Raw genomic sequence first — 55,322 nt, forward strand, 5'->3', positions numbered from 1 at the left:
TCCCGCTCTGCCCGAGGCCGGGCAGTGGCACGGAGTCTTCCTGGGGGTGGCCACCGTCGCCATGGTCGCCAGTGTCGAGTCGCTGCTCGCCGCGATCGCGGTCGACCGCATGCACAGCGGCCGCCGGGTGATGCTCGACCGCGAGCTGTGCGGACAGGGCGCCGCCAACGTGGTCAGCGGCGCGCTGGGCGGCCTGCCCGTGGCCGGCGTGATCGTGCGCAGCACCACCAATGTGCGCTCGGGCGGGCGCACCCCTTTGTCGACCGTCCTGCACGGCGTGTGGATCCTGCTCTTCATCTCCCTGTTCGCCCACGTGGTCGAGCTGATCCCCATGGCCGCCCTGGCCGGACTGCTGGTGTTCATCGGCGTGCAGATGGTCTCCGTCGCCCACCTGCGCGACCTGCGCCGCCACCACGAGGCCGGCGTCTACCTGGTGAGCCTGTCCGGCGTGGTGTTCCTCGGCCTCCTGGAGGGGATCTTCCTCGGGTTCGCCCTGGCCGTGGTCGTGTCCCTGCGCAGGCTCACCCGGGTCACGGTCACCACCGAGGAGAGCGGCGGCCGCGTGCACGTCACCGTGCACGGGTCCCTGACCTTCCTGGGGGTGCCCCGGCTGGCACACGTGCTGCGCACCGTCCCCGCCGGGGCCCGGGTCGACCTCGACCTGCACGTGGACTTCATGGACCATGCCGCCTTCGAGGCCATCCACGCCTGGCGCGTCGACCACGAGCGCACCGGAGGCAGCGTCGACATCGACGAGGTCCACGAGCAGTGGTACGAGCGCAGCACCCGGAGCTCGGCCCCGGCGACCAAGACCGCGCCCCGCGGCCTGGCCCGCTGGTGGGCACCCTGGGAGATGCGCCCCGGTGCCTCCGCGGAGGTGGACCCCGTCGGCCTCCTTGCCGCGGGCGCCCGCGAGTACCACGCCAGCACTGCCGGGCGGATGCGTTCACTGATGAGCCGCCTGTCCCACGGGCAGAGCCCCACGGCGCTGTTCATCACCTGCGCCGATTCCCGGGTGGTGCCCAACCTGATCACCGCCAGCGGTCCGGGCGACCTGTTCACCGTGCGCAACGTCGGCAACCTCGTACCGCCTCCGGACAGCCGCGACGACGACTCGGTGGGCGCCGCCGTCGAGTACGCGGTGGCCGTCCTCGGGGTCCCGTCGATCGTCGTGTGCGGCCACTCGCACTGCGGGGCGATGAAGGCCCTCCTGGAGAAGGCCCACCTGGAGCCCGGCGAGGCCGACACCTCGCACATGCGCCGCTGGCTGGCCCACGCCGCGCCCAGCCTGGCGCGAGCAGGAGAGGAGGTGTCGTCCGCCCTGCCCTCACCCGAGGCGCTGCGCCGCCTGTCCCAGGCCAACGTCGTGCAGCAGATCGCCCACCTCGCGCGCCACCCGGTGGTGCGCGAGCGCCTGGAGTCGGGGCAGCTGGAGCTGACGGGGATGTACTACGACCTGGCGACGGCGCAGGTCCACCTGCTCGACAGCGGAACCGGGGAGTTCACCCCGGTCCGGGGCGTCGGGGACACCGCTCCGGTGCCGCGGCAGGCCCCGGCCGGGGATCAGCTGGTCGAGGAGTCGTCGGGCGCGTCGTCGCGCCCGTCCTCCTGAACACCCGAGGACTGGTACCGGGCGAGCAGGACGATCGCCACGATCGCCGCGATCGGCAGACCGAAGAAGACCACCCAGAAAAGGGCCGAGTCGAAGTTGATCAAGAGTCACCCATTCCCGTGAACGCGGATGCCCCTCCGGGCCACCACCCCCGGACCGGCCCAGGGGCGTTCGCGCTCCGGGCGGGACCGGGGGTGCGGAGCGCACGCCCAATCTATAGGTGCGCGCCCGCCCGGGCCATGCCCTTGCGGACGTATCCTGCTGTCCCTGCCCGACCGGAACCACGAAGGGCGGGAGGCGGGGAGCCGGTCGGCGAGGAGACGCCCGGTGGTGACACCGAGGAAGCGGCGAGTCGGCAACAGGCCTTCATGGAGCCGGCGCCGAGCGAAGAAGTGAGTATCGTGGGCGGCGCGAGAACGGGAGTCCGGCCTGCGACCGGACCGGCTGGACCTCTTGTGACCATCGTGACCGCCGAGAGCTGCGGGGACAGGTGGTCAGCCGAACGGGGACGGTGGCATGAAGAGCTGGTTCCGCACATATGACGAGGACGAGGGCCTTTGGCGGTACTTCGAGACCGATGGTGAGGGCTGGGCGGTTCGCCAGGTCGAGATTCGGGAGGCAGATTCGGTTCCGGTGACGGCTGCTTCTCTGAAAGAGGTTCTGCGTCTGCGTGATCACGGTGGTCTGGGCGCGATGAACCGGTACGAGCGCCGATACGGCGTGCTCGCGGAGGGCGGCCTCGACGGTTGGCAGGAACAACCGCAGGCCGACGGGATCTCCGCGGAGGAATTCGACCGGCTGTGGGACAGGGCCCGGAGAGCTCTCGGCCCCTCGGACTGACGGGCCCGTCCGGTCCTTGCCCGTCGCACGGTCCGGCCTGCTGCATGGTTCGGCATCCGCAGTGAACCGGGACAAACATCGGCATCCCGCCACGTCGTCGACGGCAAGACCCAGCGCAGCGCCCACGCACTCCCGCACACAGCAGCAAAACTCTAGGGCCCTGTTCCCCCATCTACTCCTCATTCCCCGTGATCTTGCACCTGGAGCCAACTTCGCCCTGTCCGGCTGCTACCTCGATATCCAGCGAAAGTGACCGCAGATACAAGATCATCGGAAAAATCCACTGGCCGCGGTGGGGTGACTGGGAACCTTCGGCCACGCCTGCGCCTGCACTCACTCCTGCGTCCACACCCGGGCCTGTTCCCGCTCGGGGCCGTCATCATCGAGTGGGGCAGGGGCGGCGCGGACTGCTCATGGTCCAGGCGGGTGAGGAGGTTGCACAGGGTGCGCGTCCGGGGCTGTGAGGCAAACCCAGACTGACGCGTGGTCATGGTCAGGCCTGCAGACAAAGGGGCACAGCGTGGGAAGGAAATCGGCAGTCGCGGCTCGGGCAGACCGGCGCACTGCCCCCGGTCACGAGGAACTCGGGAGGGGAGCGATCGACCTGTTCCTGCGCTCGGGCTGAACCACCGGAGCAAACACGGTCGACTCCCCTGCACATCAATGCAGGTCAGAGAAGCGGAAGGAGGGGAGTCGGCCGATAAGCCGGATTCTGTCGATCCCGTGGGATCGGGCGGTCATCCATCTGGGATCGCCGTTGCCGACGACCTCGGTGCGGTCTACCCGCGGACTCGGGCGGGCCGCCCTCGAACATCCGCGCAGGAGCCCCGGAGGGCTCCCTTTTTGACCTTGCTCCGGGTGGGGTTTACCCAGCCGACCGGATCACTCCGGCCGCTGGTGGTCTCTTACACCACCGTTTCACCCTTACCACCGCAAGCGGTGGCGGTCTGTTTTCTGTGGCACTGTCCCGCGGGTCGCCCCGGGTCGGTGTTACCGACCACCCTGCCCTGTGGAGTCCGGACTTTCCTCGGATCCGCGCACCCGGCGCGGTCCGCGACCGCCTGGCCGACTCCCCTCGCCCCGCAGTCTACCGCGCCAGATGCGCGGTGTCGTTGAGGGAGCGCACCACCATCGGACCGTCCGAGTAGACGTCCACGACGTTGAGGCAGGCGGTGTCCAGGTGCATGCGGTGCAGCGCGGCCATCGGGGCGAGCAGGGCCTGCTGGAGCACCACCTTGATGGGCGTCACATGGGAGACCACCAGGACGGTGCGGCCCCGGTGGCGCTCGACCAGCGCGTCGCGGGCCGCAACGACCCGGCGTGCGGCCGCGGCGAAGCTCTCCCCTCCGGGCGGGGCCAGCTCGGGCTCGTCCAGCCATCTGCCGACCAGGTCGGGGGCCAGCTCGCGGGCCTCGGCGAAGGTCAGCCCCTCCCACTCGCCGAAGTCGGTCTCCACGAACCCCTCGTCGATCTCGACCTCGAGCCCCAGGGCCTTCGCGCTGTGGGCGGCGGTGTCCCGGGCCCGCACCAGCGGAGAGGAGACCACCGCGTCGACGGGCCAGGAGGCCAGGCGGCGGGCGGCCGCCTCGGCCTGCTCCCGGCCCTCGTCGGTGAGCGGGATGTCGCCCCGGCCGGCGAAGCGGCGCTCCACCGACAAGGGTGTCCGTCCGTGCCGCAGCATCACCAGGCGGGTCGGGGTGGTGTCCACCGGCCCCCATCCGGTACTCATTGCTCCGCCTTGGCCGCCAGGCCCGACTCCGCCGTCCGGACCATGATCCGCCGGCAGTTCTCGCAGCGCACGACCTCGTCCTCCGCGGCGGCCCGGACCTCGTTGAGCTCGACGGTGCTCAGAGCGAGCTTGCAGCCCTCGCAGCGGCCGTAGCGCAGCGGCGCGACGGCCACGCCGTCGTACTGGTCGCGCAGCTTCTCGTAGAAGGCGAGCAGGCCCTCGGGGATCTCCTGGACCACCCGCTCGCGGTCACGGGTGACGCGCTCGCGGTCCCACTGGATCTCGGCGGCCGCGGTGTCGCGCCGGGCGACGGCCGCGGTGTGCCCGGACAGCACCTCCTCGCGCTCGGCCTTCAGGCGGGCGAGCTCGGCGGCGGCCTCCTCCGTGTGCTCCATCGCCTCCAGGACGGCCTCCTCCAACTCCGCCTGGCGGCGGCCCAGGGAGGCGATCTCCGACTGGAGGCTCTGCAGGTCCTTGGCGCTGGTGATCTGCCCCGACTCCATGCGCTTGGTGTTGCGGTCGGCGCGGGCGCGTACCTGGTCGACGTCGGCCTCGGCCTTGCGCTGGCGGCGCTCGGCGTCACCGACGCGGGTCTGGGCGGCGATCAGCTCGGACTCGAGCCGGTCGAGGCGCTTCTTGAGCTCGGCCGCCTCGGCGGCCTCGGGCAGGGTCCTGGCCTTGTGGCCCAGACGCTGGAGTTCGGTGTCCAGTCCCTGCAGGTCGAGAAGTCTGGCCTGCGCGGCGGATTCGGCTTTCACTGTGGCGTCTCCTGGGGTGGCCGGGGAGGCGGTTGCCGCCCGCGCCCTCGCTCTGTGCAGTTCTGTCGGGAGTCCTCAGACGCCGCGGAACGCCTGTGACCAGGCGTCCGTCACCGTCGTGGACACGCGGATCTCCACGTTAGCCCCATCCGGGCCGCAGCGCCTCCCGAGTGCGTCGGCCAGATGGGCCGCACCGTCGGCCAGCCAGGGCCACTCACTGGCGAAGTGGGGGGTGTCGACCAGGGCCGGCCCGCCCAGCTGCTCGACGAACTCCGAGGCGGGGTGGTGGCGCAGGTCGGAGGTGACGAAGGCGTCCACCCCGGCGGCGCGCGCCGCGCCGAGCAGGGAGTCGCCCGCACCGCCGGACACCGCGACGGTGGTGACCAGGCGGTCCAGGTCCCCGGCCACCCGGATACCGGGCGCGGTCTCGGGCAGGGCCCGGGCGACCCGGGCGGCGAAGTCGGCCAGGACCACCGGTTCGGCCAGGGAGCCGATCCGGCCGATGCCGCGCCGTCCCTCGGGATCGGTGGTGTCGGGGTCCAGAGGGCGCAGCTCCCCGACGAGGCCGACGGCGCGCGCCAGGGCGTCCGAGACCCCGGGCGCGGCCGTGTCGGCGTTGGTGTGCGCCGTGTACAGGGCGATCCCGGCGCGGATGAGCCGGTGCACGATCCGGCCCTTGGGGGTGTTCGCCGCGACGCTGGTGACCCCTCGCAGCATCAGGGGGTGGTGGGTGACGACGAGGTCCGCACCCCAGCTGACGGCCTCGTCGACGACCGCCGCGACCGGGTCGACGGCGAAGAGGATCTTGCCGACGCGCTGCTCGGGATCTCCCGTGACGAGTCCCACGGCGTCCCATGAGGCCGCCCACTCCGGCGGGTAGACCTCTTCGAAGGCGGCGGTGACGTCGGCCAGTGCGGGAAGCGGGATCTGGGTGCTCACACCCCGAGCCTAGGACATGTCCGGCCGGCACCCGCCCCGGCACGACCGGTGCCGCGGGCGCTCTAGGCTTGTCCGCCGATGAGTACCACGCAGCAGCGGCCCCCGTCCCCCGTCGGCGCACACGTGCCCGTCGCGGGAGGCATGGCCGTCAAGGGCCTGGCTTACGCCGAGCGGATCGGCGCCGAGACCGTCCAGGTGTTCGTGTCCAACCCGCGCGGCTGGGCGACCAACGGGGGCGACCCCGCCCAGGACGCGCTCATGCGCGCGCGCACCGACCTGCCGGTCTTCGTGCACGCCCCCTACCTGATCAACCTGGGCACACCCGGCGAGGAGACCGCGCAGAAGTCGGTGCGCTCGCTGGAGCACGCGCTGACGCGCGCCGCGCAGATCGGGGCACGCGGTGTGGTCGTGCACACGGGCTCGGCGGTGGCGGGTACCCGCGAGGAGGGGCTGGCCAGGACCCGTGAGCGGCTGCTGCCGCTGCTGGAGCGCCTGGGCGAATCCGTCCCACCGGTGCTGCTGGAGCCGATGGCGGGCCAGGGCCAGGTGCTGTGCGCGACCGTGGACGACCTGGTCCCCTTCTTCGAGGCCCTCGATTGGCACCCGCACGTGGGCGTGTGCCTGGACACCGCGCACATGTTCGCCGCCGGGCACGACATCTCCACCGCAGAGGGCATGCGCGCCGCGCTGGACCGCTTCGGCGAGGCCGTGGGCGCCGACCGCCTGCACCTGGTCCACGCCAACGACTCCAAGGCGCCGTGCGGCAGCAACAAGGACCGGCACGAGAACATCGGTGCCGGGCACATCGGCGCCGCGCCGTTCGGGGAGCTGTTCACCCATCCGGTGAGCGCCGGGGTGCCCCTGGTCCTGGAGACACCGGGCCCCGCCGGCCCGCACGCCGCCGACGTCGCCACCCTCAAGGGGCTGCGTGGGGCCTGAACCTCAGCCCTCCTTCTCCGGCAGGAGGGGGAAGGCGTTGACCTGGATCTCCACCGCCTCCGTTCCGGGGCGGCTCTCGGGGCTGCGGTCCCGGAAGCGCGCGGCCCACTCGCCGAGGAAGGAATGGAGCGCCTCGGAGAACTCGGCGGTCTCCTCCGGGGTGAGGCGGAGGTGGACGTTGGTCTCGAAGGCGGAGCTCTTCCAGTGCCGCACGTCGGGGTCGCGGTCCGCGTCCCGCAGCCGCTCGATCCACCGAGTCAGGCGCTCCTGGCGCTCCCGGTAGAACCTCTGCAGGACGATCTCGGCTGCGGTCCGTGTGGCAGGATCGCGCAGGTAGTCGTTCCCGGCCATGCTCCACCCGCCCGGGCGGATCCGCCACCAGCGCTCTCGGCCGCCGGTGTGCCCGGGGTCGTCCTCGACGAATCCGAAACGGGAGAGCTGGCGCAGGTGGTAGCTGGTGGCGCCGCTGCTCTCCCCCAGCCTGCGTCCCAGAAGGGTCGCGGTGGCGGGCCCGTTCGTGGTCAGTTCGTCCAGGAGGCGCCCGCGCAAGGGGTGGGCGAGGCCGCGCAGGGCCTCGGGGCCCACCTCCATGGGCCGGGGCGTGCCGGGGGTGTTGTCGCTCATGGGCTCACGTTAGCGGTGGCCCCGTCGCACAGGCGGGACACCTCGGCCAGGCTGCGGAGGAAGCACAGGGTACCGAGCAGCATGACCAGGCCTCCGGCCACGTAGGGCAGAGCGAGGTCGATCCGCCCGAGCAGGCCGCCGGCCAGGGCGCCGAGGGGGGTCAGCCCCCAGCCCACGAGGCGGAAGACCGCCGAGGCCCGTCCGCGCAGGTGCTCGGGCACGACGTGTTGCAGGAAGGGCGCGGCGGCGATGTTGGTGGCGGTCATACACACCCCCAGCAGTGTCAGGCCCGCCGCCGCGGTCCAGGGCGAGCTGGACAGCCCCACCAGGGCGATGGCCAGTCCCAGGCCCAGGTCTCCGCCGATGAGGACCGTGCGGCGGCCCAGTCGGGTGACCAGGAGCGTGCTGAGGGCCGCCCCGGCGATACCGCCCAGGGCGATCGAGGACATGTAGAGGCCGTAGAGCGCGTCGGGCACGCCCAGGACCTGGCCGGCGTGGAGCACCGCCACCGAGGTGCCCATGTGCGCGCCGACCATGATCGCTGCGTTGTTGACGGCCAGGTTGCGTGCGAGGCGGTTGCCGAGGACGTAGGCGAACCCCGCCCGCAGCGAGGCGCCCAAGCTCTCGGCGGACTCCTCCTTCCGTGCGGGGACGGTCACGGCCCGGCGGGTGCGGCGCGCCAGCACGGCGACGACGGCCACCAGTACGGCACACAGGGCGTAGGACAGGGCGGCGCCGGCCACCGGCAGGAGGGCGGCCACGGTGAAGAGCACCCCGGTCACAGGGGCCGCAACGCAGTCCTGGGCCACCAGACGCGCACCCTCGGTGCGGCTGTTGGCCCGGTCCAGCAGGCGGGCGGGGACCAGGTCGGCCACCGAGATGCGGTGGGCCGGGTCGGTGACCGTCTCACAGCAGATCACGGTGAACAGGACCGCGTACAGCAGCCACAGCGAGGCACCGCCGGAGACGATGGACAGCGCCAGCAGGGCCACCGCGGCGGAGGCGATGCCGTTGGACCAGAGCAGGGCCCGCAGGCGGTCCACCCGGTCGACCAGGACTCCGGCGAAGGGGCTGATCAGCAGCCACGGCAGGAAACGCACGACCGTCAGGCCCGCCACGGCCAAGGGGTCGTGGGTGAGTGTGGTGGCGATCAACGGCAGGGCCACGAAGAGCATGCCGTCGGCAAGGTTGGTGAGCGTTCCGGCGGCCCACAAGCGGTGAAAGGCGCCGCCGAGGTGCTCGGAGCGAAGATCGGGGGGTGCGGTGTTCACAGGGTCTCCTCTCGATGCCCGCCACACTACCGCAAAGAATTCTTTGCAAAGGATGGTGTGCAAAAAAATCTTTGCGACCCCGGCACTCCGGGCGGACCTGCGCCCTTCCCCTTCCCTCCCTTCACTTCGGAAGGGAATGGGTGACAATGGACGCACCCCCTCCCCGCAAGGGGAGGGACTCGGTCGAGGGAGAGGGGTGTCGGCGGATGGATCCGCTTTCCATGGTCCTGGGCGCGGCGATCGGGTTCGGCGGCTACCTGTTCGGCCGCTTCACGAACAGGCGCCAGGCACGGGCGCTGGAGCAGCAGCGCAGACAGACCCAGAACCAGGCGCTCGGCGCCGCCCAGAACCCGCAGCCCCTCTGCGGATGCGGCCACCACCTGGTCTTCCACGACCAAAGCACCAAGAAGTGCCAGACCCAGGTCGTCATCCCCGGCCGCTGGACCGGCCAGGCGGGGTCCAGCTACCGCCAGTGCATGTGCCAGGGCTACCGCGGCCCGGTCCCCGTCGACGAGTACTACGCCCCCGACTACCTCGGCGGCACCGACCTCTGACCCGGCCGCAAGGACCCGGCCCCGCGCCGCCCCCCGACCGCCGCCGCGCGCCCGGCCGTCCGGGATGACAATGTCCCCCGCCGGCATCAGAATGTCCCCGCACCGAACAGCCAGAGAGCGGACGTTTTACCTGTGACCCCTGTGACACCCACGATCGACCAGCGCATCGCCGAGGAGCTCGGCGTCGGCGCCCACCAGGTCAAGGCCACCGTCGACCTCCTCGACGGCGGGGCGACCGTCCCCTTCGTCGCCCGCTACCGCAAGGAGGCCACCGGAGGACTCGACGACGCCCAGCTGCGCACCCTCGAGGAGCGCCTGCGCTACCTGCGCGAGCTGGACGAGCGCCGCACCGCGGTCCTGGAGTCGATCCGGGCCCAGGGCAAGCTGGACGCCGAGCTGGAGGAGCGCATCAACGCCGCCGACTCCAAGTCCCGGCTGGAGGACATCTACCTCCCCTTCAAGCCCAAGCGCCGCACCAAGGCCCAGATCGCACGCGAAGCCGGCCTCGAACCCCTGGCCGAGGCCCTGCTGGGCGACCCGTCCCTGGACCCGCAGGAGGCCGCGGCCGCCTACGTCGACCCGGCCAAGGACGTGGCCGACACCAAGGCCGCCCTGGACGGCGCCCGCGCCGTCCTGGTCGAGCGCTTCGCCGAGGACGCCGACCTCACCGGTCTGCTGCGCGAGCGCCTGTGGGAGAAGGGCCGACTGGTCTCGGCCGTCCGCGAGGGCAAGGAGGAGGCGGGCGCCAAGTTCGCCGACTACTTCGACTACTCCGAGCCCCTCACGGAGCTGCCCTCCCACCGCGTCCTGGCCATGTACCGCGGCGAGAAGGAGGAGGTGCTCACCCTCACCCTCGAACCGGAGGAGGCCCCCGCGCCGAACCCGGACGGCACCCCGGCGCGCAGCTCCTACGAGAACGCCGTCGCCCGCCACTTCGGCATCGCCGACCGCGGCCGCCCCGGCGACCGCTGGCTGCTGGACACCGTCCGCTGGGCCTGGCGCACCCGCATCCTGGTCCGCCTGGACATCGACGTGCGCATGCGCCTGTGGCAGCAGGCCGAGGACGACGGCGTCGGCGTCTTCGCCGCCAACCTGCGCGACCTCCTCCTGGCCGCACCCGCCGGCAGCCGCTCCACCCTCGGCCTGGACCCGGGCCTGCGCACCGGCGTGAAGGTCGCCGTCACCGACCCCACCGGCAAGGTCGTGGCCACCGACACGATCTACCCGCACGTCCCGCGCCGCGACTGGGACGGCTCCCTCGCCCGGCTGGCCCGCCTGTGCGCCGCCCACGGCGTCGAGCTGATCGCCATCGGCAACGGCACCGCCTCGCGCGAGACCGACCGCCTGGCCGCCGACCTCCTCAAGCGCCACCCCGAGCTGAAGCTGACCAAGGTGATGGTGTCGGAGGCGGGCGCGTCGGTGTACTCGGCCTCCGCCTACGCCTCCGAGGAGCTGCCCGAGCTGGACGTGTCCCTGCGCGGTGCCGTCTCCATCGCCCGCCGCCTGCAGGACCCGCTCGCCGAACTGGTCAAGATCGACCCCAAGTCCATCGGCGTGGGCCAGTACCAGCACGACCTGGCCGAGGCCAAGCTGTCCCGGTCGCTGGACGCGGTGGTCGAGGACTGCGTCAACGGCGTGGGCGTGGACGTCAACACCGCCTCCGTGCCGCTGCTGACCCGCGTGTCGGGCGTGACCTCCACCCTGGCGCGCAACATCGTGGCCCACCGCGACGCCAACGGCCCCTTCCGCACCCGCGCGGACCTGCGCTCGGTGCCGCGCCTGGGCCCCAAGGCCTTCGAGCAGTGCGCGGGCTTCCTGCGCGTGCCCGGCGGCGACGACCCCCTGGACGCCTCGGCCGTGCACCCCGAGGCCTACCCGGTGGTGCGCCGCATCCTGGACCGGGCGGGCACCGGCCTGAAGGAGCTGATCGGCAACAGGAAGCTGCTGTCCTCGCTGGACCCGAAGGACTTCGTCGACGACACCTTCGGTCTGCCGACGGTCACCGACATCCTCTCTGAACTGGAGAAGCCGGGCCGCGACCCACGCCCGGCGTTCACCACCGCCACCTTCCGCGAGGGCGTGGAGACGCTGCAGGACCTGTCCCCCGGCATGATCCTGGAGGGCGTGGTGACCAACGTGGCCGCGTTCGGCGCTTTCGTGGACGTGGGTGTGCACCAGGACGGCCTGGTCCACGTCTCGGCCCTGTCGAACAAGTTCGTGTCCGACCCGCGCGAGGTGGTCAAGCCCGGCGACATCGTCAAGGTCAAGGTCCAGGACGTCGACATCACGCGCGAGCGCATCTCGCTCACCATGCGCCTGGACGACGAGACCCCGTCCGGCCGCCGGGGCGGCCGTGAGGACCGCGGCCGCGAGGAGCGCGGGGGCGGCCGCGGCCGCGGCGGGGACCGGCGCAAGGGCGGCGGCCGGAGCGACCGGAGCGCCCCGCAGGGCGCCATGGCCGAGGCCCTGCGCCGCGCGGGCCTGACCGAGTAGGAGCGGAGGGCCCCTCCGCAGGGCGGAGGGGCCCGGTCTTCCGCCGCCTACCTCGCGGGGACGGGGACGTCCTTCCAGACGGCGCGCACCGGCGAGTCGTCGAAGGCCTTGAGGTCGTCGGGGGTGTCCCACACCTTGACAGGAGTGGCCTCGGCGGTGACCGCGGGCCAACCGGGGTCACCGGAGGCGGCGAAGTCGCGCCAGGCGGCGACCATGCGCGCCGACAGCGCGCGCTGCTCCTCGGTGGGCTCCCCGTCGAACAGGAACTGCCCGAAGGGCCCGTCCGTGTTCCCGAACGCGAACGGCAGGTCGAAGGCGTGGCAGGCGCCGAGAGCGCCGCCCAGGGCCGCGCTCTCGGCGGTCAGCCGGAAGAAGAAGGACCTTCCTCCGGCCGCGGCGTGGGCCTCGGCCAGTCGCACCGTGTACTCGCTGAACAGGGCATCGCCCTGGATCGCCGCGTACAGCAGGCGCGGAGGCATGCCGGGGTGGGCCTCCCGGTAGGCCGCGACGGCGCCGTCGGGCAGGCCGAGCCGGGCGGCGGTCGCCTCCAGAGCCCCGTCCCCGTCGATCTCCACCTTCTGCCCCAGCTCGGTGAACAGCCGGTACTCGTGGGCGTTGTGCCCGGTCAGCAGGTCGACGGAGGCGGACGCTCCGCGCGCGACCACCTCCAGGGGCGGCTCGGGCAGTTCGGGCCCGCCGACGACGGGGGCGAAACAGGTGAAGCTCTTGGTGCGCACCCCCTTGCCCGTCGGTGCGGCGTCCAGCACCGCGTCGACCGCGGCCAGGATCTTCTCGGGCGCCAGCGCGGCCAGGGCCTCGGCCTCGAGGGGGACCCCGGCGGCCGAGGCGATGCGCTCGGAGACGGACCGGGCCGCGCCGGGAGTGACCATGTCGCCGGGAACGCTGTGGGCGATCGCCCGCCGGAACAGGCCCCGAGCCTCGGGCATGGCCAGCAGGCACGCGACCGAACCGGCCCCGGCGGACTCGCCGGCCACGGTGACGTTGCCGGGGTCGCCCCCGAAGGCGGCGATGTTGTCGCGCACCCACCGCAGCGCGGCGATCTGGTCGAGCAGGCCGCGGTTGTCGGGGCGGCCGGGCACGTGGCCGAAGCCCTCGAAACCCACCCGGTAGTTGACGCCGACCACGACCAGACCGCTCTCGGCCAGCCGGGTTCCGTCGTAGGTGGCCTCGGAAGCGGCGCCGACGATGTAGGCGCCGCCGTGGATCCACACGAGCACGGGGGCGCGGTCGCCCTCGGAGGCGGCGCTCCACACCGTGGCGGTCAGGCACTCCCCCGACATCTCGGGGCTCCAGTGGGCGGCGCCGATGAGCTGCGTGCCCTGGGGGCAGGGCGGCCCGTACTCGCCGCAGTCGCGGACGCCGTCCCAGGCGGGAGCGGGCGCGGGGGCGGCGAAGCGGTGTTCGCCGAAGGGCGCGGCGGCGTAGGGGATGCTGCGGTGGACGATGACCGCACCGTCGGCCGAGCGCGGCGAGGAGATGCCCCGGACCCGCCCGGATGTCGTCGTCACTGTGTTCTCTGTGCCCACGCGTGGTCTCCCATCGGTTCGCGGCGTCCTTCCGGCACCCCCACCTAACATCGTTAGGTAAGACTGCACAAGCCCCCGGACGCCGCTGGAGGCCGCGCGCCCCGGGCCCCGGTCGCGTTCGGGCCGGTAACATACCACCTGGTCGGTACGGATCCAGAGCGAAGGAAGCACATGCGCGCCATCCAGATCACCGAGTTCGGCGGCCCCGAGGTCCTCACCCTCACCGAGCTGCCCGACCCCGAACCCGGAGCGGGCGAGCTCCTCGTCGAGGTGTCCCGCGCCGGCGTGAACTACGCCGACACGCACCAGGCCGAGAACAGCTACCTCGCCCCCGCCTCCCTGCCCCTGGTACCGGGCATGGAGATCGCAGGCCGCACCGCCAACGGCCGCCGCGTCGTCGCCCTGACCTCCAGCGGCGGCTACGCCGAGAAGGCCGTGACCGCCGAGCCCATGGCCTTCGAGATCCCCGAGGGCGTCTCCGACGAGGACGCCCTGGCTCTGATCGTCCAGGGCGCCACCGCCTGGGTGCTGCTGCGCAAGAGCGTGCGCCTGGAGCCCGGCGAGTCCGTGGTGGTGCACGCGGCCGGCGGCGGCGTGGGAACCCTGGCCGTACAGCTGGCCAAGAGCTTCGGCGCGGGCCGGATCATCGCCGTGGCCGGCAGCGAGGACAAGCGCAAGCTGGCCCTGGAGCTGGGCGCGGACGCCACCGTGGACTCCTCCGCCGCCGACATGACCGAGGCACTGGTCGAGGCCAACGGCGGCAAGCGGGTGGACACGGTCCTGGACATGGTCGGCGGCCGGGTCACCGACGAGAGCGTGCGCGCCCTGGCCCCCTTCGGCCGCCTGGCCTTCTACGGGATGGCCTCGCGCGAGCTGCCCAGCCCGATCCAGCCGTCCAACCTCATGCGCTTCTCGACCACGGTGGGCGGCATGTGGCTGCCCCACGTCTGGCAGCTGCCGGGCAACGTGATGAAGCAGGCGATGGACGAGCTGTTCGCCATGGTCGCCGAGGGCTCCCTGCGCCCGATCCAGGGCGGGACCTATCCGCTGTCGGAGGCGCGTGAGGCGCACGAGGCCCTGCGTTCGCGTACCACGGTCGGCAAGCTCGTCCTCGATACCCGCGCCTGAGGCATGTGAACTGATCTGCCACCTTGACGACGTAGATTCCGCTATGTCCGATTCCCCGGCCCGCCCTTGCGACGCGGGCCGGGGGAGGCGTAGGGTCTCTTCCGAACATACCGACCAGTCGGTCTAAGGAGAGCGCAATGAGTTCCCGGTTCAGCGGCCGGACCGCCGTCGTCACCGGCGCGAGCCGCGGCATCGGCCTGGCCATCGCCCAGAGGCTCGTGGCGGAGGGGGCGCGGGTCTGTGTCACCGCGCGCAAGCCCGAGGCCCTGGAGGAGGCGGTCCGCTCCCTGGGCGGGCCCGAGCACGCCATCGGCGTTCCCGGACGGGCCGACGATCCCGAGCACCAGGACGCGGCCATCGCCGCCACCCTGGAGGCCTTCGGCAGTGTCGACATGTTCGTCAACAACACCGGCATCAACCCGGTCTACGGCCGCATGGTCGACCTCGACCTCGACGCCGCCCGCAAGATCGTCGAGGTCAACGCCCTCTCCGCGATCTCCTGGGTGCAGAAGGCCTACAAGGCATGGATGGGCGAGCACGGCGGGGCCGTCGTCAACGTCTCCTCCATCGCCGGGCTCAAGCCCTCCCCCGGCATCGGCTTCTACGGCGCCACCAAGGCGATGCTCATCCACATCACCGAGGAGCTCGCCGTGGAGCTGGCCCCCGGCATCCGGGTCAACGGCGTCGCCCCGGCCGTGGTCAAGACCAGGTTCGCCGCCGCCCTGTACGAGGGCCGCGAGGAGAAGGTCGCCGCCGGCTACCCCCTGGGCCGGCTGGGTGCCCCCGAGGACATCGCGGGCGCCGTCGCCTTCCTGCTCTCCGACGACGCCTCCTGGATCACCGGCCGCACGCTCGTCCTGGACGGCGGCCTCACCCTGACCGGAGGTGCCTGACATGGACCTGAACGGCAGCGGAGTCGTCGTCACCGGCGCGGGCAACGGCATCGGCGCCGCCCTCGCACGCAGGTTCGCCTCGGCCGGCGCCCGGGTCGTGGTCAACGACCTCGACAGCGGTGCGGCCGAGGCCGTGGCCGCCGAGATCGGCGGGGTGGCCGTGCCCGGCGACGCCGCGAGCGAGGCGGGGGTGGGCGCCCTCGTGGCCGAGGCCGACGCCCACCTGGGCGGCATCGACATGTACGTGGCCAACGCGGGCGTGGCCGTCGGCGGCGGGCCCGAGGCGCCCGAGTCCGACTGGGACCTGGCCTGGCAGGTCAACGTGATGGCCCACGTGCGGGCCGCCCGAGCCCTGCTGCCCGGCTGGCTGGAGCGCGGGCGCGGGCACTTCCTGACCACCGTGTCGGCCGCCGGGCTGCTCACCATGCTCGGCAGCGCGCCCTACTCGGTGACCAAGCACGCCGCGCTGTCCTTCGGCGAGTGGATGTCGGCCACCTACGGGGACCGCGGGATCACGGTGCAGTGCATCTGCCCGCTGGGCGTGCGCACCGATCTGCTGGAGGGCAGCGGCGAGACCGGCAAGGCCATCCTGGCCGCGGACGCGATCACCCCCGAGGAGGTCGTGGACGCGGTGATGGCGGGGCTGGACGACGGCCGGTTCCTGATCCTGCCGCACCCCCAGGTCGCCGACTACTACCTGGGGCGTGCCACCGACACCGACCGCTGGCTGGCGGGGATGCGCCGGCTCCAGGCCAAGGTGTTCAACGACGAGGGGAAAGCATGAGCGAGGAACTACGGGGCCTGGACACCGAGCGGCTGAGGAAGTATCTCGACCGCGCGGCTCCCGGAATGGTCGGCGGCCCGCTGACAGGGCGGATGATCCCCGGGGGCAAGTCCAACCTGACCTACGTCGTCACCGACGGCACGGACAGCTGGGTGGTGCGCCGGCCGCCGCTGGGGCACGTCCTGGCCACCGCGCACGACATGTCCCGCGAGTACCGCGTCATGACCGCGCTGCGCGACACCGACGTCCCGGTTCCCCGCACCCATCTCCTGTGCGAGGACACCGAGGTGCTGGGGGCTCCGTTCTACGTCATGGAGTACGTCCCCGGAACTCCGTTCCGCACCCGCGAGGAGATCGCACCGCTGGGCCCCGAGGGTGTCCGCTCGGTGGCCGAGTCCCTCCTCACCACCCTGGGCCGGCTGCACGCGGTGGTGCCCGAGAAGGTCGGTCTGGGCGACTTCGGCCGTCCCGAGGGGTTCCTGGAGCGCCAGGTGCGCCGCTGGCGCAAGCAGCTCGACGCCTCCCGCAGCCGCGACATCCCCGGCATCGACGAGCTGCACGAGGAGCTCGCCCGGAAGCTGCCCGAGCAGTCGGCGCCCGCGATCGTGCACGGCGACTACCGGCTGGACAACGTGCTGGTCGGCGAGGACGGCCGGATCAACGCCGTCCTGGACTGGGAGATGGCCACTCTCGGTGATCCCCTGGTGGACCTGGGGCTGATGCTCGTCTACCAGCAGCAGCCGGTGGCGCTGGGCAGGGCCGCGGCCACCTCCGCCGAGGGCTACCCCTCCCCCGGTGAACTGGTGGAGCTGTACGCGAGAACGACCGGCCGCGACGTGTCGCGGCTGAACTGGTACCAGGCGTTCGGCAGCTTCAAGCTCGCCGTGATCGCCGAGGGTATCCATTTCCGGCACAGCCAGGGCCTGACCGTGGGCTCGGGCTTCGACCGGATCGGTGAGATGGTCGCTCCCCTGGTGGCGGGCGCCCACGCCATGCTCGAGGAGGACTGATGGAATTCGCCTACGACAAGGAGACCCAGGAGCTGCGGGAGCGGCTGCTGGCCTTCATGGACGAGCACGTCTACCCGGCCGAGCCGGTGTTCGAGGAGCAGCTGGCCGCACGCGAGGACCCCTGGTCCACCGCTCCCGTCGTGCACGAGCTGCAGGCAGAGGCGCGCAGGCGCGGCCTGTGGAACCTGTTCCTGGCCGGCCACCCCGAGCACGGGGGGCTGAGCAACCTGCGGTACGCGCCGCTGGCGGAGATCACCGGCCGCAGCCCGCGGCTGGCGCCGGTCGCGCTCAACTGCGCCGCACCCGACACCGGGAACATGGAGGTGCTGACGATGTTCGGCACCCCCGAGCAGAAGAAGCTGTGGCTGGAGCCGCTGCTGAACGGGGAGATCCGGTCCGCGTTCGCGATGACCGAGCCCGAGGTGGCCTCCTCGGACGCCACCAACATCACCACCAGCATCGTCCGCGACGGTGACGAGTACGTGATCAACGGGCGCAAGTGGTTCATCACCGGCGCGCTCAACCCCAACTGCCGCGTCTTCATCGTGATGGGCAAGACCGACCCGGAGGCCGACCGGCACCGCCAGCAGAGCATGGTGCTGGTACCGCGCGACACCCCGGGACTGAGGGTCGAGCGCGGCATGCGGGTGATGGGCTTCGACGACAGCGACCACGGAGGCCACGCCGAGGTCGTCCTCGAGGACGTGCGGGTGCCCGTCGAGAACCTCGTCGGCGGCGAGGGCGAGGGCTTCGCCATCGCCCAGGCCCGCCTGGGGCCGGGCCGCATCCACCACTGCATGCGCCTCATCGGCATGGCCGAGCGGGCCCTGGAACTGGCCTGCCGCAGGGCCCTGGACCGGGTCGCGTTCGGCCGCCCCCTGGCCGACCAGGGCGTGGTGCGCGAATGGGTCGCCGAGTCGCGCGTGGCCATCGAACAGCTGCGGCTGCTGGTGCTCAAGACCGCGTACCTGATGGACACGGTGGGCAACAAGGGGGCGCACACCGAGATCCAGGCGATCAAGATCGCCACTCCGCGCACGGTCGAGCAGATCCTGGACCGGGCGATCCAGGTGCACGGCGCCGCCGGGCTCAGCCAGGACTCGCCGCTGTCCGGTTGGCTGGCGGGTGCCCGGTCGCTGCGGCTCGCCGACGGCCCCGACGAGGTGCACCTGCGCTCGCTGGGCCGCGCCGAGCTGCGCAAGTACCGCCAGAGATAACCGCCGGGCAGGCGGATGCCGCGGGCCCCGGCGGGTCTTCCCCGTCGGGGCCGCTTTCGCGACTAGCATCCCTCTTGCCCCGAGTAGTCACCTTGTTGCGGAGAGAACATGAGCATGCCCTTCAGAGTGAGCGACCTGCCCCTACGCCTGATCACGGGGGCGTTCATCCTCAATTCGGGCCTGAACAAACGCGGCGCCGACGAGGAGGCCGCCGCGGGGATGCACGGCATGGCCGCGAACGCCTACCCGTTCCTCGGGAAGGTCGACCCCGTCACCTTCGTGAAGGTGCTCTCCGCGAGCGAGATCGCCCTGGGCGCCGCCCTGATGCTGCCCGTGGTCCCCAGCCGCCTGGCGGGCGCCGGGCTCACCGCCTTCGGCGGCGCACTCACGGGCCTGTACCTGCGTACGCCGGGCATGCACGAGGAGGGCGGTGTACGCCCCACGGAGGAGGGCACCGGTCTGGCCAAGGACTCCTGGCTGCTCGGCGCGGGGCTCAGCCTGGTGCTCAGCGGCTGCGCACAGGAGTGGAAGCACCAGCTCAAACAGCGCAGGCGGAAGATGCGCAAGCAGGCGCACTGAACGGGAGGCCGGGGCGCACCGCCCCGGCCTTTCCTCATTCCCGGGGGCGCAGGCCCGCCACGAGGAGATCGGCGAAGTGCCGGCCGACCTCCTCGCCGCTGAGCTCGCCCTCGGCGTGGTACCAGGTGCTCAGGTGGTGCACGGAGCCGAAGAAGTAGTTGACGACGAGGTCGGCGGAGACGTCGTCGCGGAAGACGCCCTCACGCTGGCCCTGGGCGACCATGTCGCGGAAGATCTCGTGGTAGCGGCGCCGCTCACCCCGCACCTCGCGCTGCTTGTCCTCGCTGAGCTGGTGCATGGAGCGGAAGAAGATGACGGTGTCGTCGAGGTTGGCCACGCTGGTGACGATGACGTCGGCCGCGGCCGCATGCACCCGCTCGGCCACCGGGGCGTCCTGCTCGGAGATGCGCACCAGGTGGTCGGTCTGCATGCGCAGCACGCGGGCGTAGACCTCGTAGAGCAGGTCGTCCTTGGACCCGAAGTAGTGGTACATGGCGCCCTTGGTGACCCCGGCGGCGCGCACGACCTCCTGGACGGAGGTCCCCTCGTACCCGCGCTCGGCGAACAGGCGTGTCGCCGCACCCAGCAGCCGCTCGGGCACCGATCCGCGCCCGGTGTCCGCCTCTGCCGCCCTCGCCCGTGTCGTCGTCATGCCCCGCCTCACCTCGTCGCCCCCGTGTCCTGCCGGCGGCACTTCCCCGCCCACAGAAGCATACCGACCGGCTGGTACCCGGTGCACGCGCGAAGGAGCGTGCACCGCGGGGCCGCAAGCGGGGCTCCGGCGATCGGTCAGGACCTCTCGTGGGGGATCACCAGCGGCGTGCCCGTGCGCGGGTCGGGGACGACGTCGCAGGCCAGGCCGAACACCTCCCCCATCCGCTCGGAGGTCAGCACCTCCCCGGGGCTGCCGTCGGCGACCACCCGGCCGCCGTGCATGAGCACCAGGCGGGTGGCGTACCGGGCCGCCTGGGCGAGATCGTGCAGGACCGCCACGACGGTGCGGCCGGCGCGGTGCAGGCCGGCGAACAGCTCCAGCAGTTCGTACTGGTGGGCGATGTCCAGGTAGGTGGTGGGCTCGTCCAGGAGGACGACACCGGTGTCCTGGGCCAGGACCATCGCCACCCACGCCCGCTGGCGCTGGCCGCCCGAGAGCGCACCGACGTGCGCGTCGGCCAGTTCCGCCGTACCGGTCAGCTCCAGGGCCCTGTCGACGGCGGCCTCGTCCTCGGGACTCCACTGCCTCAGCAGCGTGTGGTAGGGGAAGCGGCCGCGCGCGGCCAGCGCCCGCACGGTGATGCCCTCGGGTGCGACGGGGCTCTGCGGCAGCAGCGCCAGGGCGCGGGCGACCGCCTTGGCGCGCTGGGCGCGGATGTCGGTGCCGTGCAGCAGGACCCGGCCCGCGACCGGTCGGTTCACCCGCCCCAGGGCCTTGAGGAGGGTGGACTTGCCGCAGCCGTTGGGTCCCACGACGACGGTGAACTCACCCTCGGACACCGTCAGGTCCAGGCCCTCGACCACCGGGTCGGCGCCGTAGCCCAGGGTGAGCCCCTCAGCGGTCAGCACAGGGTTCACAGCACTCCCTTTCGCCATTCACGAACCAGCAGGTAGCCCAGGTACACGCCCCCGAACGCGAGGGTGAAGATGCCCACCGGCAGGCCCTCGCCGATCGGCAGATGCTGCACGGCCAGGTCGGCCGCGACGAGCAGCAGCGCCCCCACCAGCGCCGACAGGGCCAGGTTCGGTCCGGGTGCCCCGCTGAGGCGGCGGGCGATCTGCGGAGCGGTCAGTGCGACGAACGCGATCGGCCCCGCCACCGCGACCGCCGCCGCGGAGAGCAGCACCGACAGCACCACGGCCAGGGTCCGGGTGCGGCCGGCCGCCGCGCCGAGGGCGTCGGCGAGCTCGTCGCCCATCTCGTTGACCGCCACGGGACCGGACAGGTACAGCAGCAGCGGCACCGCGGCCGACACGGCCGCCCAGACGATCGCGGCGTGCTCCCAGGAGCGGGCGTTCAGACTGCCGTTGATGTAGGCGGACAGGACACCGGCCTGGTCGCGGGCCATCACCGACACCACGAAGTGGGTGAAGGCCTGCGCCATGGCGGCCACGCCGATTCCGGCGACGATGAGGCGGCCGGGGTGGCGCAGGCCGGTGCCCGTGGCGGTGTACACCACGAGCATGGCCAGGAACGCCCCCGCCAGGGCTCCCAGCGGGACCGGGACGGTCCCCGGCAGGACGAGCGCGACGAAGGCGGCACCCGCGCCGGCCCCCGCACCGAGCCCGATCACGTCGGGGCTCCCCAGAGGGTTGCGGGTGACGGACTGGAAGAGGGCACCCGACAGGCCGAGTGCCGCGCCGGCGCCGAGGGCGACGGCCAGGCGCGGACCGCGCAGCCTGTCGAACACGAACGCCTCGGTGCCCTCCCCCGCCCCCGCGACGACGGCGGGGATCCGGGCCGGGGAGATGCCCAGGTCACCGAGGGCGAGGGTCGCGACCGCGGCCCCGGCCACGGCCGCCAGCGTCAGGGCGCACCACAGCAGGGAGCGCGGGCCGACGGGGAGCGCGACCGGGCCCAGCCGCAGCACGGGGGGACGGCGGCGCGCCGGTGGCCGGGACGGGAGCCGGTCGGGGTTCACGGGGCCTCCCGCATCCTGCGGACGACGTACAGCAGCACGGGGGAGCCGACGAAGGCGGTGACCACGCCGACCATGAGCTCGGTCGGGCGCACGACGGTACGGCCCAGCACGTCGGCGACCAGGAGCAGCGTCGGTCCCACCAGCAGGGAGAAGGGCACCTGCGCCCGGAAGTCCACCCCCGCCAGGGCGCGCACGATGTGCGGGACCGCCAGGCCCACGAAGGCGATGGGGCCCGCCGCCGCGGTCGCCCCGGCCGCGAGCAGCGTCGCCGCGACCAGTCCCGCCGTACGGGTCCAGGTGGTGTTGGCACCGGTGGCGACGGCGGCCTCCTCCCCCAGGGCCAGGGCGTTGAGGCCGCCCATGACCAGCAGCGCCAGGGCGACGCCCGCGGCGATGACCGGAAGGACGGAGAGGACGACGTCGTAGCCGCGGCCCGCCAGCGAACCGACGACCCAGTAGCGGTAGCTGTCGAAGACCTCGGGCATGCTCAGCGCCACCGCCTGGACGTAGGCGGTGAGGACCGCGGAGACCACCGCGCCGGCCAGGATCAGGCGGACCATTCCTCCGTCCCCGCCCCGGCTGCCGACTGCGTAGGCGGCCAGGCCCGCGGCCAGCGCGCCGGGCAGCGCCCACCACACCGTCGCCGCCACCGAGGTGGGTCCGAGCAGCGCGGTGGCCGTGACCACCGCGGCGGCCGCACCGGCGTTGACGCCGAGCAGCCCGGGGTCCGCCAGCGGATTGCGGGTGACACCCTGCATGAGTGTGCCGGCCAGCGCCAGCGCCGCTCCGGCCACGATCCCCATGACCGTGCGGGGGATGCGGCTCTCCACCACGGTGGTGGTGTAGGCGTCGGCGCCGCCGGCGAGCGCCTGCCAGACCTCCAGGGGCGTGGTGGGGCGCCCGCCCGCGACGAGGCTGAGGAGGACCGCCCCGGCCAGCGCCGCCCCGCCCGCGCCGAGCACGAGCGCGGCGCGGGCGGGGCGGGCCCGTCCGGGGACCGTGCGTGTCTTCACCTGAGGGGTCAGTCCTCGACCTCGGCCGCGGCCTCCTCGATGAGGGGCACGTAGCGCTCCAGGACCCACGGAACGGTCAGCGGGTTGATGATCGAGGAAGCGGTGACGAAGGAGGTGTCCTCGGGGGCGACCACGGCGCCGCTGCCGACCGCCGGAATGGCCTGGTAGAGCTCCTGGGCCTCGATCTCGGCCCGGGTCTCGGCGTCGGTGTAGAAGGTGAAGACCAGGTCGCTGCCGGAGAGCTTGTCGGCGTTCTCCAGGCCGATGATCGCGGAGTCGGTGCCCTCGACCTCCTCGAAGGTCTCCACGACCGGGTCGACGGTCAGGCCCAGGCCGCGGACCATGGCCACGCGCTGCTCGTCGGGCAGGAAGACACCCAGCGTTCCGGGGCCGTCGGTGTAGATGTAGGAGAAGGTCAGGTCGGCGAACTCGGGATGGGCCGCGGCCGTCTCCTCGAACTGGGCCTCGATGTCCTCGATGAGCCCCTGGGCCTCCTCCGGCTGGCCGAGCGCCTCGCCGATGATCTCGATCTGCTGGTCCCAGTCGGTGCTCCAGGGCAGGTCGGGGTAGGCGACGGTGGGGGCGATGTCGGAGAGGATGTCGTACTGCTCCTGGGTCATGCCCGACCAGGGCGCCAGGATGACGTCGGGCTCCAGTTCCAGGATCGCCTCGATGTCGAGCTCCTCCCCGCCGGCGAACTGGGTGGGCAGCTCCCCGCCCGTCTCGGTGACGGCCTCGTGGATCCAGGGGAGGTAGCCGGTGTCGTCACTGCCCCACTCGTAGCTCTCGATGCCGACCGGCACGGAGCCCAGGGCGATCGCGGTCTCGGCGGACCCCTGCCCGATGGTGACGACCCGCTCGGGCCTCTCGGGGATCTCCGCGGTGCCCAGGGCACTCTCGATGCTGACGGGGAAGGCGCCGTCGGACCCGCCGCCTTCCGGGGCGGGCTGCTCCTGCTCTCCTGAACCGCAGGCGGTCAGGCCGAGAGCCAGCAGGGCGGCGAGTCCGGTGCCGGCGGCACGGCGGAGAACAGGGTCCATGGGCGAGCGGCTTCCTTCACAGGGCTCTGCCTCGCGACAGGCAGGGCGAAAGACAACACAGGGGCACGAAGAGGGGCAATGCCACCATCAACGAAGGTTAGTCTAACCTCACTTTGCGAGCCCTTGAAGGGCGGGGCGAGCAGCGGCACACGCTCCCCTCTTGACCGAAACAGGGCCCCGTGTTGACGCCTTCCGGAGAGGAATACCGACTGCCTCCGGGAAGAGGGCAGGGGACCGTGCATTCGCAACGAGGGAGAAGGCATGATCGCGAAACTGTCCCAGATGGGGGTCACCTCCGAGATGGCCTACTTTGCGGGCCTCGGCTCCGTCGGCCTCGCTTTCGCCAGCTGGTTCGCCTCCAAGAAGGGCGAGAGCGCAGGACTGGACCGTGCCGACCGCTGGGGGATCTTCGTGGGTGAGTGGGCACCGACGTTCTTCGCGATCGGCGTCGCCCTGCGCCTGGAGGAGCAGAAGCGCTGACAGGCGGTACCACCGGCGCTAGGCTGAACGCGGCGGTGCCCGCCGGACCTTCCGTGTCCGGCGGGCACCGCCGCGGACGTACGCGACCGAGGGGGCTTCCATGTGTCTGAACGGAACCGGCGAGACGGTGCGGTCCCGGACCGGGGCCCCCGACACGCCGCAGGCCCCGCCCGCGGGCCCCCGCTCCTGGCCCCGGGAGTTCCGCCGGGTGGCGGATCTGAGCCACGTGATCGCACCGGACATGCCGCTGTGGGACGACGAGGGGCCCCGGCGCGAGACCGTGAGCGAGGCGCCGCCCGCAGGCGCCTTCGGCTTCTACGTCCAGCGCTGGACGTTCAGCGAACACACCGGCACCCATCTGGACGCGCCGGGACACGTGATCGGCGGAGGGCGCCTGGTACCCGACATCCGCCCCGAGGAGCTCGTCGCCCCGGCCGCGGTGATCGACATCAGCCGACGTGCCGCCGAGGACCCCGACACCGCGGTGACGGTCGACGACGTACTGGACTTCGAACGCCGGCACGGGCGCATACCGGAGGGCGCGGCGGTGCTGATGCACTCGGGCTGGAGCGAGCGATGGGAGGAGGGCCGCGACGCGGTCCGCGGGGTGGACGCCGACGGGGTCTGGCACTTCCCGGGTTTCGGCCCCGAGGCGTGCGAGTTCCTCTTCTCCCGGCGGCGGATCGCGGGGGTCGGGGTGGACACGCTGAGCACCGACCCGGGCAACTCCTCCGAATTCCCTGCCCACGAGGTGATCGGCCGGGCCGACCGCTGGGGGCTGGAGGCCCTGAGGGGCCTGGACCGGCTGCCGCCCAGCGGCGCGCTCCTGACGATCGGGGTGCTGCCCGCCCTGGACGCCTCAGGAGGTCCCAGCCGGGTCCTGGCGATGTGGTGACCGGGTCCCGCGGATCTCAGGCCGACCTGCGTCGGTCCTTGCCGTCGGGCAGCTGGGTCCTGGGCACGATCGTGGGATTGACGTTGTCGATCACCGTCTCCCGCGTAATGATTACCTGACCCACATCCTTACGCGAAGGCACCTCATACATCACCGACAACAACACCTCCTCAATAATCGCCCGCAACCCGCGCGCACCCGTCCCCCGCATGATCCCCTGCTCAGCCACCGCCTCCAAAGCATCCGGCGTGAACTCCAACTCCACACCGTCCAACTCGAACAACCGCTGATACTGCTTCACCAACGCATTGCGCGGCTCGGTCAAAATCCGGATCAACGCCTCCCGATCCAGATCCCCCACACTCGTGATCACCGGCAACCGCCCGATGAACTCCGGAATCATCCCGAACTTCAACAGATCCTCGGGCATCACCTCACCCAGCAGCGCCGCACCACCACGCTCCGACTCCGGCCGCAGCACCGCATTGAAACCCATCCCCTGACGGCCCGTGCGCGACTCCACGATCTGCTCCAGACCCGCGAACGCCCCACCGCAGATGAACAGCACATTGGTCGTGTCGATCTGGATGAACTCCTGATGCGGATGCTTGCGCCCACCCTGAGGCGGCACACTCGCCGTCGTCCCCTCCAAGATCTTCAACAGCGCCTGCTGCACACCCTCACCCGACACATCACGCGTGATCGACGGATTCTCGCTCTTGCGCGCCACCTTGTCGACCTCGTCGATGTAGATGATCCCCGTCTCGGCCTTCTTCACGTCGTAATCGGCCGCCTGGATCAACTTGAGCAGGATGTTCTCCACATCCTCACCCACATACCCCGCCTCGGTCAGCGCCGTGGCATCGGCAATCGCAAAAGGCACATTCAAAATCCGCGCCAGCGTCTGCGCCAGCAGCGTCTTGCCCGACCCCGTCGGACCCAGCAGCAAGATGTTGGACTTGGCGATCTCCACGTCCTCGCCACCAGGACGCTCCGACTCCGACCGCACCCGCTTGTAGTGGTTGTACACCGCCACCGACAGCGCCTTCTTGGCCTGCTCCTGCCCGATCACGTACGAGTCCAGGAACTCGTAGATCTCCCGCGGCTTGGGCAGCGACTCCCACGACAGCTCGGGGGTGAGGAGGTCGTCCTCCTCCTCCATGATCTCGTTGCACAGCCCGACGCACTCGTCGCAGATGCAGATGTGGCCGGGCCCGGCGATGAGTCTGCGCACCTCGCTCTGGTTCTTGCCGCAGAACGAGCACTTGAGCAGGGGGCCACCGGCCCCGGAGGCTGTCACTGGAAACGTTCTCCTCACTCACGGGCATGGCCCGGGCGTCCTGCGGGGAGGTCCCCGGCGATCCAGAGGATCAGGTCATCCGAAACCTCACGGTATCCCGTACCGGGACGGGCGGCAAAGCAGAGCCCGGGTGTGGTAGAGGGCCCCGTCCACCGACCTGGGCAGTCCTGGGCGGTCATCCCTGTGGCACGGCGCACGCGGAAATCCGACCCCGCATAACAAAAAGGAAACGGGGCACTTCCTTTCCCGAGAGGAGAAGCGCAATGGCCAACGCACGACGCATCGTGAATCAGCTCCGCAAGTTCGACTCCCGCAAGGGCCGCCCCTCGTCCGGCGGGTACCGCACTCCGAAGAGGGGCTCCGGCAAGCGCGGCGGCTCTCTGCTGGGCAAGCTGGAGCGCAAGGGGATCCCCGCCCTGCGGCGCCTGCTGGCCCGCCGATGAGGGCACCGGCACCGACAAGGACGGCCCGGCGAAGCGATCCGCTTCGCCGGGCCGTCCGCATCTCGGTCCGGGCGGGGCTCAGAAGGTGCGCTGGTCGCGTCGCAGGGGGTGGTCGTCGGGGATCTGGACCAGGACGATCCTCACTCCGTCGGGGTCGGCGATCCAGGCCTCTTCCAGGCCCCAGAACTCCACCTCGGGCTTGCGCAGGCCCTCGACACCCGCCGCGACCAGGCGCTCGTACTCGGCCCTGACGTCACGCACCTGCATCCACAGGGAGATGGGAGGAACCTCGGAGGCCTCGGAGCTCCCCGAGACCTCCAGCAGCCCGTTGCCGAGGTAGAAGACCGTTCCGGGCTGCTCGGGAGTACCGAACTCCCGGTACACGGCCAGGCCCATCACGTCCCGGTAGAAGTCGCGGCTCCGGAAGACGTCGGTGGGACGCAGCAGGACACGGCTGCTCAGAATTTCCATGTCCGGATCCTCCCAGGCCCTGCCCTGCTGCTCCAGGGACCAAGGGCGGATCCGGCCAGGCGTTCGGCCCCGGGACCGCCCAGCGGCACGCGAACCTCCTCCAGGAAGTACTGGAAGCGCTTTCCCCGCTCTCCGCGGCCGCTGGGGGTCCCTTACGGGAACACCGGGTCACCCCGGTCGCCGGTCAGGCGTAGGTCTCGAACTCGGCGACGCGCGGCGTGCCGTTCGAGCTGGTGATCTCGAAGTTGATCTTCCTCAGCGAGGTCGGGCCGAAGGTGATGACGCCCGCCCCGGTGCCGGTGGCCAGGACGGCACCGGTGTCGTGGTCGACGAGCCGCCAGGAACCGATGTTGCCCTCGGCTCCGGACGCCTCGCGGATGACGACCGAGGACACCGTGACGTCGGACCCCCACTTGACGGAGATGCGGCCGGTCGAGCCGCTGGGCGACCAGTAGGTGCCCATGTCACCGTCGACGACGTTCCCGTAGCTGGTGCCGCCGCCCTTGCCGGAACCGTCGGCGCCGGCCCCGATGCTGAGGTTGACCCCCTCGGGAGGATCGGTCGGGTCCGGGTCGACCGGGTCGGGGTCCGTCGGGTCCGTCGGGTCCGTCGGGTCCGGGTCGACCGGCTCCTGAGCCTCGCAGTCGCCGTCCGAGACCCGGTTGCCCTTGCCGGCGCCCGCGATCCGGCCCAGCATCTCCGGCACGCAGCCGGCGTCGTCGAGCTGGTAGGAGTACGGGATGCTCACCGAGGTGGTCGACCTCGGGTCGGGCCCGGCCGGGTAGTTCTTGTCTCCCTGGCTGGACCAGGTCACGTTGTCGAAGACGTTGCCGCGGACCTCCCAGGAGCCCCTCTCGTTGGTGTAGAAGGTGCCCAGGACGTCCCGGGAGTCCTCGAAGTAGTTGTTCTCCACCTTCGCGCGGGCCCCGGCCCGGGAGTTGATCCCGGACTTGTGCAGGTCCACGTAGTGGTTGTTGTACATGTGCCCGATGCCGCCGCGGAGCAAGGGCGCGCGCGAGTCGATGTTCTCGTACAGGTTGTGGTGGAAGGTGACGTGGCCGTTGGAGAGGTCGCTCTCGCTGGACCCGACCAGGCCGCCGCGTCCGGAGTTGCGCAGGATGCTGTAGGAGAGGGTGACGTACTGGGTGTTGTTCTTCATGTCGAAGAGGCCGTCGTAGCCCTCCGACTCCCCACCCGACGCCTCCAGGGTGACGTGGTCGACCCAGACGTTGCGGACGTCCTTCTCCATGCCGATCGCGTCACCGCCGTTGGAGGTGGGCGAGCCGGACTTCTTGACGTTCCGGACGGTCACGTTCTGGATGATGATGTTGCGGGACTCCCGGATGTGGATGCCCACCTGGTCGAACACGGCACCGCTGCCGGTGCCGACGATCGTGACGTTGCTGATCTTCTTGAGCTCGATCACGCCGTCGGCGGTCTCGCAACCGGGGCCCGACACCTTGGAGGTGTTGCCGTGGGTGATGGTCCCCTGCACCTCGATGACGATCGGGGTGCTGGTGCTGGGCCGGTCGCACAGGGCCTGGTGGATCTGGGTCCCGGTGGTGGCGCGCACGGTCTGTCCGCCCGCGCCGCCGGTGGTGCCGCCGTTCTGGGACGCGTAGCCGGTGGCGCTGCCGGTCTGCGCCGATGCCGTGGACATCGGCAGGGCCAGACCGGCCGTTATCACGGCCGCGGTGGCCAGCGCCGACACGAGTCGGCGCGTTGTTGATCGTCTCACTGTTCACCTTCCTGGAGGAGTGGGTGTTGCGGTACTCCGAGAGTAAAGAAAGCGCTTTCCATGTCAAGGGGGGTTAGCGCGTTCGGTACGGAAGGAGTCACGCAAGGAAACGAACGGGCACGGGGGCGCATCCCATCGCCGACGTACACCGCGGCGCACGGGTCCGGAGTTCCTGCCCCGGTCAGCGCTCCGGCCGCGCCCGGCCCCCGCCGACAGAACGCAACACCCGGCAGCGGCGTGCTCCTCGGGGCTCTCGTTACCCTCGGTGCGCCGTCAGGGGATGCGCGGCCACGGCGAAGGCGGCCCCGCGGAACCGTGAGCGGCGGACCCGTCGCAGGCCGCACCACCCCATCGGTGCCCGCCGGGTTCGCCGTGCCGGACAGAGCGAAAACAGCGGGTGGAACCGCCGGCACGTGGGTCGGCGAGCGCGTGCCCGCATCGCACTCACCAGCAGGGACGTTCACGCGGCCCGGGCTTCAAAATTTCCGAGACCTTCTTGGACGGATTTACTTCTGAGCTATTTTTGCCGGAAGAGTATTGAAATCGCTAAGCCTGTGGGAGGAAGACGATGCGGCCTGGGGACTGTTTGTTGATAGAATTTGGGATTCTCACCAAGAAGGTGGCGGCCCCGAGCGGGAACAGGCCCGGGTACGGACACGGGCGCAGGCGCGACCGAAGGTTTCCGGTCACCCTCATCTCGGCCAGTGGCTTTTCTTTTCGTGATCTTGTACCTGCGGTCACTTTGGCCGACTACGGGAGGGCAGCGAGACGGGGTGAAGTTGGCTCCAGATACAAGATCACGAGGAATAATGAGGAGCAGCTGGGGAGCTGGACCCGCAGTTCTGCGGCTGTGTACGGGAGTACACGGGCGCCGCGCTGGGTCTTGCCTTCGGCGGCGTAAGCGATGCGGCAGGGCTCCTCGGGCGGGGGTCAGGCGGACGGAGAGAACGACGGTTCACACTCCGGTATCACCTTTCGGCTGTTCGCGGCTTTTCTCCCGATCTCTGAATTCGTTGAGAGCACCCCATTGTCTGCGGCAATGCTTTGGATGAAGAAGTTCAGCACGTCGAGCAGGAACTGGCGCAGCACGCCGCAGGTGAGGGTTTCCCGTTGAGTCAGGTGTTCATCGAGGGGGCGACCCATGCGGAGCCGGCGTTCCGCACCATGCTCGACGCCCTGAAGCGGCACGGTGTCAAGGACGTCATCGTGCCGTCGCTGTGGCACTTCGCCCGCCTGCCGGGGCTCCAGGAGGCCATGCGCGAGCACATCGAGCACGAGACCGGTGCCCGTATCTGGGTGGTACAGGGGCAGCGGTGATGAACCAGTTCACGACTTCGCGAGCGCTCGAGCGGCTGAATACGCTCCTGCGGCAAGACGGAATCTCCACCCGCACCGACTACGGCGGTAACACGAAGCGCTGCATCCTCTTGGCACTTGGACGCGTCGAGGATGTGGTGCGGTTGGTGACGGTGTGCGGGGCCTCTCACCCCCGTTGTGACGCATGACCCGCCAGTGGCAGTACCTTCCGCTCGTAGCGGGCCCCAACTCGGTGCGGCTGGAAGCAGTCGAAGCCCACTACGCCACTGTGGGGCATGAGCCGGACTTCGTCGAGGAGGTACGTACCCGCCGGGGACATGCGGCCGGCAAGCAACCGGAAAAGACACGCCTGCTGTACCACCGGCTCCGCAAGCAGCTCACGGGTGGATGTCGAAGAGGACAGGGGCATCGGCCAGGACCTCAAGCCGCCCTTCTGCAAGCTGCCCGCACCGACAGCGCCCCTGCCCCAGCACAAGAAACCCACGAAGAAGCCGGGCACCGCAAAGCGCCTCAAGCCCCCCGAGGCAGACGAGCTGATCACCGCCTACCAAGCAGGCATGAACGTCTACACACTGGGGGAGCACTTCGGCATCACCTGGCAGACGGTGAGCGCCGTCCTCAAACGCCACTGCGTTCGGACGCAATGGAACCGCCGGTCCACGAAGCGGATTCGATGATCGCCCACCAGGCTTGTGGTTCATGCCTGCGCGTGAGACCCGATCCTTGTACACCAGCGCCGCCAGGAGGTTACACTTATTACAGTTAACGAGGAGGGCGATATGGCCACAGCACTGAACAGAGTGGTGGAGGACATCGCTCCGCCGGCGTCGGAAGAACAGCGGGAAGCCACCCGAGCAGCGATCAGCCAGATCCTCAGCGACACAGCACAGGTGGCACTGAGACTGCCCGGCGGAGAAGAGTACCGACTCGACAGAGACGAACTGCGAGTTCTCCTGGCGATCGCCCTTGCCAGGGCGAACGGCCAACGCGTCTCCGTCATCAGCCACGACGTGATGCTCAGCCCACAGCAGGCGGCCGAACTACTCGGTGTGTCCCGGCCTATGGTGTACCGCTTCATCGAGCGCGGCGATCTGGCCGCAACACGTGTGGGCACGCACTGGAGGCTGCTGACCGCGGACGTACTCGCGCTTGCGGAGCGTCGAACGCGACTCGCCGACGGTGTTGACACCGGGCTCGACCACGTTGCCCGGGCAATGACTTCCTCGCGCCAAGGAACCGCAGCCAAGGATGGAGCGAAGGAGAGTTGGCGTGCAGCGACTCCCGAGCAGAAGGAAGCGTCTTTGGAGCGGGTACGTCGCAGGACAAGGAGCCGGCGTCAGTGAACGAGGGAGGTTCCCTCCTGGGTGTCGTACTGGACGCCAACGTCTACATCGACGCTGTCAGTGGCAACAACCTGGAGGTTCTCGGTGACCCGCTGGAGTTCGACGGCATACCGTCACTCCCTCCCCGGCGGGTGCATCCAAGCCTGCACGTCCTCGGAGTTATCCGTGATGGCGGGATCTTGGGACGGGGGTATGCCCTGGAGGTCAGCGAGCACATCCTCGCCATGGTCGATCACAAGCTGATCGACGCAGGATGGATGGAATCGGATGTGAACGCCTACATCGATCTCATCTGCGATCTGGCTGAGCTGTCCGGAGGCGGCTACTACGGGAACGTTCCGCAGACCCAACATGACTGCGAGGACCCCGAGGACAATCTCATCCTCGACCTGGCTGCCTTCACTGATGCGTCTCTGATCGTCAGCAACGACAGTGACCTGCTCGTTCTCGGTCGTCCGAACGGGTGGAAAGGTCGGGGCATCGTTTCGCCGGCCGACTTCACCAAGCGGGCCGAAGCCGCGATGCGTTACAGGTGAGACCGTCACGCCGAAGGCACTGTCGGTTGCCCTCACCGGGGAAACCGGAAGTTCCCAGGAGGGAGAACGAGACGGCCCCGCGAGGCGGCCGAAGGCCGCCTCGCAGGGTCGTCCCCGAGCGAAGTGGGCGCGAAGGGACTCGAACCCCTGACCTATTGCTTGTAAGGCAATTGCTCTGACCAACTGAGCTACGCGCCCTTGCGTCGGAGGTGATCATACCGCTTTGCGGTGGTCGGCGCGCCTGGGCCTCAGCCGAGCGCGCGTACCTGCCTCAGGTACTCCCCGGTGTCGCGGGGTTCGCCGGCGGGGTTGAGGGTGCGCCAGCGGACCGCTCCCTCCGCGTCGATCAGGAAGGTGCCCCGGCGGGCGGTGCCGCGGTCGGGGTCGAGAACGCCGTAGGCGTCGGCGACGGCGCCGTGGGGCCAGAAGTCGGACAGCAGGGAGAACGGAAAGCCCTCCCGGTCGGACCAGGTGCGCAGGGCGAACACCGAGTCGACCGACACGGCCAAGACGGCGGTGTCGAGCGCCTCGAACTCGGCGTGGCGCTCGCGCAGGTCGGCGAGCTCGCCGGAGCACACACCGGAGAAGGCCAGCGGGTAGAACACCAGCAGGACGGGGTGCCCGCGCAGCGCGGTCAGCGCCGTGGGCCGCCCGTACTGGTCCTGGAGCGTGAAGTCGGGCGCGGCAGTGCCCGCGGTGATGTCGGCCATGTCCTCGCTCGTCGGTGTGTGCGGATGTCCGTCAGCGCCGCGCGCCCGCCTGTGGGACGCGCGGCACCGGTGCCCCCTCAGGGGGTGGTGTCCGTCACCGCTTGGGCACGACCAGGCGCGTACCCGACCAGTCGGCGCCGACGCTCATCGCGCTGGTCTGCGACAGGCCGCTGGTGGTGGCGGCCTCGGCGACGTCGTTGGGGGACACGTGGAGCTCGCGACCCGCCTTGGGGGTGAGCACCAGGATGGTGCCGCCGTCGGCGATGGTGGTCACGACGTCCATCAGGGCGTCGGCGAGGTCGTCCTCCTCGTCGGACCGCCACCACAGCAGGGCCGCGTCGACGTCTCCGTCGAAGTCCTCGTCGACCAGCTCCTCACCGGTGACCTCGGCGATGGACGCGCGCAGGCCCTCGTCCACGTCGTCGTCGAAGCCGAATTCCTGCACCACCTGACCCGGCTTGAGTCCGAGTCGGTCAGCCAAGCCACGTTCGCTCTGTGCCTGGCCCGTGGTCGCGCTCACGAAAGTTCTCCTCCACACATGGTTCTTCTCAACATTGCCTGCACGAAGCAGCTTTTCACAACGGTGACGGGTGTTTTCTTCGCCGCCCGTCAGCGTGTGTTCGCAACCATCGCTGGTCGCCTAGTTCACACGCTAGTGGCTCGTCCCGTCAACGTTCTCCCGATCCGGAGGACAGGAAGGACAAGCGGACCGTGCGATCCGGGTTGTCCACATTCAGGTCAACCACGGCGATCGACTGCCATGTTCCCAGTTCGAGCCGTCCTGAAAGCACCGGGACCGTGGTCTGCGGGGAGATGTAGGCCGGCATGACGTGCGAGCGGCCGTGTCCGCGACTTCCGTGCTTGTGCCGCCACCTGTCGTCGGCGGGGAGCAGGTCGTCCAGCGAGGCGAGGAGGTCGTCGTCGGACCCCGCGCCGAGTTCGAGAATCGCCACTCCCGCGGTCGAGTGCGGGACGAAGACGTTGAGCAGGCCGTCGCCGGCTTCCTGCGCGACGAATTCGCTGCACTCCCGGGTGATGTCGGTGATGCTCTCCGATCCACCGGTGTGCAGCTCAAGGATCTGTGTCCGCATAGCGCCACCTTTGCGCAGCCGGGGCGCTCGTGCAACCACCCCCGGCGGTCTGTGGGTGGCGTCCCGAAGCCGGAAGGCACCATACTCGTCCCCTACATGTGCGAACCTGGGCGAAAGGAGGGAAAAAGGTGACCGCGTCTTTGCGACTGGGTCCGCTGCTGCGCCATGCGGGCGAGACCACGGCGACCGTGTGGGTGGAGACCGACTCCCCCTGCCGGGTGACCGTCCGCGCGGAGGACGGCACGCGGGCCTCGGCCCGGACCTTCACCGTGCACGGCCACCACTACGCCGTGTGCGAGCTCTCCGACCTCCCTCCGGGCGCGCATCTGTCCTACGAGGTCCTGCTCGGCGACGAGCAGGTCTGGCCCGAGCCGGGGTCGCCGCCCAGCATCCTGCGCACCCTCGATCCCCAGGCGCCCACACAGCTGCTGTACGGGTCGTGCCGCACCCCCACCGGCGACACCCCCGAGGGCGTGGTCCGCCACGGCCCGGACCTGCTGCGCGCCACCGCCCGCCGCCTGGCCCGCGAGCCCGTCGACGGCAACCTGCTCCTGCTCCTCATCGGCGACCAGGTCTACGCCGACGAGGTCCAGGAGCCGATGCGGGCCTTCCTGCGCGAGACGAGGGAGGGTTCCGGGGGTCTGCCCGAGGACGAGGTCGTCACCTACGGCGAGTACGCCGAGCTGTACCGGCAGGCGTGGAGCGACCCCCAGGTGCGCTGGCTCCTGTCGACGGTGCCCACCCTCATGGTGTTCGACGACCACGACGTGCGCGACGACTGGAACACGTCGGCCGCCTGGCGGCGCGACATGGACCGGCTTCCGTGGTGGCAAACCAGGGTCACGAGTGCCCTGGGCGCCTACTGGGTGTACCAGCACCTGGGCAACCTCTCCCCCGGGGACCGCGCGCAGGACCCGCTGTGGGTGCGCGTGCGCGCCGCGGAGGCGGACACCGCGCAGGAGGTGGACGCGTTCGCCCTGCGGGCGCACGAGGAGCCCGAGAGCTACCTGTGGAGCCACCGCCACGACGTGGGCGGGGTCAGGGTCCTGATGACCGACAGCCGCTGCGGGCGCGCCCTGGGTGAGGGAGACCCCTCCGGCGGCTCCCGGTCGATCCTGGGCGCGGCCGGGCACGCGTGGCTGGACGAGAACCTCACGGGCGGGTTCGAGCACGTGGTGGTCGTCTCGGGTGTCCCGGTGCTGCTGCCCCCGGCGGTGCACCACCTGGAGGCCTGGAACGAGGCGGTGTGCGCGGGCGTGTGGGGCCGGTGGCCGCGCGGGCCGGGGGAGCGCCTGCGCCAGGCCCTGGACCTGGAGCACTGGGGCGCGTTCCGCCACTCGTTCGCCCGCCTGTCCGCGGCGGTCGGGGAGCTGTCACGGGGTGAACGGGGTCCTGCTCCGGCCACGGTGCTGTTCCTGGGCGGGGACGTCCACTTCTCCTACCTGGCCCGGGCCCGGCACCGTGACGGCGGCGGTTCCCGGATCACCCAGCTGGTGTCCTCGCCGCTGTGCAACCAGCTGTCGCCCGGCCTGCGCCGCACCGCCGCCCTCTCGGCGAGCGCGCCCGTGCGGATCGCGGGCCGGGTGATGGCGTTCCTCGCCGGTGTGCCCCGGCCACCGCTGCGCTGGCGGCTGGAGGGGCGCCCCCACTTCGGCAACACGATCGGCGAGGTGTCCTTCGAGGGTCGGCGCGCCCGGGCCCGCTGGTACCACGCCCCGGTGGGCGGGCCCGACGCCCTGCCGGGTGTTCTGGTGGAGTCCCCCGTCTGAGGGGGCTCGGGCGCGCCGTACCCGCGGCGCGCCCGGAGACCGGACTCAGGGTTTGCTGGACTCGGGGCGCCGGACGGACTGCGTTCCCCTGCGGGTGCGCCGGACCGCGAGGTCCAGGGCGCCGCTGCCGCGCTCGAAGAGCCGGCGGGCCGCCCGGTTCACCGTGGCCCGGGGGCTGTCGCCGCTCGCGTCCCCGGCGCCCAGGTGGGGCAGTACGGCGGTGGGCCGGAGCTCCGCGGAGGGCCGCTCGCTCCCGTCACCGTCCTCACCGGCGTCCTTCACGTCTTCCCCGGCCCCGGCGGACAGGTGCGGCAGCACCTCGGTCGCCTCGTCGGCGGAGGCGCCGCCCAGCGGCCGGATCGGGGTGGTGCGCTCCATGGAGGAGGACTCCTGGGCGTCCCGGCCGTCCTCGCGGGAGGAGTTCTCCTTCTCCTCGTCCACCGCCTTGCGCCAGGCCTTCTCCTCGAGCTTGCGGCGCATCGACTCGCGGGAGCGCTCGACCTGCTGGGCGCGCCAGGCGCGCACCGCGGGCGTGACGATCGGCCAGGTCACCTTGGCCGGACGCGACAGCGCGTGCCACAGGTAGGCGGTGGTGCCCCACGCCTCCATGGCCCGGCGGGCCCTGGTGATGGTGAAGAAGGTGGGCATGGCCAGCAGCATCTGCGGCCAGGCCAGCAGCGCGGCGGCCATCACGGGGTACAGGCCGCCGCCCACGAGCGAGGCCGCGGCACCGATGACCACGGTGGCCAGGGCCAGGGCCAGGCGCAGGTGGGTGAACTGCCGGAAGCGGTGCAGGGAGCGCCGTGCCGACACCGGCGGCGCCAGCCCCTCCGGCAGCGGTGTGGGCTGGACGACGAGTGTCAGCAGCAGCGTGCCCACGCCCACGCTGGAGGCCAGGAGAATGGTCCACCCCGCGGCGGAGAAGCCGCCGCCCACCACGAGGGCGACCAGCCCGATGGCCAGGAGAGGCGAAGGCAGCCAGAAGAGCACCCGTCTGCGGAGTTCGCCCTCCTGTGTGGGTTGAAGAACGAAACCGGTCACCGAATTGACCATCCGGGACCACGACCAAGGTCGCTCGGCCACAGCGTTGACCCCCCAAGAACGTCGTGATGCGGCGGTGGCGGGGACGTCGCACGGAATGTCCTCGCCTCCGCGGTCCCTCTGCTCACCACCCATGACAAAGTTAGCCCGTCCCGTATGTGTTCAGGCACATGCGGACAGCCTCAGACATACCCGATCCGGGTGAAACCCCGATAAGGGCCGTCGCACTGTTGACAACGATCAGATTACGCTGCAAGTTCCACCGGAACGCGGCGACAGGAGGTTTCGGGCAGGCAGAGCCGCATGACTTCGGTCACTCCCCTGCCGAGTTCAGGCCCCCGGCTCCTCCGAGAGCCGCCCCAGGGCGACCGCGATCCTCAGCACGAAGGACCCGCGCCCGTCGGACGGGGTGTGCCCGGTGAGCTCGGCCACCCGGCTGAGCCGGTAGCGCACCGTGTTGGGGTGGACGAACAGCATCCGGGCCGTGGCCTCCAGCGACGAGGCGTGCTCGAGGTACACCGTCAGGGTGTCCAGAAGCGGCGACCCCGCACCGAGCAGGGGCGTGTACACGTCCTCCACCAGTTGCCGCCGCGCCTCGGTGTCACCCTGCAGGGCGCGCTCGGGCAGCAGGTCGTCGGCGAGCACCGGGCGCGGTGCGTCGGGCCAGGCCGCCGCCGCGCGCAGCCCGCTGACCGCGGCCCGCGCCGAGGCCCCGGCCGACCGCAGCTCGGGCACGGCGGGGCCCACCACCACCGGGCCGGGTCCGAACAGCCCCGCCAGCGGTTCGGCGGCGGCCCGGGGCAGCTCGCCGACCGGGTAGCGGTCGCCCACACCCACCACCGCGACCACGCGCCTGCCCTGGGTTCCGGCCAGGACGTCGTGGCCCAGGCGGCGCGCCGCGGCGCGCACGTCGTCCAGGACCTTGCCGGCGTCCTCCCCGCCCAGGCTCCCCACGATCGCGATCACGGGGGTGAGTGCCCACCCCAGTGCCGATCCCCAGGTCTGCAGGCCGTCCTCGCGGTCGCCGTGCAGCAGCGCGTCGACGATGAGCGCCTCCAGCCGGGCGTCCCAGGCGCCGCGGGCCTCGGCGGCGCGCGCGTAGACCTTGGCGGAGCTGAAGGCCACCTCGCGCGTGTAGCGGAGCACGGCCTCGCGCAGCTGCTGGGCACCGCCCGGCGCCGCCAGTTCGTCCACCTGGCCCTCGACGACCTCGATGACGGTCCGGATCATGTCGACGGTCTGCTGCAGGGAGACGGAGCGGGTGAGCTCGCGGGGCGCGGTGCCGAAGACCTCGACGGTGACGGCGGGACGGCCGCGCCCCGGGTTGCGGAACCAGTCGACGAAGGCGGCCACACCGGACTGGGCGACCAGGCCGATCCAGGAGCGGTCCTGCGCCGACATGCGGCGGAACCAGGCGAGGCGCTCCTCCATGCGCGCGACGGCCGCGGTACCGAGGGCGCCCATGGAGCGCTCCAGGCGGCGCACGGTCTCGGCCCTGATCCGCTCCTGTTCCGGATCGGCGGGGACCTGCTCGGCCTTCCGTTCATGCATACCGTGTCCCTCCGTAGGAGCCTCGGGGTGTTCGTGCACCGGGAACCGTGGGCAGGCACGGCGGGACGGACTGTACCTCCACCGCGTGACGGCCCTCACCGGTTTTCGGGTTCCGGACGCGCCAATGACATCATTTTGTAGGGTATCTACAAGTGGCGCCGGTCGAACTTCGTGTGACTCCCTATCCGACTGGCGATCTCCTACAGGGCAAGGTGGTTCTCGTGCTTGCAATCGTCGCTCCCGGCCAAGGTGCCCAGGTTCCCGGCTTCCTCTCCCCGTGGCTCGAGCTGCCCGGCCTCGCCGAGCAGTTCGCCGCGTGGTCGGAGGTGGTCGGGCTCGACCTGGTGCGCTACGGCACCACCGCGGACGCGGAGGAGATCCGTGACACCGCTGTCGCCCAGCCGCTGCTGGTCGGCGCCGGCATGGCCGCGGCCTCCGCGATCCTGGGCCCGCTGTCCTCCCCCTCCCCCGCGCTGCCCGCCGAGAGGTCCCACGTGGACGTCGTGGCGGGACACAGTGTCGGCGAGTTCACCGCCGCCGCCGTCGCCGGGGTGCTCACGCCCAAGGACGCGCTGGCGCTGGTCGCCGAGCGCGGCCGGGGCATGGCGGAGGCCGCCGCGCGCACCGAGACCGGGATGACCGCGGTGCTCGGCGGTGACCGCGAGCAGGTGCTGCAGGCCCTCGCCGCCGCGGGCCTGACCCCGGCCAACGACAACGGCTCCGGCCAGATCGTCGCCGCGGGAACGGTCGAGCAGCTCGCCGCCTTCGCCGAGAACCCGCCCGCGCGGGCCCGGCTGCGCCCGCTGTCGGTGGCCGGTGCGTTCCACACCGAGCACATGGCCCCGGCCGTGGAGCGGGTGCGGGCCGCAGCCGCCTCCCTGTCCCCCTCCGACCCCGTGGTGCGCATTCTTTCCAACGCCGACGGCGCGGTCGTCGACAGCGGTGCCCGCTACCTGGAGCGCCTGGTCTCCCAGGTCTCCTCCCCCGTGCGCTGGGACGCGTGCACGCAGACCCTCGCCGACCTCGGTGTGACCGCTCTCGTCGAACTGACCCCCGCGGGCACGCTCACCGGCCTCGCACGGCGGGCGCTGCGCGGTGTCGAACTCCTCGCGGTCAAGACACCCGACGACATCGACCGCGCCACCGCCCTCGTCAAGGAGCACGCCGGCACTCCGGCGGGCACCGTCCAGGAAGGCTAGCCATGTTCAGTTCCCCGAGTGCTCCCGGCGGTGCGGTGGTCCGCGCCTTCGGCGAGTACCAGCCCTCCAGGGTCGTCACCAACGCCGACCTGGCGGAGCGGGTGGAGACCTCCGACGAGTGGATCCGCAGCCGCGTCGGCATCACCGAGCGCCGCATCGGCGGGCCCGAGGACAGCGTGGCGAGCATGGCCGTGGCCGCGGGCGGCAAGGCCCTGGCCGCGAGCGGTCTGTCCCCCGAGGACGTCGACCTGGTCATCGTGGCCACCTGCACCGTCCAGGACCAGATCCCCAACACCGCCGCCACCGTGGCCGCGAAGCTGGGGATCAGGGCTCCCGGCGCCTTCGACGTCAACGCGGCCTGCGCGGGCTTCTGCTACACGCTGGGCATCGCCGCCGACATGGTCCGCGCGGGCAGCGCCCGCAACGTGCTGGTGATCGGTTCGGAGAAGCTCAGCGACTGGGTGGACTGGGACGACCGCTCCACCTGTGTGATCTTCGCCGACGGCGCCGGCGCCGCCGTGGTCTCGGCCTCCGAGGACAACGGCATCGGCCCGGTCGTGTGGGGATCCGCCGGGGAGCGCGCCGACAAGATCTACCTGCGCGAGCACAAGTACCTCTGGCAGGAGGGGCAGGCGGTCTTCCGCTGGACCACCACCGAGCTGTACAAGACCGCGCTGGAGGCGCTCGAGCGTGCCGGGGTCGCCCCGTCCGAGCTCACCGCCTTCGTCCCCCACCAGGCCAACCTGCGGATCATCGAGTCGATCGCCAAGAAGCTGGGCGCGCCCCAGGCTCTCGTGGCCCGCGATATCGTCACCGCTGGCAACACCTCCTCCGCGTCCATCCCTCTGGCGCTCTCGCGCATGATCGGACGCGGGGAGCTCCCGTCGGGGAGCACCGTCCTCACCCTGGGCTTCGGCGCCGGGCTGGTCTACGCCGCACAGGTGATCCGCATCCCCTGACGGACGGACGGCTTCCGACTTTTTCGAACACCGATCAAGGAGAACACGACATGGCTCACAGCGAGCAGGAGATCCTCGAGGGCCTCGGCGAGATCATCGAGGAGATCGTCGGCACCGACCCCTCCGAGGTCACCCCCGAGAAGAGCTTCGTGGACGACCTCGACATCGACTCGCTGTCCATGGTGGAGATCGCCGTCGCCGCCCAGGACAAGTTCGGCGTCGAGATCCCCGACGAGCAGCTCAAGGACCTCAAGACGGTCCAGGACGTCGTCAACTTCATCCAGAAGTGACCGATCGGCCGCCGGGGCCCTCACCCCTGCCCCGGCGGCCGCCGACCGCGGTGCGCACCGCGGACCGCCCCAGCATCCGCCAAGCCTCCCGGTCCCGCAGCCGGGAACGACCCACGAAGGGCGAACGGATCATGTCCAAGACCGATGTCGTCGTCACCGGCCTCGGCGCCACCACCCCGCTCGGGGGGGACGTCGCGACCACATGGTCCGCGCTCCTCGACGGCCGCTCGGGGATCAGCATGCTGCCCGAGGAATGGCACGAGAGCCTTCCCGTGCACTTCGCCGGGCAGATCGCGCAGGAGCCGTCGGAGAAGCTCCCCCGGCCCCGGCTGCGCCGTCTGGACCGCACCCAGCAGTTCGCACTGATCGCCGCCCAGGAGGCGTGGGCCGACGCGGGCTCGCCCGAGGTCGACCCGCTGCGCCTGGGTGTGGTGGTCTCCAGCGGCATCGGCGGGATCCTCACCATCCTGGAGCAGTACGACAACTTCCGTGAGAAGGGCTGGAGGCGGGTCTCCCCGTTCACCGTGCCCATGCTCATGCCCAACAGCCCGGCGGCCGCCGTGGCCCTGGAGTTCACCGCACGTGCCGGCGCCCACGCACCGGTCAGCGCCTGCGCCTCCAGCGCCGAGGCCATCGCCAACGCCGTCGACATGATCCGCGCGGGCCGCGCCGACATCGTGATCGCCGGCGGCACCGAGGCCGCGATCCACCCGCTCAACATCGCCTCGTTCGCGTCGATGCGTGCGCTGTCCACCCGCAACGACGATCCGCAGACCGCCTCCCGCCCCTGGGACAAGGACCGCGACGGTTTCGTCATGGGCGAGGGCGCCGGGATCCTGGTCCTGGAGTCGGCCGAGCACGCCGCCCGCCGCGGGGCCCGTGTGTACGCCCACGCCTCCGGTGTGGGTTACAGCGACGACGCCTTCGACATTGTCCAGCCCGACCCCGAGGGCACCGGCCAGGCCCGCGCCATCACCCTGGCACTGGACGACGCCGGCCTGGCCCCCCGGGACGTGGTGCACGTCAACGCCCACGCCACCTCCACCCCGGCGGGGGACGTCGGCGAGACCCGGGCCATCCGGGCCGCGCTGGGCGATGCCGCGGCCGACCGGGTCGCGGTGACATCCACCAAGTCCATGACCGGCCACCTGCTGGGCGGCGCGGGCGCCGTGGAGTCGATCGCGACCGTCAAGGCCCTCCACGACGGCGTCATCCCGCCGACCGTCAACATCCAGGAGCTGGACCCCGAGGTCGCCGTCGACATCGTGCGCGACAAGCCCCGGGACATGCCCGCCGGCGACGTGGCCGCGATCAACGAGTCCTTCGGGTTCGGCGGCCACAACATCGCCCTGGTCTTCCGGCGCGCCTGACCGGACACGAACGCGGCGGTGCCCCTGGCGGGGCGCCGCCGCGTTCGTGTCCGGGGCCGGGCGGAGGAACCGCGGGACCGGTGAACTCGGGTTGAACAAGTGGCGACATGGCTTCATGTGCGTCCTTGTCCCCGCCACCATGGGGGCGTGACCACCATGCGCTCCTCCCCTGCCCCCGCGGTGTCCGGTCCGACCGCACCGGTGCCCGCCCGGCCCCCGCTGGGCTACCGGCCGATCGTGGACCTGGACTCGGGTGCCGTCGTGGCCGTCGAGGTCCTCTCCCCCGCTCCCTCCGCCTCTCGCCGCGGCACCCGCGAGGTGACCCGCCAGGAGACGGAGGTGGTGGCCGAATGGCTGATCTCCCTGGTGCGCGAGGCCTCGGGAACCGAGAGTCTCCTGCCTCTGGTGCTCCCCCTGCCCGCGCGGACGCTGATGGGCGGACAGGAGTTCGTGGCCCTGGTGGAGGGCCTGCTGCGCCGGGCCGGACGCCGGCCCCGCGACATCGCCCTCATGCTCGGACCCGAGCTGGCCGGCCTGCCCCGCAAGGCCCTGGCCGCGGGTGTGTCCCGGCTGCGGGCCGCCGGTTTCCGCTGCGGCTTCGGTACCGCGATGGTGCGGCCCGACCTGGTGGTCGAGGCGGCGCCCTTCCTGATGCGGATCGACCCGGGGATCGTCGCCGGTGTGGCGGGCGACCAGCGGCACGCCACCGTGGTGGAGGGCCTGGCCCGGATCGGCCGGGGCAGCGGCGTGTACGCGATGGCGGCGGGGGTGGGCTCCGCCGACGACGTGGTGCGGCTGCGCGGCTGCGGTGTGCGGGTGGGGACGGGCCCCTTCTTCGCCACCGACGCCTGGCGGCCCGGCGAGAGAGTCACCCCGGTGCCCGAACCCGCCGTGGAGCGGGGCGGGCAGGAGGACGCCGGGCCCCGGGTCACGGAGTTCCTGGTGCCCCCGGTCGGGTTCGACGCCGATGCCACCGCCGAGCAGCTCCTCGAGGCCTTCACCGACGACCCGGCGCTCAACAGCGCCGTCCTCGTCGACCACCGGGAGCGGCCGGTCGGAATGATCGACCGGACCCGCTTCCTGCTGTCGGTGACGGGGCGCTACGGGCACGCCCTGCACGCCAAGCGCCCGGCGATGCGGTTGGCCGAGCCGCCGCGCACGGTCCCCGCCTGGATGTCGGCACTGGCGGCCCTGCGCGTGGCGGGCCGGGACACCGAGCGCGTCTACGACGACCTGATCGCGACCAACGCCTACGGCCAGTGCCTCGGTGTGGTGCGCGTCAGCGACCTCATCGGCTCGCTCTCACGCAGCTGACCCGCCGCCGGAGGCCGTGGACGCGCCCTGGTCGCGCGGTTCCGGTCCCTTGGTGCCCGAGGGGCTGCTGATCGACACCTCGGTGCTGCCCGCCTCGTCCGGCGCCGGCGCGCGGCCCTCCTCGATCTCACGGGCGATCCGGGCCCGGGTCTCCTCGTCGTGGACGTAGTCCAGCCGGGGCCGCCGGGGCAGGAGGCCGTCACCGGAGGAGCGGCCCATGGCACGGCGGCGCAGCCACGGCACCAGGTACTGGCGGGCCCAGCGGCGGTTCTCGCGGCGGCGCAGGATGGCGGGCAGCTGCTGGGGCGGCGTGCTCCAGGGATCGCTCCAGGCCTCGGGCGGCCCCATGGGGAAGCCGAGGAGGTCGGCGATGCGGGCGGCGACGATCTGGTGTCCGGTGCCGTTGAGGTGGAGGCGGTCCTCGCTCCAGGCACGCGGGTCGGTGAGCGCGTTGAGGGCCCACATGTCGACGATCTCGGTGCCGGTGCGCTCGGCGGTGGCGCGCATGTGCATGCTGAACACGGCGATGCGGCCCCGGTAGTAGCGCAGCACGGGGATCCAGCCGGTGTCGTGGCCGGAGATGATGACGGTGCGGATCCCCGCGTCGCGCAGGCGCAGGATGCCCCTCTCGAACTCCTCGGCGAGCTCGTCCAGGCGGGTGCCCGGCCGCAGGACGTCGTTGCCGCCGGCCAGGACGGTGACGAGGTCGGGCTTCCACTCCAGGGTCTGGTCGAGCTGCTCACCGAAGATGTGGCGCATGCGGCGCCCGCGTACGGCGAGGTTGGCGTAGCGGAAGTCCGGGGTCGTCCGGCCCAGGTGTTCGGCGAGGCGGTCGGCGAAGCCCCGGTAGGCGCCGCCCGGACCGCTGTCGTCCTCCATCCCCTCTGTGATGCTGTCGCCGATCGCCACGTAGGACCGGATGGCTTCCGGTCTGCGCGCGGGAGCGGCTTCGGGGGGATTCATCTGAAGGTCTGTCACGTCTACCCATCATCCGGCTCGACCGTCCCGCGTCGACGGTGTGCGGGTACGGAATCCTGGTACGGACCCGAGACAGGTCGCGCACGCGTGTCCGAACACCGTCGACGCCTGCGGCCGCCGGGGTGGCAACCTGGTCCAAGCCGCGCTTCCGGGGCGCTCGCGCCTCCTCCCGGCCGGAGTCGAGCCTCCACCGGGCGAAAGAATCCGAAAAGTAGGGCTTGAGGGGTGTTCGGGCGAGGACAGTGCCAGACCAGCATACCTGCGCACGACAATCCCGTGTCTGGTTCGGGACGTGTCGCCCCTGCCTGTCCCGTACCGGATTCTCTTGTCCCCGGGGCGCGAGCCCGTTGCGGAATCCGAGCGCGCGTGCGAGGCGCGGCGCCGGCGGCACGGCATCCCGAACACCGCACACCGCCGGACATGAGGCGAATCACATCATCCGTCGCATTGTGTCGGAAAAACCGAGAACCCGATGGTGACGCACCGTGGCCGCCCCCGGACCTGGTCACCCGGGGCTACCCATGTGGCGCCGGGCGACGTACGATCTCGTGAAAGTGCTCACGGCACCCCTGTCCCCGGTCCGCCATGCCCTCACGGCACATCGGCCGGCTCCTCCCGAGCCGGATCCCCAGGCGGCCGCAGAGCGCGTACTGTGGTGCATCGAACCGAAGGCCCGTGCGGTTCCTCTCCCAATTCACGTGCAGTCACCAGGAGGTCGAGGTCCCCAGCGGATGAACGCCGTCTCGCCGATCTGCCTCGTCGACCTCGCGCCCGCACTGCGCTGGTCGAAGTCGCCGGAAGTGGCCCCTCTGCTCCACCACGACCGGCTGATCGAGGGCTGGTGGCACTCGTTGCCCGTCTCCAGGGTCCTGGACATCGCCGGCCCGCCCTGGCTGGCCCACGGCATCGCCCGCCTGGCCGTGGAACACTGGGGCCACGTTCCCCTGGCCGAGTTCCTGCCGACGCTGCGGGCCCAGTCCGTGCAGTGCGCGGACCTGGCCGACCCCGTGCGCAGCGCGGTCCTGTCCTGCGCCGGCGACTGGGAGTCCCTCGTCTCCAGCACCCCGCAGGAGATCGGCACCTGGCAGCTGAACGGCTGCGGCGTCATGGACGTGGTGAGCACCGTGGCCTGGCGCGCCCTGCAGCCCTGCTGCGAGCTCCCCGGAGGACCCACCCCCTCCCCCGCGCTGATGCTGGAGGCCGTGCGCACCATCGCCCACTGGCTCCCCGACTCCGCGCCCGAACACGTGCGCAGCGCCCTCGACTACCTGACCTCCGCCACCGGTGCCGACACCGCGGCAGGGGCCTCCGGGGGGACCGGGCAGGACCCGGCACCACCGCAGACCCCCGCCACCCGGGCGATCCGCACCTTGCGGGCCCTGCGTGCCCAGCGGGCCGAGGAGCAGGAGGACGCGAACGCCTCCGCCCCGGCCGGCGACGGCATGGTGAGTTCGGCCGCGATGATTCCGGTCTCGGCGGACCTGCCTGCGGAACCCGCACCCCAGAGCGGCGTGGGCGACCTCCGGTCGCAGTTCCGCAGCTCACTCCTGGGCCCCGGCCGCACCCTGCGCCGCCCCAGCTTCAGCCGGACCAAGGCGCCGGCCCCGGAGGAGGCGCCTCCCGCCCCCGCGCTGGGGGAGCACCCGCTGGTCGACATGATCGAGGAGATGTTCCGCTCCTGGCCGGAACTGGAGCGCACGGTCGCCGCCGAGCGCCTCTTCGCCACCGATCCCATCAGCATCCGCGTGCTCTCCGAGCAGATCGAGGTGGACGTCACCGAGATCCGGGCGGCCCAGCGCAAGGTCGAGGAGCGGCTGCTGCACTGGCTCAACTCCCCCGAGGGCGCGGCCATCACCAAGCACCTGCGCGACCTGTCGGAGCAGCTGGGCGCGGCCACCACCATCGACCGGCTGATCAACGCCCACCCCGACCACCCTGTCGACGTCCCCACCTTGCACACGCCCATGTGGCGGGTGGTCATCACCCTGTTCACCGACCGGCGCCTGCACAACGGCTGGCTGATCGCCGACGACCCGGGGCGCCTGCGCTGGCAGACCCGCGAACTGCTGGAGGACTCGCCCAGCGTCACCGAGGCGGGTATCCGCCTGGGCCGCATCGGCATCCGCCAGCAGGACCTGCGCGCGTGGCTGCTGAGTACTCCGGGGGTGAGTCTGCGGGACGGGCAGGTCGTCGTCGATCCCTCGGTCCCCGTGGAGATGCCCTCCTCCAGCCACTCCCACATCGCTCCGGACGAGGCGGGCAGCACCACCGAGAACGGCCTGCCGATCCGCCGCCGCCCCGAGGGGCAGGCCGCACCGGCCGCACCGGCACCCGCCGAGCAGCCGCGACCGGCGCCCGCACCGGCACCCTATGTCCCCGCCGCGCCGGTGCGACCGGCACCGCAGCCCGCGGCGCCCCCGGCGGCGCACGTCCCCCCGGGCAGCCCCGCCATGGCGGCGCGCTGCTTCCGCGCCCCGGACGGGCGCTGGTGGCACCGGATCGACATCACCGCGGACCACCTCAACGGCGCACCGGTGGCGGTGCCCCCGGGCTACGCCGCCCATCTGGGCCTGCAGCCGGGCCGTCTGCTGTGCCTGACCGCGCCCGGTGCCGACCTGCTGGTACTGGTCTGGCGCGACCAGCCGGCGTTCGACTCGCTGCGGCCGCTGCTGCGCCGCCAGGCGGCCCAGCCGGGCGACCGGGTGTTCATCACGGTCTCGGGCGACCGCCTCGACGCACGCAAGCTGCCCGCGACCGACATGAGCGGCTTCTCCCCCAGTGCGCGCGCCCTGCACCTGAGCGGGTACACCGCGCCCGCCCATCCCGAGGAGGCGCTCCGGATCCTGTCTCGCCGTACCACCGACGACGACGCCGACACCTCCGTCGACCCGCAGGCCCTGCTCGAACGCCTCTCCCGGCGCGGTGACAACGACATCGCGAGCGAACTGCACGCGGGGCTGTTCGCCGCCCACTGACACCGGAGAACCGGGCTCCGGGGCGCGTGCTCCGGGGCCCGGCCGCGTCCTCCCCGTCCGAGGCCCGGGGATGTGCCGGTGGACCCCTTCCCCACCTCCCTCTTCTTCTTGTAGGTTAGCCTTACCTAAAAGAGTTGAGGTGGTTCCCCTGTATCCGTCACAGCCGGCTCCCTCCCCCGCCGAACGCGCCCGTTCCGTCCTGGCCCGATCCGTCCCGGTCACCGTGGCCACCCAGGACAGCGCCCTCCACCTCCTCGACCCGGTCTGCCACGTCCACCCCGGCGGGACGGTGTCCGTGCTGCTGCCCGACCGCCACAGCCTCCTGGAGGAACTGGCAGGAGGCAGGGTCGCGGCCACGTTCGAGTTCACCGACACCTGTCCCGTACCTCTGCGCGACCCCGCGCGCTCCCTGCTGTGGATCGGCGGAACGCTGACCGCGCTGGACCACGCGACGGCACGCGCCCGCGCCCTGCACACCATGCGCACCGATCCCGACGAGCGGATGCTCGACATCGGCCACGGCCGCACCATGGCGGTGCTCGACCCCTACCTGGTGGTCCACTCCGACACCGAGGGCTGCCATCTGCTGGAGACCGGCGACTTCGTCCGGGCCCGCCCCGGTCCGCTCGGCCGCGGTGAGGACGCCTGGCTGCGCCATCTGGAGGAGGAGCACCCCGAGGTGCTCCAGGTGCTGGCCGAGCGCTGCGTCGCCCCTCTGCCCCTCGGCCGCCCCCGGCTCCTGGGGGTGGACCGCTACGGCCTGGCACTGCGCTTCGAGGCCCCCGACGGCGACCGGGACGTGCGCGTGCCGTTCGACCGGCCGGCCGAGACCGGCGACGACGTCGCCGAGCGGATGCGCGCCCTGGTGGGCCCGACCCGCGGGTGCGCCCCGTTCTAGGCCCTGTTTCTTGGATGCTCTCGCCGTATCGGCGGAGCCGATTCCTCGGCGAACGGCCGGCCAGGCGTTCCCGTGCAAGGCGGAGAGCGCAGCTCGGCCCGGCGGGCTTCGCAAGCTCTCCGACGCTGCAAGGGGGCGCCTGGCGGCCGTGCAGCCCGAGATGATCCAAAAAAACAGGGCCTGGACACGGCCCGGACAGCCCCGGACACGGCGGCGGGCCGGGGTCCCGAAGGACCCCGGCCCGCGCGTCGGGTACCGGCTCAGACGTTGAAGCCCAGCATGCGCAGCTGGTCCCGCCCGTCCTCGGTGATCTTGTCCGGGCCCCACGGCGGCATCCAGACCCAGTTGATCCGCACCTCGCGGTCGAAGTCCTCCAGCGCGCTGACGGCCTGGTCCTCGATCACGTCGGTGAGCGGGCAGGCCGCACTCGTGAGGGTCATGTCCAGGGTGATCCCCGACTCGTCGGCGTTCACCCCGTACAGCAGGCCCAGGTCGACGACGTTGACGCCCAGTTCGGGGTCGATGACGTCCTTGAGGGCCTCGGCGATCTCCTCGGCCAGTGCCTCGGCCTCCGGGGACACCGGTACCTCGGCGGCCTGGGTCGTGCCGGTCGTCTCGTTCTCACTCACAGGCTCAGACGCCTTCCTTCTCGAGGGACTGGGACACCGCGTCCTTCCACGCCATCCAGCCCAGCAGTGCGCACTTGACGCGCGCCGGGTACTTGGACACGCCGGCGAACGCCACGGCGTCCTCCAGCACGTCCTCGTCGGGCTCGCCCCGCCCCCTGGACTGCATGAGTTCGGTGAAGGCGGCCAGGGTCTCCATCCCCTCGGCCACCGTGCGCCCGATCAGCAGGTCGGTCAGCACCGAGGTGCTGGCCTGGCTGATCGAGCAGCCCATGCCTTCGTAGGAGACGTCGCTGACGACGGCCCCGGGACCGAGCCCGGCCTCCCCCTCGGCGGGGGTCAGCGCCACCCGGAGCGTCACCTCGTCGCCGCAGGTGGGGTTGATGTGGTGCGCTTCCGCGTCGTACGGGTCCCGCAGCCCTTTGCGGTGCGGGTTCCGGTAGTGGTCCAGGATGATCTCCTGGTACATCGCATCCAACTGCATGCTGTTCCTTAGCCCCGAACTCCGAAGAACTCCTGTGCGGCGCGGACGGCGTCCACGAGCGCGTCCACGTCCTCCGGGGTGTTGTAGAGGTAGAACGATGCACGCGTGGTGGCGACGATCCCCAGCTTGCGGTGCAGCGGCCAGGCGCAGTGGTGGCCCACCCGGACCTCCACACCCCGGTCGTCGAGCACCTGCCCGAGGTCGTGGGGGTGGATCCCCTCAACCTCGAACGACACCGCGCCACCGCGGTCGACGGTGTCGGCGGGACCGACGATCCGCACGCCCTCGATCGCGCCGAGCCGCTCGAGAGCGTACCCGACCAGCGCGTGTTCGTGGGCGGCGATCCGGTCCATGCCGACCTTCGACAGGTAGTCGCAGGCCGCGGCCAGGGCGACCGCCTGCGGGGTCATCGGCACGCCCGCCTCGAACCGCTGCGGCGGGTCGGCCCACGTGGAGTACTCCATGTGGACCACGCCGATCATCGAGCCGCCGGTGATGAAGGGGGGCATCGCCTCCAGCAGCTCCCGGCGGCCCCACAGGACGCCGATCCCGTTGGGACCGAGCATCTTGTGGCCGGAGAAGGCCAGGAAGTCCACGCCCAGCTCACGCACGTCGACGGGCATGTGCGGCACCGACTGGCAGGCGTCCAGCACCGTCAGCGCGCCGACACGGCGGGCCCTGGCGACGATCTCCCCGACCGGGTTGACCGTGCCGAGCACGTTGGACTGGTGCGTGAAGGCCACCACCTTGGTGCGCTCGTTGACCAGCTCGTCGATGCCGGAGAGGTCCAGTCGGCCCTCGTCCGTCACCGGGAACCAGCGCAGCGTGGCACCGGTGCGCCGGCACAGCTCCTGCCAGGGCACCAGGTTGGCGTGGTGCTCCATCTCGGTGACGACGATCTCGTCACCGGGGCCCACCTGGAAGCGGCGCAGCGCGTCGTCGGCCGTGGCGGCGTTGCCCATCGCGTAGGCGACGAGGTTGATCGACTCGGTGGCGTTCTTGGTGAACACCACCTCGCCGACGTCCCCGCCGACGAACGCGGCGATGGTCTCCCTGGCCGACTCGTAGGCGTCGGTCGCCTCCTCCGCGAGCTGGTGCGCACCGCGGTGCACCGCCGCGTTGTGGCGTTCGTAGAACTCACGTTCGGCGTCGAGCACCTGGCGGGGCTTCTGCGAGGTCGCCCCGGAGTCGAGATACACCAGCGGTCGCCCGTCGCGGACGGTCCGGGAGAGGATCGGGAAGTCCTCCCGGATCGCCGCGACGTCGAGCAGGCCGCTGCCTGCCTGACCGAACTCGCGGACTGTGGTCATGTGCTACGCGCCCACCTTCACGAAGCGCTCGTAGCCCTCGGCCTCCAGCACGTCGGCCAGCTCGGAACCGCCGGACTCGGCGATGCGGCCCTGCGCGAAGACGTGCACGAAGTCGGGCTTGACGTAGTTGAGGATGCGGGTGTAGTGCGTGATGAGCATGACACCCATGTCGTTCGCGTCCTGGGCGCGGTTGATGCCCTCGGAGACGATCTTGAGCGCGTCGACGTCCAGGCCGGAGTCGGTCTCGTCCAGGATGGCGACCTTGGGCTTGAGCAGCTCCAGCTGGAGGATCTCGTGGCGCTTCTTCTCACCGCCGGAGAAGCCCTCGTTGACACCGCGGGCGGCGAACGAGGAGTCGATCGACAGGTTCTTCATGGCGCCCTGGAGCTCCTTGGAGAACTGGCGGAGCTTGGGTGCCTCGCCCCGTACCGCCGCGACCGAGCTGCGCAGGAAGTTGGACATGGACACGCCCGGGACCTCGACCGGGTACTGCATGGCCAGGAACACGCCGGCGCGGGCCCGCTCGTCCACCTCCATCTCCAGGACGTTCTCACCGTCGAGGAGGACCTCGCCGTCGGTGATCTCGTAGCGCGGGTGGCCGGCGATCGCGTAGGCCAGGGTGGACTTGCCCGAGCCGTTGGGGCCCATGATGGCGTGGGTCTCACCGGAGTTGACGGTCAGGTCAACACCCTTGAGGATCTCGCGGCGCTCGTCCTCGCTGATGAGGACGTCGGCGCGCAGACCGCGGATTTCGAACTTCGTCATTTCAGCCTCAGGAATTCTTCTCATCCAGCGACACGAGCACGTCGTCGCCGTCGATCTTCACGTCGTAGGTGGGGACCGGCTGGGTCGCGGGCGGGTTGAGCGGAGCGCCCGAGCGCAGGTCGAAGCAGGAGCCGTGCAGGAAGCACTCGAGCGTGCCGTCCTCGACCTCGCCCTCCGAGAGGCGCACCGCGCCGTGCGAGCACTCGTCCCGCAGCGCGAACACCTCACCCTCGGTGCGGACCAGGGCGATGGGGACCTCGTCGTCGGTCTCGATTCCCAGGACGCCGTTCTCGGGGATCTCGTCGAGTTCGGCGACCTTGGTCCAGCCCTGCGTCTCACTCATGCGCGGCAAGCTTTCGCTCGACCTTCTCCATGACGTGGTCGCGCAGGTCCTGGTCGTCGATGCGGTTGACGATGTCCAGGAAGTAGCCCCGGATGATGAGGCGGCGTGCCTCCTCCTCGGGGATTCCGCGCGAGCACAGGTAGAAGAGGTGGATGTCGTCCAGCCGACCGCTGGCGCTGGCGTGCCCCGCGCCCTGGACCTCACCGGTGAAGATCTCCAGGTTCGGGACGGAGTCCACCCGCGTGTCGTCGGTGAGCTGCAGGTTGCGGTTGTTCTCGTAGGAGTCGGTGCCCTCGGTGCCCTCACCGATGATGACGTCACCGATCCAGACGGTGTGGGCCCCCGCGCCGCTGAGCGCGCCCTTGTAGTCCACCCGGGAGCGGGTGTTGGACAGGTTGTGGTCGATCAGCGAGCGGTGCTCGTGGTGCTGCCCGTCGCCGGCGAAGTAGAGCCCGTACAGCTCGGCGTTGCCGCCCCTGCCGGTGTAGGACACCCGCGGCGACAGGCGGACCAGGTCGCCGCCCAGCGTGATGACGACCGACTTGAAGCTCGCGTCCTTGGCCACCCGCGCGTTGTGCTGGCTGACCTCGACGGCGTCGGTGTCCCACTCCTGGAGACTGACCAGGGTGAGCTTGGCCCCCTCGCCGACGTGGACGTCGAGGCTGCCCGCCCGGACACCGGTGCCGGTGTTGGTGATGATCACGGTCGCCTCGGCCAGCGGCTGCACGTCGATGACGAGCTGCTCGAAGGCGGTGCCGCCCAGGCCCTTGCGGTCGATCGTGATCGCCTTGTCGGCGACCAGCGCGCGCGGCACGGTGACGACCGTGGCCTGCTCGAAGGAGCTGTAGGCCTGCGCGATCACGCGGTCCACGGGAAGGCCCGCGGTACCCAGGCGCTCGTCGTCGCGGCCGACCTGCTCGACGGTGACGCCCTCGGGCGCGTCGATGGTGACCTCGTCGGTACCGTCGGCCTCGCCCTTCCAGTCGTGCAGGCCCTTGAGGCGGCGCAGCGGCGTGAAGCGCCACTCCTCCTCACGTCCGCCGGGGACGGGGAAGTCGCTCACGTCGTGGGAACCGTGGGTGTCCAGCTTCGAGACCGGGATCTGACCCAGACCGTGGCTGTGCGCCTTGGGTTCGGTGTTCGTGGTCGTCAACTTAACCAACCGATCCTTCCATCTGGAGCTCGATCAGACGGTTCAGCTCCAGCGCGTACTCCATCGGGAGCTCACGTGCGATGGGCTCCACGAATCCTCGGACGACCATGGCCATGGCCTCTTCCTCGCCCATGCCCCTGCTCATCAGGTAGAAGAGCTGGTCCTCGCTGACCTTGGAGACGGTGGCCTCGTGCGCGAGCTCGGTGTCGTCCTCGCGCAGGTCGTTGTAGGGATAGGTGTCGGAACGGCTGATCGTGTCGATCAGCAGGGCGTCGCACTCGACCGAGGACTTGGCGAAGTGCGCCCCCTCCTGGACCTGGATCAGGCCGCGGTAGGAGGAGCGGCCGCCGCCGCGCGCCACCGACTTGGAGACGACCTTGGAGGTGGTGTGGGGTGCGCAGTGCACCATCTTGGCACCGGTGTCCTGGTGCTGGCCCTCGCCGGCGAAGGCGATGGACAGGGTCTCGCCGTTGGCGTGCTCGCCCATCAGGTACACGGCCGGGTACTTCATGGTGACCTGGGAGCCGATGTTGCCGTCGACCCACTCCATGGTGGCGCCCTCTTCGGCGACGGCGCGCTTGGTCACCAGGTTGAAGACGTTGTTCGACCAGTTCTGGATGGTCGTGTAGCGGCAGCGGGCGTTCTTCTTGACGATGATCTCGACGACCGCGGAGTGCAGCGAGTCCGACTTGTAGATCGGCGCGGTGCAGCCCTCGACGTAGTGGACGTAGGCGCCCTCGTCGACGATGATCAGGGTCCGCTCGAACTGGCCCATGTTCTCGGTGTTGATCCGGAAGTAGGCCTGGAGCGGAATCTCCACGTGCACGTTCTTGGGAACGTAGATGAAGGACCCGCCGCTCCACACCGCGGTGTTGAGCGCGGCGAACTTGTTGTCGCCGGCCGGGATCACGCTGCCGAAGTACTCCTGGAACAGCTCCGGGTGCTCCTTGAGCGCGGTGTCGGTGTCCAGGAAGATGACTCCCTGGGACTCCAGGTCCTCGCGGATCTGGTGGTAGACGACCTCGGACTCGTACTGCGCGGCGACACCGGCGACCAGGCGCTGCTTCTCCGCCTCGGGGATGCCCAGCCGGTCATAGGTGTTCTTGATGTCCTCGGGCAGCTCCTCCCAGGAGGTGGCCTGCTTCTCCGTGGACCGCACGAAGTACTTGATGTTGTCGAAGTCGATCTTGGACAGGTCCGCGCCCCAGTTGGGCATCGGCTTCTTGTCGAAGAGCTTGAGCGACTTGAGGCGGAGCTTGGTCATCCACTCCGGCTCGTCCTTCTTGGCGGAGATGTCGCGGACGACCTCTTCGTTGAGGCCGCGGCGGGCGGCCGCCCCGGCCTCGTCGGAGTCGGCCCAGCCGTACTCGTAATTTCCGAGCCCTTCGAGCTCGGGGTGCGCGATAGACGTCATGCGCGGACTCCTCCTGGACTCAGACGTCCTTGTGTTGAACTCGGCCGCCGGCGCGGTGTCGGACAGCCTTGGACGCGGGGGTGCCGTGGCCCCCGCCCGCCCCGCCGCCCCGGGGGGTGACGTGCGTGGTGCACACACCGTCGCCGTGGGCGATGGTCGCCAGTCGGCGCACCGGGGTGCCCAGAAGCCGCTCGAAGGCCTCGATCTCTGCCTCGCAGAGCTGCGGGAACTCGGCGGCGACGTGGGCGACGGGGCAGTGGTGCTGGCACAGCTGGTCGCCGCCGCCTGGTGCGGGCGCCCGGCCCGCGGCGGCGGCGTAGCCGTCGTTGGACAGGGCCTCGGCCAGCAGCCGGATGCGCTGTTCGGGAGGAACGGCGTCCAGCTTGGGCTTGTAGCGCCTCTCCAGTTCGGCGACCTGACTGCGGGCGAAGTCGCTGACGGCCTCGGGGCCGGCGGTCTGCGCGAGGAAGCGCAGCGCGTTGGCGGCGAGGTCGTCGTAGGCGTGCACGAAGGCGTCGCGTCCGGCTTCGGTGATGGCGAAGACACGTGCGGGACGCCCTCTGCCGCGGCGGCCGCGGGGCCGCGCGTCGCGGGCCTCGACCATGCCCTCGGCGGTCAGGTTGTCGAGGTGGCGGCGGATGGCCGCCGGTGTGAGCCCGAGACGCTCTCCCAGTTCGGAGGCGGTGATCGGGCCCTGCTCCAGAATGATCCGGGCGACCCGGGCGCGGGTGCCGTTCTCGGCACCGCGCTCCGGTCCGGGCAGGGGCGTGGCGGTCGCGTCGGACACGGTGCTCCCCTCCCTCTCGCGAACACGGCTCATGCTTTTGACAACATCAGTGTGGCTTAAATAAGTCCTCCTGGGCAAACCCGCGCCCATGCGCTTGATCACGAAGGCCAGCCTTGCCTAACAGCGGATTCGCCCACCGCCGGTCTCCGCGTGCAACCCCGCCCGG

Annotated in this window: 55 protein-coding genes, 1 tRNA gene and 1 other RNA gene (1 of these 57 running past the window's edge); 26 read left to right on the forward strand and 31 right to left on the reverse strand. The window is 71.1% G+C overall.

Annotation, left to right across the window (positions count from 1 at the left end; genetic code table 11):
• Positions 1-1,612, forward strand: the 3' portion of a protein-coding gene (locus FHS13_RS08075; RefSeq protein ID WP_184289978.1) for a SulP family inorganic anion transporter. 737 nt of this gene lie to the left of the window's left edge; the window shows 1,612 of its 2,349 coding nt (coding positions 738-2,349); its start codon lies off the left edge, out of view; the stop codon is at positions 1,610-1,612.
• On the opposite strand, the gene FHS13_RS08080 is transcribed toward FHS13_RS08075, so the two are convergent.
• Positions 1,564-1,716: a hypothetical protein gene (locus tag FHS13_RS08080; RefSeq protein WP_184290293.1), complete on the reverse strand. Its 153-nt coding sequence runs from the start codon at positions 1,714-1,716 to the stop codon at positions 1,564-1,566. The two genes, FHS13_RS08075 and FHS13_RS08080, sit on opposite strands and share 49 nt — an antisense overlap.
• Before the next feature lie 412 nt (positions 1,717-2,128).
• Between FHS13_RS08080 and FHS13_RS08085 the strand changes: the two genes are divergently transcribed.
• On the forward strand, positions 2,129-2,452 hold the full coding sequence (locus FHS13_RS08085) for a hypothetical protein (protein WP_184289981.1): 324 nt from the start codon (positions 2,129-2,131) through the stop codon (positions 2,450-2,452).
• Between the two features lie 685 nt (positions 2,453-3,137).
• Here the strand turns inward: FHS13_RS08085 and rnpB are convergent.
• The 4 genes from rnpB to FHS13_RS08105 all read right to left on the reverse strand — a co-directional run bounded on the left by rnpB (position 3,138) and on the right by FHS13_RS08105 (position 5,878).
• Positions 3,138-3,525, reverse strand: an RNA gene (gene rnpB, locus FHS13_RS08090) — RNase P RNA component class A.
• A gap of 14 nt (positions 3,526-3,539) precedes the next feature.
• Positions 3,540-4,181: a histidine phosphatase family protein gene (locus tag FHS13_RS08095; RefSeq protein ID WP_184289984.1), complete on the reverse strand. Its 642-nt coding sequence runs from the start codon at positions 4,179-4,181 to the stop codon at positions 3,540-3,542.
• Positions 4,178-4,939 carry a CT398-like coiled coil hairpin domain-containing protein gene (locus FHS13_RS08100; RefSeq protein ID WP_184289987.1) on the reverse strand — a complete coding sequence of 254 codons (762 nt, stop codon included), beginning with the start codon at positions 4,937-4,939 and terminating at the stop codon, positions 4,178-4,180. The genes FHS13_RS08095 and FHS13_RS08100 overlap by 4 nt, the downstream gene beginning before the upstream one ends.
• 75 nt (positions 4,940-5,014) lie before the next feature.
• The gene (locus FHS13_RS08105; RefSeq protein WP_184290001.1) at positions 5,015-5,878 is read right to left on the reverse strand and encodes a Nif3-like dinuclear metal center hexameric protein; all 864 of its coding nucleotides are present in this window, start codon (positions 5,876-5,878) and stop codon (positions 5,015-5,017) included.
• A gap of 78 nt (positions 5,879-5,956) precedes the next feature.
• Between FHS13_RS08105 and FHS13_RS08110 the strand changes: the two genes are divergently transcribed.
• Positions 5,957-6,817 (forward strand): deoxyribonuclease IV, encoded by an 861-nt coding sequence (locus tag FHS13_RS08110; RefSeq protein ID WP_184290003.1) that lies wholly within the window; start codon positions 5,957-5,959, stop codon positions 6,815-6,817.
• A 3-nt stretch (positions 6,818-6,820) separates the two neighbouring features.
• Here FHS13_RS08110 and FHS13_RS08115 read toward each other — a convergent pair whose 3' ends face one another.
• Both FHS13_RS08115 and FHS13_RS08120 read right to left on the reverse strand, forming a co-directional pair.
• Positions 6,821-7,441 (reverse strand): winged helix-turn-helix domain-containing protein, encoded by a 621-nt coding sequence (locus tag FHS13_RS08115; RefSeq protein WP_184290005.1) that lies wholly within the window; start codon positions 7,439-7,441, stop codon positions 6,821-6,823.
• Positions 7,438-8,712 carry an MFS transporter gene (locus FHS13_RS08120; protein WP_184290007.1) on the reverse strand — a complete coding sequence of 425 codons (1,275 nt, stop codon included), beginning with the start codon at positions 8,710-8,712 and terminating at the stop codon, positions 7,438-7,440. The genes FHS13_RS08115 and FHS13_RS08120 overlap by 4 nt, the downstream gene beginning before the upstream one ends.
• 206 nt (positions 8,713-8,918) lie before the next feature.
• Between FHS13_RS08120 and FHS13_RS08125 the strand changes: the two genes are divergently transcribed.
• Both FHS13_RS08125 and FHS13_RS08130 read left to right on the forward strand, forming a co-directional pair.
• Positions 8,919-9,266 carry a Z-ring associated ZapG family protein gene (locus FHS13_RS08125; RefSeq protein ID WP_184290009.1) on the forward strand — a complete coding sequence of 116 codons (348 nt, stop codon included), beginning with the start codon at positions 8,919-8,921 and terminating at the stop codon, positions 9,264-9,266.
• 141 nt (positions 9,267-9,407) lie between these two features.
• Positions 9,408-11,759, forward strand: a complete 2,352-nt coding sequence (locus tag FHS13_RS08130; protein ID WP_184290260.1) for a Tex-like N-terminal domain-containing protein — start codon at positions 9,408-9,410, stop codon at positions 11,757-11,759.
• A 47-nt stretch (positions 11,760-11,806) separates the two neighbouring features.
• Here FHS13_RS08130 and FHS13_RS08135 read toward each other — a convergent pair whose 3' ends face one another.
• Positions 11,807-13,306: a carboxylesterase family protein gene (locus FHS13_RS08135; protein WP_184290011.1), complete on the reverse strand. Its 1,500-nt coding sequence runs from the start codon at positions 13,304-13,306 to the stop codon at positions 11,807-11,809.
• 171 nt (positions 13,307-13,477) lie between these two features.
• On the opposite strand from FHS13_RS08135, the gene FHS13_RS08140 reads away from it, so the two are divergent.
• From FHS13_RS08140 to FHS13_RS08165, 6 genes are all read left to right on the forward strand, one after another.
• Positions 13,478-14,434, forward strand: a complete 957-nt coding sequence (locus FHS13_RS08140) for a quinone oxidoreductase family protein (RefSeq protein WP_184290013.1) — start codon at positions 13,478-13,480, stop codon at positions 14,432-14,434.
• 137 nt (positions 14,435-14,571) lie between these two features.
• Positions 14,572-15,327 carry an SDR family oxidoreductase gene (locus FHS13_RS08145; protein WP_184290015.1) on the forward strand — a complete coding sequence of 252 codons (756 nt, stop codon included), beginning with the start codon at positions 14,572-14,574 and terminating at the stop codon, positions 15,325-15,327.
• Between the two features lies 1 nt (position 15,328).
• Entirely contained in the window at positions 15,329-16,111 is a 783-nt protein-coding gene (locus FHS13_RS08150; RefSeq protein WP_184290017.1) for an SDR family oxidoreductase, read from the forward strand.
• Positions 16,108-17,121, forward strand: coding sequence for a phosphotransferase family protein (locus FHS13_RS08155; protein ID WP_184290019.1), 1,014 nt, complete (start codon positions 16,108-16,110; stop codon positions 17,119-17,121). Before FHS13_RS08150 ends, FHS13_RS08155 begins: the two co-directional genes overlap by 4 nt.
• Positions 17,121-18,338 (forward strand): acyl-CoA dehydrogenase family protein, encoded by a 1,218-nt coding sequence (locus FHS13_RS08160; protein ID WP_184290021.1) that lies wholly within the window; start codon positions 17,121-17,123, stop codon positions 18,336-18,338. Before FHS13_RS08155 ends, FHS13_RS08160 begins: the two co-directional genes overlap by 1 nt.
• Before the next feature lie 108 nt (positions 18,339-18,446).
• A complete protein-coding gene (locus FHS13_RS08165) occupies positions 18,447-18,917 on the forward strand; it encodes a hypothetical protein (protein ID WP_184290023.1) in 471 nt (156 codons plus the stop codon).
• A 34-nt stretch (positions 18,918-18,951) separates the two neighbouring features.
• Here FHS13_RS08165 and FHS13_RS08170 read toward each other — a convergent pair whose 3' ends face one another.
• The 5 genes from FHS13_RS08170 to FHS13_RS08190 all read right to left on the reverse strand — a co-directional run bounded on the left by FHS13_RS08170 (position 18,952) and on the right by FHS13_RS08190 (position 23,606).
• Entirely contained in the window at positions 18,952-19,569 is a 618-nt protein-coding gene (locus FHS13_RS08170) for a TetR/AcrR family transcriptional regulator (protein WP_184290025.1), read from the reverse strand.
• A 137-nt stretch (positions 19,570-19,706) separates the two neighbouring features.
• The gene (locus tag FHS13_RS08175) at positions 19,707-20,507 is read right to left on the reverse strand and encodes an ABC transporter ATP-binding protein (protein ID WP_184290027.1); all 801 of its coding nucleotides are present in this window, start codon (positions 20,505-20,507) and stop codon (positions 19,707-19,709) included.
• Entirely contained in the window at positions 20,486-21,502 is a 1,017-nt protein-coding gene (locus FHS13_RS08180) for a FecCD family ABC transporter permease (RefSeq protein WP_184290262.1), read from the reverse strand. The genes FHS13_RS08175 and FHS13_RS08180 overlap by 22 nt, the downstream gene beginning before the upstream one ends.
• A gap of 47 nt (positions 21,503-21,549) precedes the next feature.
• Positions 21,550-22,566, reverse strand: coding sequence for an iron chelate uptake ABC transporter family permease subunit (locus FHS13_RS08185; protein WP_184290030.1), 1,017 nt, complete (start codon positions 22,564-22,566; stop codon positions 21,550-21,552).
• 8 nt (positions 22,567-22,574) lie between these two features.
• Complete coding sequence (locus tag FHS13_RS08190) at positions 22,575-23,606, reverse strand: iron-siderophore ABC transporter substrate-binding protein (protein ID WP_184290032.1); 1,032 nt, start codon at positions 23,604-23,606, stop codon at positions 22,575-22,577.
• A 261-nt stretch (positions 23,607-23,867) separates the two neighbouring features.
• Here FHS13_RS08190 and FHS13_RS08195 point away from each other — a divergent pair, with 261 nt between their 5' ends.
• A complete protein-coding gene (locus FHS13_RS08195) occupies positions 23,868-24,086 on the forward strand; it encodes a hypothetical protein (protein WP_184290034.1) in 219 nt (72 codons plus the stop codon).
• 100 nt (positions 24,087-24,186) lie between these two features.
• Positions 24,187-24,981, forward strand: a complete 795-nt coding sequence (locus FHS13_RS08200) for a cyclase family protein (protein WP_184290036.1) — start codon at positions 24,187-24,189, stop codon at positions 24,979-24,981.
• A 16-nt stretch (positions 24,982-24,997) separates the two neighbouring features.
• On the opposite strand, the gene clpX is transcribed toward FHS13_RS08200, so the two are convergent.
• On the reverse strand, positions 24,998-26,281 hold the full coding sequence (gene clpX, locus FHS13_RS08205; protein WP_184290038.1) for an ATP-dependent Clp protease ATP-binding subunit ClpX: 1,284 nt from the start codon (positions 26,279-26,281) through the stop codon (positions 24,998-25,000).
• A 263-nt stretch (positions 26,282-26,544) separates the two neighbouring features.
• Between clpX and FHS13_RS08210 the strand changes: the two genes are divergently transcribed.
• On the forward strand, positions 26,545-26,724 hold the full coding sequence (locus FHS13_RS08210) for a hypothetical protein (protein ID WP_184290040.1): 180 nt from the start codon (positions 26,545-26,547) through the stop codon (positions 26,722-26,724).
• A gap of 78 nt (positions 26,725-26,802) precedes the next feature.
• Here FHS13_RS08210 and FHS13_RS08215 read toward each other — a convergent pair whose 3' ends face one another.
• Positions 26,803-27,195: a VOC family protein gene (locus FHS13_RS08215; protein ID WP_184290042.1), complete on the reverse strand. Its 393-nt coding sequence runs from the start codon at positions 27,193-27,195 to the stop codon at positions 26,803-26,805.
• Positions 27,196-27,379: 184 nt separating this feature from the next.
• Positions 27,380-28,933: a pectate lyase family protein gene (locus FHS13_RS08220; RefSeq protein WP_425491164.1), complete on the reverse strand. Its 1,554-nt coding sequence runs from the start codon at positions 28,931-28,933 to the stop codon at positions 27,380-27,382.
• A gap of 1,044 nt (positions 28,934-29,977) precedes the next feature.
• On the opposite strand from FHS13_RS08220, the gene FHS13_RS08225 reads away from it, so the two are divergent.
• The 4 genes from FHS13_RS08225 to FHS13_RS08240 all read left to right on the forward strand — a co-directional run bounded on the left by FHS13_RS08225 (position 29,978) and on the right by FHS13_RS08240 (position 32,129).
• The gene (locus tag FHS13_RS08225; protein WP_221442523.1) at positions 29,978-30,250 is read left to right on the forward strand and encodes a recombinase family protein; all 273 of its coding nucleotides are present in this window, start codon (positions 29,978-29,980) and stop codon (positions 30,248-30,250) included.
• A gap of 383 nt (positions 30,251-30,633) precedes the next feature.
• The gene (locus FHS13_RS08230; RefSeq protein ID WP_184290044.1) at positions 30,634-30,927 is read left to right on the forward strand and encodes a hypothetical protein; all 294 of its coding nucleotides are present in this window, start codon (positions 30,634-30,636) and stop codon (positions 30,925-30,927) included.
• A 102-nt stretch (positions 30,928-31,029) separates the two neighbouring features.
• Positions 31,030-31,593 (forward strand): helix-turn-helix domain-containing protein, encoded by a 564-nt coding sequence (locus tag FHS13_RS08235; RefSeq protein WP_184290046.1) that lies wholly within the window; start codon positions 31,030-31,032, stop codon positions 31,591-31,593.
• Positions 31,590-32,129, forward strand: a complete 540-nt coding sequence (locus FHS13_RS08240; protein WP_184290048.1) for a hypothetical protein — start codon at positions 31,590-31,592, stop codon at positions 32,127-32,129. Before FHS13_RS08235 ends, FHS13_RS08240 begins: the two co-directional genes overlap by 4 nt.
• A 124-nt stretch (positions 32,130-32,253) precedes the next feature.
• On the opposite strand, the gene FHS13_RS08245 is transcribed toward FHS13_RS08240, so the two are convergent.
• The 4 genes from FHS13_RS08245 to FHS13_RS08260 all read right to left on the reverse strand — a co-directional run bounded on the left by FHS13_RS08245 (position 32,254) and on the right by FHS13_RS08260 (position 33,930).
• Positions 32,254-32,327: transfer RNA gene (locus tag FHS13_RS08245), tRNA-Val, on the reverse strand.
• Positions 32,328-32,377: 50 nt separating this feature from the next.
• Complete coding sequence (locus FHS13_RS08250) at positions 32,378-32,839, reverse strand: peroxiredoxin (RefSeq protein WP_184290051.1); 462 nt, start codon at positions 32,837-32,839, stop codon at positions 32,378-32,380.
• 94 nt (positions 32,840-32,933) lie between these two features.
• Positions 32,934-33,359: a DUF3052 family protein gene (locus FHS13_RS08255; protein WP_184290053.1), complete on the reverse strand. Its 426-nt coding sequence runs from the start codon at positions 33,357-33,359 to the stop codon at positions 32,934-32,936.
• Between the two features lie 148 nt (positions 33,360-33,507).
• The gene (locus FHS13_RS08260; protein ID WP_184290055.1) at positions 33,508-33,930 is read right to left on the reverse strand and encodes a secondary thiamine-phosphate synthase enzyme YjbQ; all 423 of its coding nucleotides are present in this window, start codon (positions 33,928-33,930) and stop codon (positions 33,508-33,510) included.
• A 128-nt stretch (positions 33,931-34,058) separates the two neighbouring features.
• On the opposite strand from FHS13_RS08260, the gene FHS13_RS08265 reads away from it, so the two are divergent.
• On the forward strand, positions 34,059-35,699 hold the full coding sequence (locus FHS13_RS08265; protein ID WP_184290056.1) for a DUF7800 domain-containing protein: 1,641 nt from the start codon (positions 34,059-34,061) through the stop codon (positions 35,697-35,699).
• A gap of 45 nt (positions 35,700-35,744) precedes the next feature.
• Here FHS13_RS08265 and FHS13_RS08270 read toward each other — a convergent pair whose 3' ends face one another.
• Positions 35,745-36,740, reverse strand: a complete 996-nt coding sequence (locus tag FHS13_RS08270) for a hypothetical protein (RefSeq protein ID WP_184290269.1) — start codon at positions 36,738-36,740, stop codon at positions 35,745-35,747.
• 330 nt (positions 36,741-37,070) lie between these two features.
• On the reverse strand, positions 37,071-38,291 hold the full coding sequence (locus FHS13_RS08275) for a PucR family transcriptional regulator (protein ID WP_184290058.1): 1,221 nt from the start codon (positions 38,289-38,291) through the stop codon (positions 37,071-37,073).
• A 221-nt stretch (positions 38,292-38,512) separates the two neighbouring features.
• Here FHS13_RS08275 and FHS13_RS08280 point away from each other — a divergent pair, with 221 nt between their 5' ends.
• The 5 genes from FHS13_RS08280 to FHS13_RS08300 all read left to right on the forward strand — a co-directional run bounded on the left by FHS13_RS08280 (position 38,513) and on the right by FHS13_RS08300 (position 43,423).
• Positions 38,513-39,490 (forward strand): acyltransferase domain-containing protein, encoded by a 978-nt coding sequence (locus FHS13_RS08280; protein ID WP_184290060.1) that lies wholly within the window; start codon positions 38,513-38,515, stop codon positions 39,488-39,490.
• Between the two features lie 2 nt (positions 39,491-39,492).
• Complete coding sequence (locus tag FHS13_RS08285) at positions 39,493-40,449, forward strand: beta-ketoacyl-ACP synthase III (RefSeq protein ID WP_184290062.1); 957 nt, start codon at positions 39,493-39,495, stop codon at positions 40,447-40,449.
• Positions 40,450-40,499: 50 nt separating this feature from the next.
• On the forward strand, positions 40,500-40,739 hold the full coding sequence (locus FHS13_RS08290) for an acyl carrier protein (RefSeq protein ID WP_184290064.1): 240 nt from the start codon (positions 40,500-40,502) through the stop codon (positions 40,737-40,739).
• A gap of 131 nt (positions 40,740-40,870) precedes the next feature.
• The gene (fabF, locus tag FHS13_RS08295) at positions 40,871-42,109 is read left to right on the forward strand and encodes a beta-ketoacyl-ACP synthase II (protein WP_184290066.1); all 1,239 of its coding nucleotides are present in this window, start codon (positions 40,871-40,873) and stop codon (positions 42,107-42,109) included.
• A 156-nt stretch (positions 42,110-42,265) separates the two neighbouring features.
• Positions 42,266-43,423, forward strand: a complete 1,158-nt coding sequence (locus FHS13_RS08300) for an EAL domain-containing protein (RefSeq protein ID WP_184290271.1) — start codon at positions 42,266-42,268, stop codon at positions 43,421-43,423.
• Here the strand turns inward: FHS13_RS08300 and FHS13_RS08305 are convergent.
• Positions 43,412-44,386 carry an SGNH/GDSL hydrolase family protein gene (locus tag FHS13_RS08305; RefSeq protein ID WP_184290068.1) on the reverse strand — a complete coding sequence of 325 codons (975 nt, stop codon included), beginning with the start codon at positions 44,384-44,386 and terminating at the stop codon, positions 43,412-43,414. The genes FHS13_RS08300 and FHS13_RS08305 overlap by 12 nt on opposite strands.
• A gap of 746 nt (positions 44,387-45,132) precedes the next feature.
• Here FHS13_RS08305 and FHS13_RS08310 point away from each other — a divergent pair.
• Together FHS13_RS08310 and FHS13_RS08315 are read left to right on the forward strand one after the other, a co-directional pair.
• Positions 45,133-47,376, forward strand: a complete 2,244-nt coding sequence (locus tag FHS13_RS08310; protein ID WP_184290070.1) for a hypothetical protein — start codon at positions 45,133-45,135, stop codon at positions 47,374-47,376.
• Between the two features lie 139 nt (positions 47,377-47,515).
• The gene (locus tag FHS13_RS08315; protein WP_343064948.1) at positions 47,516-48,274 is read left to right on the forward strand and encodes a DUF2470 domain-containing protein; all 759 of its coding nucleotides are present in this window, start codon (positions 47,516-47,518) and stop codon (positions 48,272-48,274) included.
• Positions 48,275-48,534: 260 nt separating this feature from the next.
• Here the strand turns inward: FHS13_RS08315 and FHS13_RS08320 are convergent, their stop codons facing one another.
• Genes FHS13_RS08320 through FHS13_RS08355 form a run of 8 tightly spaced genes read right to left on the reverse strand, consistent with a single transcriptional unit; the run spans position 48,535 to position 55,189 of the window.
• A complete protein-coding gene (locus FHS13_RS08320) occupies positions 48,535-48,903 on the reverse strand; it encodes an iron-sulfur cluster assembly protein (RefSeq protein WP_184290074.1) in 369 nt (122 codons plus the stop codon).
• A gap of 4 nt (positions 48,904-48,907) precedes the next feature.
• Positions 48,908-49,384, reverse strand: coding sequence for a Fe-S cluster assembly sulfur transfer protein SufU (gene sufU / locus FHS13_RS08325; protein ID WP_184290076.1), 477 nt, complete (start codon positions 49,382-49,384; stop codon positions 48,908-48,910).
• Positions 49,385-49,392: 8 nt separating this feature from the next.
• Positions 49,393-50,694, reverse strand: a complete 1,302-nt coding sequence (locus FHS13_RS08330) for a cysteine desulfurase (RefSeq protein WP_184290078.1) — start codon at positions 50,692-50,694, stop codon at positions 49,393-49,395.
• Between the two features lie 3 nt (positions 50,695-50,697).
• Positions 50,698-51,459, reverse strand: a complete 762-nt coding sequence (gene sufC / locus FHS13_RS08335; protein ID WP_184290080.1) for a Fe-S cluster assembly ATPase SufC — start codon at positions 51,457-51,459, stop codon at positions 50,698-50,700.
• A 7-nt stretch (positions 51,460-51,466) separates the two neighbouring features.
• A complete protein-coding gene (locus FHS13_RS08340; RefSeq protein ID WP_184290082.1) occupies positions 51,467-51,802 on the reverse strand; it encodes a non-heme iron oxygenase ferredoxin subunit in 336 nt (111 codons plus the stop codon).
• Positions 51,795-52,955, reverse strand: a complete 1,161-nt coding sequence (gene sufD, locus FHS13_RS08345) for a Fe-S cluster assembly protein SufD (RefSeq protein ID WP_184290084.1) — start codon at positions 52,953-52,955, stop codon at positions 51,795-51,797. Before sufD ends, FHS13_RS08340 begins: the two co-directional genes overlap by 8 nt.
• 1 nt (position 52,956) lies before the next feature.
• Positions 52,957-54,369: a Fe-S cluster assembly protein SufB gene (sufB, locus tag FHS13_RS08350; RefSeq protein WP_184290086.1), complete on the reverse strand. Its 1,413-nt coding sequence runs from the start codon at positions 54,367-54,369 to the stop codon at positions 52,957-52,959.
• A gap of 19 nt (positions 54,370-54,388) precedes the next feature.
• The gene (locus FHS13_RS08355) at positions 54,389-55,189 is read right to left on the reverse strand and encodes a helix-turn-helix transcriptional regulator (protein WP_184290087.1); all 801 of its coding nucleotides are present in this window, start codon (positions 55,187-55,189) and stop codon (positions 54,389-54,391) included.
• Positions 55,190-55,322 lie beyond the last annotated feature (133 nt).

This window comes from Nocardiopsis algeriensis (genome assembly GCF_014203695.1).
Taxonomy (GTDB): domain Bacteria; phylum Actinomycetota; class Actinomycetes; order Streptosporangiales; family Streptosporangiaceae; genus Nocardiopsis; species Nocardiopsis algeriensis.

What these genes read in the sequence shown, in the direction of transcription:
- FHS13_RS08085 (WP_184289981.1), top strand. Translation starts at nt 2,129, where the DNA reads ATGAAGAGCTGGTTCCGCACATATGACGAGGACGAGGGCCTTTGGCGG.
- FHS13_RS08095 (WP_184289984.1), bottom strand. Translation starts at nt 4,181, where the DNA reads ATGAGTACCGGATGGGGGCCGGTGGACACCACCCCGACCCGCCTGGTG.
- FHS13_RS08110 (WP_184290003.1), top strand. Translation starts at nt 5,957, where the DNA reads ATGAGTACCACGCAGCAGCGGCCCCCGTCCCCCGTCGGCGCACACGTG.
- FHS13_RS08115 (WP_184290005.1), bottom strand. Translation starts at nt 7,441, where the DNA reads ATGAGCGACAACACCCCCGGCACGCCCCGGCCCATGGAGGTGGGCCCC.
- FHS13_RS08125 (WP_184290009.1), top strand. Translation starts at nt 8,919, where the DNA reads ATGGATCCGCTTTCCATGGTCCTGGGCGCGGCGATCGGGTTCGGCGGC.
- FHS13_RS08140 (WP_184290013.1), top strand. Translation starts at nt 13,478, where the DNA reads ATGCGCGCCATCCAGATCACCGAGTTCGGCGGCCCCGAGGTCCTCACC.
- FHS13_RS08145 (WP_184290015.1), top strand. Translation starts at nt 14,572, where the DNA reads ATGAGTTCCCGGTTCAGCGGCCGGACCGCCGTCGTCACCGGCGCGAGC.
- FHS13_RS08150 (WP_184290017.1), top strand. Translation starts at nt 15,329, where the DNA reads ATGGACCTGAACGGCAGCGGAGTCGTCGTCACCGGCGCGGGCAACGGC.
- FHS13_RS08155 (WP_184290019.1), top strand. Translation starts at nt 16,108, where the DNA reads ATGAGCGAGGAACTACGGGGCCTGGACACCGAGCGGCTGAGGAAGTAT.
- FHS13_RS08160 (WP_184290021.1), top strand. Translation starts at nt 17,121, where the DNA reads ATGGAATTCGCCTACGACAAGGAGACCCAGGAGCTGCGGGAGCGGCTG.
- FHS13_RS08165 (WP_184290023.1), top strand. Translation starts at nt 18,447, where the DNA reads ATGAGCATGCCCTTCAGAGTGAGCGACCTGCCCCTACGCCTGATCACG.
- FHS13_RS08170 (WP_184290025.1), bottom strand. Translation starts at nt 19,569, where the DNA reads ATGACGACGACACGGGCGAGGGCGGCAGAGGCGGACACCGGGCGCGGA.
- FHS13_RS08175 (WP_184290027.1), bottom strand. Translation starts at nt 20,507, where the DNA reads ATGGCGAAAGGGAGTGCTGTGAACCCTGTGCTGACCGCTGAGGGGCTC.
- FHS13_RS08190 (WP_184290032.1), bottom strand. Translation starts at nt 23,606, where the DNA reads ATGGACCCTGTTCTCCGCCGTGCCGCCGGCACCGGACTCGCCGCCCTG.
- FHS13_RS08195 (WP_184290034.1), top strand. Translation starts at nt 23,868, where the DNA reads ATGATCGCGAAACTGTCCCAGATGGGGGTCACCTCCGAGATGGCCTAC.
- FHS13_RS08200 (WP_184290036.1), top strand. Translation starts at nt 24,187, where the DNA reads ATGTGTCTGAACGGAACCGGCGAGACGGTGCGGTCCCGGACCGGGGCC.
- FHS13_RS08210 (WP_184290040.1), top strand. Translation starts at nt 26,545, where the DNA reads ATGGCCAACGCACGACGCATCGTGAATCAGCTCCGCAAGTTCGACTCC.
- FHS13_RS08215 (WP_184290042.1), bottom strand. Translation starts at nt 27,195, where the DNA reads ATGGAAATTCTGAGCAGCCGTGTCCTGCTGCGTCCCACCGACGTCTTC.
- FHS13_RS08235 (WP_184290046.1), top strand. Translation starts at nt 31,030, where the DNA reads ATGGCCACAGCACTGAACAGAGTGGTGGAGGACATCGCTCCGCCGGCG.
- FHS13_RS08250 (WP_184290051.1), bottom strand. Translation starts at nt 32,839, where the DNA reads ATGGCCGACATCACCGCGGGCACTGCCGCGCCCGACTTCACGCTCCAG.
- FHS13_RS08260 (WP_184290055.1), bottom strand. Translation starts at nt 33,930, where the DNA reads ATGCGGACACAGATCCTTGAGCTGCACACCGGTGGATCGGAGAGCATC.
- FHS13_RS08275 (WP_184290058.1), bottom strand. Translation starts at nt 38,291, where the DNA reads ATGCATGAACGGAAGGCCGAGCAGGTCCCCGCCGATCCGGAACAGGAG.
- FHS13_RS08285 (WP_184290062.1), top strand. Translation starts at nt 39,493, where the DNA reads ATGTTCAGTTCCCCGAGTGCTCCCGGCGGTGCGGTGGTCCGCGCCTTC.
- FHS13_RS08290 (WP_184290064.1), top strand. Translation starts at nt 40,500, where the DNA reads ATGGCTCACAGCGAGCAGGAGATCCTCGAGGGCCTCGGCGAGATCATC.
- fabF (WP_184290066.1), top strand. Translation starts at nt 40,871, where the DNA reads ATGTCCAAGACCGATGTCGTCGTCACCGGCCTCGGCGCCACCACCCCG.
- FHS13_RS08300 (WP_184290271.1), top strand. Translation starts at nt 42,266, where the DNA reads ATGCGCTCCTCCCCTGCCCCCGCGGTGTCCGGTCCGACCGCACCGGTG.
- FHS13_RS08305 (WP_184290068.1), bottom strand. Translation starts at nt 44,386, where the DNA reads ATGAATCCCCCCGAAGCCGCTCCCGCGCGCAGACCGGAAGCCATCCGG.
- FHS13_RS08310 (WP_184290070.1), top strand. Translation starts at nt 45,133, where the DNA reads ATGAACGCCGTCTCGCCGATCTGCCTCGTCGACCTCGCGCCCGCACTG.
- sufU (WP_184290076.1), bottom strand. Translation starts at nt 49,384, where the DNA reads ATGCAGTTGGATGCGATGTACCAGGAGATCATCCTGGACCACTACCGG.
- FHS13_RS08330 (WP_184290078.1), bottom strand. Translation starts at nt 50,694, where the DNA reads ATGACCACAGTCCGCGAGTTCGGTCAGGCAGGCAGCGGCCTGCTCGAC.
- sufC (WP_184290080.1), bottom strand. Translation starts at nt 51,459, where the DNA reads ATGACGAAGTTCGAAATCCGCGGTCTGCGCGCCGACGTCCTCATCAGC.
- FHS13_RS08340 (WP_184290082.1), bottom strand. Translation starts at nt 51,802, where the DNA reads ATGAGTGAGACGCAGGGCTGGACCAAGGTCGCCGAACTCGACGAGATC.
- sufB (WP_184290086.1), bottom strand. Translation starts at nt 54,369, where the DNA reads ATGACGTCTATCGCGCACCCCGAGCTCGAAGGGCTCGGAAATTACGAG.
- FHS13_RS08355 (WP_184290087.1), bottom strand. Translation starts at nt 55,189, where the DNA reads ATGAGCCGTGTTCGCGAGAGGGAGGGGAGCACCGTGTCCGACGCGACC.